The sequence below is a fragment of the Cetobacterium sp. genome (genome assembly GCF_051653945.1).
GTDB lineage: Bacteria > Fusobacteriota > Fusobacteriia > Fusobacteriales > Fusobacteriaceae > Cetobacterium_A.
Genome location: NZ_JBOFXD010000084.1, coordinates 1 through 47,821, shown reverse-complemented (window position 1 = coordinate 47,821; position 47,821 = coordinate 1). Strand labels below are relative to the sequence as shown.

Below are 47,821 nucleotides of genomic sequence, written 5' to 3'. Positions count from 1 at the left end.
CAAGCTGAATGTCGCGAGTTCGACCCTCGTCTCCCGCTCCAATTTAATATTTATCAAATGTGTCTGTAGCTCAGCTGGATAGAGCAACGCCCTTCTAAGGCGTGGGTCAGGGGTTCGAATCCCTTCAGACACGCCATTTGGTGGCCGTAGTTCAGTTGGTAGAGCGCCAGTTTGTGGATCTGGTTGTCGCGGGTTCGAATCCCGTCGGTCACCCCAAATAATTTTATAAGATGCGTCATTAGCTCAGATGGTAGAGCACACGACTTTTAATCGTGTTGTCACTGGTTCGAGCCCAGTATGACGCACCATCTTTTTGCGAGGGTGGCGGAATTGGCAGACGCATCAGACTTAGGATCTGGCGTTTCGACGTGAGGGTTCAAGTCCCTCCTCTCGCACCATATAAGATACTATAAAGTCTTGAATATTCAAGACTTTTTTTTATATATAGAAAAAAGGAAAAGGAGAATAGTGTGGAAAGAAATATAAAATTGACATATAGTTATGATGGAAGTGAATTTTTTGGCTTTCAAAGACAACCTGGTTTTAGAACTGTACAAGGAGAACTAGAGAAAGTTTTAGGAACGATCTTTAAAAATAAAATAGATTTAGTTTCTGCAGGAAGAACTGATAGAGGAGTTCATGCTAAAAAACAAGTTTCAAATTTTTATACAACTTCCAGTATTCCTTTAGAAAAAATAAAAAGAATTATAAATAGTTCAATTCCTAATGATATATTCATATTAGATGTTCAGGAAATGGGTTTAGATTTTCACTCTAGATTTTCAGCAACATATAGGTCATATGAATACTATATAGGAGAGGATAGAAATCCATTTCAGTCTAGATATGTTACTTTTGTAGATGAGCAATTAGATTTAGAAAGGTTAAATAAAATAGTTTCTCCTTTAGTAGGGCAACACGATTTTTCAAACTTTAGGCTTTCAGATTGCGGAAGTAATACTCCAATTAGAGAGATTTATGAAGCTAAATTTGAAAGAGTAAATGAAAAGACGATTAAATTATATATTAAAGGAAATGCATTTTTAAAATCTCAAATTAGGATAATAGTAGGTACAGTTTTATCGATTTATTTTGGAAAAAAGCCAGAGGATTATTTGATTGAAATGCTAAAAAATCCAAATGTTCAGTATGCAAAAATAGTGGCTGAACCTTTTGGTCTTCATCTATTCGATATAGGATATTAGGAGGAGCAATGAAAGTAATAGAAGTTGATGCAGAAAATAGAGGGTTAATTCAAAAAATATTTGATAATGAGGTAGAAAGTTTTGGTGTAATGGGTGGAGCTGATATGTGGATGATTATGAGCTTCATTAGATATGGAAAGCTCTATGTACTATTAAATGAAAATAATGAACTTTTATCAGTTGCTCAATATCAAGGAGTATTAGGAAAAAAAGAGGTTTTTTTATATGGATTTTCAACATCTTTAAAGGAAAGAGGAAAGGGCTATGGAAAGATACTTTTAGAAGAAAGTCAGAATAGATTAAGAGAATTAGATATGGAAAAAATATACTTAACAGTAGATCCTACTAATACTGTGGCTATAGATATGTATAAAAAAGCTGGTTACGTAATAGAAGAGCTACAAAAAGATGAGTATGGAAAAGGAATTGATCGATATTTGATGACTAAAAATTTATTATGATATCTTGACAAAAATACTAAAAAGGTGTATATTAAATTAAAAAGAATAGTTACAATTTTGTAATTATTTCAAAAGGAGGAAGCATGTATATTGAAAATATAAGTGAACATTTAAAAATACATGATATAAAACCCTCATATCAAAGAATGAAAGTATTTGAATATTTGTTAGAGAATAAAACTCATCCAACAGTTGATGAGATTTATAAGGCTTTATGCCCTGAAATTCCCACTCTTTCTAAAACTACAGTTTATAATACATTAAATCTTTTTATAGAAAAAGGAATTGCTAGAGTAATAACAATAGAAGAAAATGAAACTAGATATGATGTTGATACACATGTACATGGTCATTTTAAGTGTGTAGATTGTAAAAAAGTTTTTGATGTCCCAGTAACAGTTGATCAACTTATTGTAGGAGATATGAAAGATTTTAAAATTGATGAATACCATGTTTATTTTAAAGGAACTTGTCCTAAGTGTCAGAATAAATAGTTATCAAAATACAAAAAATATGAAAAATATATTTAATAATTAGAGGAGGTTATCATGAAAGTTTATGAAATTTTTAAAGTGAAGGAAAACCCAGTATTATTAGAGGTAATTGTAGCAGATAAAGATGGTATTTCTGTAGAGGGATTAGAGTTAGTAAAAGAGAAAACTCAAGATGCTTCAACAGAAAAACATGTTCCATTTGTAGAGGAAAAAGAGGATGGATATTTAGTAAAAGTTGGTAAAGAAGTAGCTCACCCAATGACAGAGGAGCACTATATTCAAATGATAGAAATCTGTGTAGATGATTTTTTATATAGAAAATATTTAAAGCCAGGAGAAGCACCTGAAGCATACTTTAAGGTACCTAAAGGTAAATCAGTATGTGCAAGAGAGTATTGCAATCTTCATGGGTTATGGTGTAACTAATCAAAGGGGGGGTATAAAATGGGAAAGCATATGAGATGTGTAATATGTGATTATGTTTATGATGAATCAATAGGTGATCAAGAAAATGGAGTAGCTCCAGGAACAAAATGGGAAGATGTACCAGAAGACTGGATTTGTCCATTATGTTATGTGGGAAAAGACCATTTTGAAGAGATTTAATTAGTGTATAGTATCTAACCTCTTAGCAGTATTTGCTAAGAGGTTTTTTTATGATATAATATACACTTAAGATATATATTTAGAAAGGAAGTGTCATGAAATTAGCAGTACTAGGAAGTGGAAGTAAAGGGAATGCTCTTTTTATAGAAACTGATAATATAAACTTATTAATCGATGCTGGATTTAGTGGAAAAAAAATAGAAGAACAGTTAAAAAAAATAAATATAGAGATTTGTAATATAGATGGGATTTTAATAACGCATGAACATGGAGATCATATTCAAGGAGCAGGAATATTATCAAGAAAATATGATATTCCCATCTATATCACAAAAGAGAGCTATGAAGCTGGAATATTAAAAATTGGAAAAATTAAAGATGAAAATTTAAGATTTATAGAAGAGGCTTTTTGGGTTGGAGATAGTATGGTATACCCATTTGATGTAATGCATGATGCAGAAAGAACAATAGGATTTAGAATAGAGGAAAGTTCAGGAAGTAAAGTTGCGATAGCTACAGATTTAGGATATGTAGATAATACTGTTAGAGAAGCCTTTAGAGATGTAGATGTAATGGTTATAGAGTGTAACTATGATTATCATAAATTAATGGATTGCTCATATCCTTGGGATTTAAAGGCTCGTGTAAAAAGCAGGAATGGGCATCTATCAAATAATGATTGTGCTAGGTTTATCAGAGAATTATATCATGATAAATTAAAAAAAGTTTATTTAGCTCATATGAGTAAGGATAGCAATGATCCAAAATTAGCTATAGATGCAGTTTTAGATGAATTATTAAGGCATAATATTGATATTTCAGTAGAAATTGCTCATCAAGATATATGTAGTAAGTTAATTAAATTTTAGGAGGAGTTATGGAGGAGATTGAAAAACTATTAGAAGAGTTAAAATTTGAGATAGGAACGACAGATATTTTAAAAAATAGCAATGAAAAAATAGTCTTAGGAACAGGAAACTTTTATGGAAAGGTACTTTTCGTAGGCGATGATTCTAATTTATATATAGATGAGAATTTAAAAGTAAGACCAGGATCTAGTGGAGAATTTTTAATAAAGCTTTGTGATATAGTAGGATTATTACCAGAGGATTACTATATTACAACACTAACAAAATCTGAAAAAAACTATAGAGAGTTAGAAGAAAGAGATAAAAGAGATTTGAAAGAATATCTAATGATGCAGATTTCATTGATGAATCCAGAAGTTATCGTAGCGTTAGGACAAGACGTGGCAGAGCTATTATTAGAAAGAGAGTTTAAGTTCCTTCAAGAAAAAGGGAAAATTTTAGATTGGAGAGGGAATGTAAAGTTATTGGCAACATATGACGCTAATTTTGCTAAAAAATCCAGAGATGATGGTGGAAAAAGATCTAAAGTAGCAGTAGAATTTTGGGGAGATTTAAAGACTATAAAAAATAGCATAGAGGAGATCTGATATGAAAATTTTAGTAGTAAGGTTTAAACAAATTGGGGATGCGATACTATCTTCTGTAATATGTAAAAGTTTAAAAGAAACATATCCCGATGCTGAAGTTGATTATGTATTATATGATCATGTTGCTCCACTGTTTGAGCATCAGGATTATTTAAATAAAGTTATATCTATATCAAAAGACGAGCAAAAGAATCCGTTTAAATATTTAAAAAAAGTTTGGAATGTAACAAGAGCTGATTATGATATAGTTATTGATATAATGTCTACTCCTAAAAGTGAGGTTTTTACACTATTTTCTAGAAAAGCAAAGTATAAAATAGGGAGATGGAAACCAAAAAGAGGATATACATACACACATAGTATACCAGAACCTTCAAGTGAATTTGACAAAGTTGAAAAGTTTTTAAAAATGTTAGAACCACTTATAGATGATGGAATAGATGTAAAGTTAGATAAAAATTACTCTTTAAAGTTTTTACATGAAGAGAAAAATGATTTAAGAAAAAGAATGGAAGAAGCAGGAGTAGATTTTAATAAAATAATAATTCCTTTAGCTATAAACTCAAGAAGAGAAAATAAGGTTTACCCCATAGATTTAATGAAAGAGTTAGCAAAAAAATGTTAAATGAATTCAATTGCCAAATTATTTTATATTATTCTTTAAGTGAAAAAGAATTTGCTAAAAAATTTCATGAAGAGCTAAAGTGGGATAAAAGAATAATATCAGATATAAATACAAAAAGTATAAGAGAGTTAGGAGCGTTGTTATCGAACTGTGATATCTTTGTAGGAAATGAGGGTGGTCCTAGACATTTAGCTCAAGCTATAGATATTCCAAGTTTTTCTATATTTAGCCCTGGTTCTAGCAAGAAAGACTGGCTTTCAAGAGACAATAAAAGGCATGAGGGGATAGAGCCAAAAGATATACTTTCAGATAAAACATACGATAGTTTATCCTATGAAGAGAGGTATAGGTTAATCACTCCAGATATCATTTTAGAAAAAGTGAAGGAAAAAATGGAGCTTGTACCCAAATATATTGAAAAAAAATAATGGTTATGATAGAATTTAAAAAGATATTTTAAAATGAGGAGGAGTTTTTGTGGCAGGACATAGTAAATGGTCTAATATAAAGCATAGAAAAGGTGCTCAAGACGCTAAAAGAGGAAAGCTATTCACAAAATTAGGAAAAGAGTTAACAATTGCAGCGAAGGAAGCTGGAGGAGATCCTAACTTTAATCCTAGATTAAGACTTGCAATAGATAAAGCAAAAGCTGCTAATATGCCAAAAGATAACTTAGAAAGAGCTATTAAAAAAGGTACTGGTGAACTTGAAGGTGTAGATTACATGGAGATTAGATATGAAGGGTATGGTCCAGAAGGAACAGCTTTCATAGTTGAGGTTGTAACTGACAATAAAAATAGATCAGCATCAGAAGTGAGAGCTGCTTTTTCAAGAAGAAATGGAAATTTAGGTACAGATGGTGCTGTATCTTGGATGTTCCAAAGAAAAGGAGAAATTATAGTTACAGCTGAAGGTGTAGATGCAGATGAATTAATGATGGCAGCTCTAGAAGCTGGAGCAGAGGATGTTAAAGAGGAAGATGGAGAGTTTACTGTTTTAACAGATTCAGCAGATTGCAATACAGTAGCAGAAGAGTTAAAAAAAGTTGGGTACAATGTAACTGAAGCAGAAGTTGCAATGATTCCAGATAATAAAGTACAAATTACTGATTTAGAAACTGCTAAAAAAGTAATGGCTTTATATGAAGCTTTGGATGATTTAGATGATGTAAATGATGTTTATTCAAACTTTGATATATCAGATGAGTTATTAGAGCAACTATAAAAATAAAAAAACAATAAAAAACATACTCATATATTTTTGGAAATATGGTCCAATAGTTTCTACGTCTTTACCGTAAATGAAGACACTATGGGTAGAACTGACTGCATTTAAGCATAGATTCTATCCATGAGTCTATGCTTTTTTATTTAAAATAGGGAGGAAATTTTAAATATGCAGAGAAACAAATCACCTTATGACTTAAACGGAGTTCCAGATTTAAAGACAGCAATTCCATTGGGACTACAACACATTATGGCAATGTTTATGGGAAATATAACACCTATAATAATAGTTGCAGGAATACTTGGTTTTACTCAGGACATAAAAATTAATTTGATTCAAGCTACAATATTTGTGGCTGGACTAAATACGTTGGTACAAGTTTACACATTAGGACCTATGGGGGCTAAATTGCCAGTAGTCGTGGGAACTAACTTTTCTTTTGCACCAGTGGCTATATCGATAGCTAGTAAATTTGGGTATGAAGGAGTTTTAGGAGCCGCATTAATAGGAGGAATTTTTGAAGCTTTTCTAGGATTTCATATGAAGAGAATAAGAAAGTTTTTTCCACCAATAGTTACAGGAACTGTGATATTAGCTATAGGATTATACCTTTTACCAGTTGGGATAAATAGTTTTGCGGGAGGATATGGAGCACCTGATTTTGCATCAAAAGAGAATCTAATTTTAGGAGCAATAGTTTTAGCGGTAGTGATATTTTTTAAAGAGTTTACAAAGGGAATAACAAGTTCAGGAGCAATTTTTATAGGGACAATAGTGGGTACAATAATAGCTTTTTTTATGGGAAAGATAGATATAACACCGCTTTTACAAGCAGATGTGGTTAGTATACCTAAACCATTTTCTTTTGGATATTCATTTCATATAGAAGCAATTATTCCTATGGTGATGATGTTTGTAGTATCTGCTATTGAGACAATGGGAGATATGTCTGGAATTACAATGGGTGGAGCTAAAAGGGAGCTGGAAGATCAAGAGCTTAAAGGTGGAATAATCTGTGATGGAGTTGGAAGTGCATTTGCAACTATATTTTCAGTGTTGCCAACAACTTCATTTAGCCAAAATACAGGAATAATTGCAATGACAGGTGTAATGAGTAGGTTTGTTGTAGGAATAGGAGCACTATTTTTAGTAGTAAGTGCATTTATACCAAAGATTGCAGCGGCTTTTACACTAGTTCCTCAAAGTGTTATAGGTGGAAGTTTAGTGATGATTTTTTCTATGATTTCAATTAGTGGAATAAATCTTATAAATCAAGAACCACTTGAGGGAAGAAATGCGGTTATATTAGCAGTTTCATTGGGGTTAGGATATGGAATAGGATTAGTTCCTGGAGTAATTGAAGCTTTCCCAGAAAGCATAAGATATATATTTACAGATTCGGGGTTTGTTGTGGCTGGAACGTTAGCGGTTGTGATGAATCTGATATTACCTAAGAAAAGTGAAAAAGTAGAGGTATCTGTAGCGTAAAAAACTGAGGATTATTCCTCAGTTTTTTTATTGATAGAAATTAAGAGATTCTAATTTTAAAATAAAAGTTTATGAATGGTTAAAACATATTATAAAGTATATATAAGTATGCTATAATTAGAAAAAAGGTTGTGATTATGATATATAAAGATATTTATAAAGAGATAGAATTATTTAATATAAAAGGAGTTTCAAGTACAACATACTCTAAATTAAAAAAATTAAATATAGAGACACTTTATGATTTAATATACTATTTTCCAAGAGCCTATGACGATAGAACAAATTTAAAAAAAATAGGTGAGCTTCGTGGAGATGAATATGTTGTATTAAAAGCAAATATAATGAATATATCAGCTCCTCCTACAAGAACAGGAATGAAAATGATAAAGGCAGCAGTGAATGATGGAACTGGAATCTTAGAAGTTGTATGGTTTCAAAGACCATATTTAAGGAATAGTTTGAAAATAGGGGAAGAATATATTTTTATAGGAAATGTAAAAAGAGGGTATACATTTCAAATGGTAAATCCAGAGTTTAAATTGTATAAAGGTCAAGAAAATTCTGGAGAAATTTTACCGATTTATAGTTCTATAAAAGAGTTAAATCAAAACAGTTTAAGAAGAATTTTAAAAGAGGCATTAAAAAATTATTTGGATATATTTCAAGAAAATATACCTGAAGAAATAGTAAAAAAATATAAACTTATGAATAGAAAAAGTGCTTTAAAAGAGATTCATTCCCCCACAAGTCCAAGAAATTTAGAGGAAGCAAAAAGACGATTTGCAATAGAGGAACTTTTAATATTGGAGATGGGAATACTTCAAAAGCGTTTTGAGATAGATTTAACTAATAGTGGACGTTATGAGATTAAAGGAAATAAAAAATTGGTTTCAAAATTTTTAGAGGGTTTATCATTTTCCCTGACAACTGCTCAAAAAAAAGTTATAACAGAGATATATAAAGGAATAAATTCTGGAAAGATAATAAATTATTTAGTTCAGGGAGATGTTGGAAGTGGAAAAACAATAGTTGCAGTACTGTTACTTTTATATATGGTGGAAAATGGTTACCAAGGAGTTTTAATGGCTCCAACAGAGATTTTGGCAACACAACATTATCTTTCTATCTATGAAACTTTGGAATTGTTAGGAGTAAAAGTTGAGCTTTTAACTGGAAGTATAAAAGGGAAAAAGAAAACTGAATTGTTAGATAGAATAAAAGCAGGGGAAACAAATATTGTAATAGGAACTCATGCAATAATAGAGGAGAGTGTTGAATTTCAAAAATTAGGATTAATAGTTATAGATGAACAACACAGATTTGGAGTTTTACAAAGAAAAAGACTTAGAGATAAGGGTGTTTTGGCAAATCTTATTGTTATGAGTGCAACTCCTATTCCAAGATCATTAGCCTTAAGTATATATGGAGATTTGGATGTAGCTGTAATAGATGAACTACCACCTGGAAGAAAACCTATAAAAACCAAATGGATTGTTGAAGAAGAGGACGAAGAAAAAATGTACAACTTCATAGATAGAAAATTAAAAGAGGGACGTCAAGCATATTTTGTAGCTTCTTTAATAGACGAAAGTGATAAACTTTCAGCAAAATCTACAGAGGAGTTATATAATGAAGTTCTAAAAAAATTACCAGGATATAGAGTGGGAGTTTTGCATGGTAGAATGAAAAATAAGGAAAAAGATGAAGTTATGCATCTTTTTAAAAATAATAAACTAGATATCTTGGTTTCTACTTTAGTTATTGAAGTTGGAGTAAATGTTCCTAATTCAAGTATAATGGTGATAACAAACTCTGAACGTTTTGGACTTGCAACACTGCATCAACTTAGAGGAAGGGTTGGAAGAGGAGAACATCAATCCTATTGCTTCTTACTTTCAAATACAGAGAATGATAATTCAGCAGCAAGACTTAAGGTTTTAGAAAGTACTGAAGATGGGTTTAAAATAGCAGAGGAAGATTTGAGATTGAGAAAAGCTGGAGAGATTTTTGGGGTAAAACAAAGTGGGTTAAGTGATTTGAAATTTATAGATATAGTTCACGATGTAAAAACAATAAAGTTAGTTAAAGATATTTGTATGGAGTACTTAAAAGAAAATAAAGGTAAAATAAATAACCAAGTTCTTCAAGAGGATGTTGATGAAAAGTTTAACAAAAGTTTGACCTCTTAAAAGAGGTTATGATAGAATATGAGGTAAAATTAATTAAAAAAGTGGAGGATAAGATGAGATTAAGTAAATATTATGTAAAAACTCTTAAGGAAACTCCTAAAGAGGCAGAAGTAATAAGTCATAAACTGTTACTTAGATCAGGGATGATCAAAAGATTAGCAAGTGGAGTTTATACATACCTTCCTTTAGGTTTAAAAGCTTTAAAAAAAGTTGAAAACATTGTAAGAGAAGAGATGGATAGAGCAGGAGCTCAAGAGATATTTATGCCAGTATTACAACCAGCAGAGCTTTGGAAAGAAAGTGGAAGATGGGATGTAATGGGTGCTGAAATGATGAGAATTCAAGACAGACATTCAAGAGAGTTTGCATTAGGACCAACTCATGAAGAGGTAATAACGGATATTATTAGAAATGATATATCATCTTACAAATCTTTACCATTAAACTTGTATCAAATTCAAACTAAATTTAGAGATGAGAGAAGACCTAGATTTGGACTTATGAGAGGAAGAGAGTTCATGATGAAAGATGCATACTCATTCCATGCTAATAAAGAGTCTTTAGATGAAGAGTTTGAGAATATGAAGGCTGCTTATACAAGAGTATTTGAAAGATGTGGACTTAAGTTTAGAGCAGTTGAAGCAGATTCAGGAGCAATCGGTGGAAGTGGATCACAAGAGTTCCATGTTTTAGCAGAGTCAGGAGAGGACGAAATCATTTACTGTACATCATGTGAATATGCAGCAAACGTTGAAACAGCAACAAGTACAATAGTTGAGTTACCAAAAGCTGAGGCATTAGAGATTGAATTAGTAGATACACCAAATGTGTCAAAAATTGTTGATGTTGTGGAATACTTAAATGTACCTGTAGAGCAAACTGTAAAAGCTATGATGTATAAAGATGTTGTGACAGATAACGTTTATATGGTTCTTATAAGAGGAGATTTTGAAGTAAATGAAGTTAAATTAAAAAATATAATTGATACTATAGATGTTGTGTTACTAACTGATTCAGAAATTGAGAATTTAGGATTAGTAAAAGGATTCATAGGACCAGTTGGTGCTGATTTAACAAAAATAAAAGTTATAGCTGATAAGAGTATTATAGGAATATCTAATCATACAGCAGGTGGAAATAAATTAGATACACACTATGTAAACGTAAATTATGGAAGAGACTATGAGGCAGAAGTGGTTGCAGATGTAAGAACGGTAGTGGTTGGAGAAAAGTGTCCTAAGTGTGGAGGAGAGCTTGCAAGTGCAAGAGGAATCGAAAGTGGACATATATTTAAGCTAGGAGATAAGTATTCTAAAGCATTAAACGCATCATTCTTAGACGAAAATGGAAAGAGTCAAATTATGGAGATGGGATGTTATGGAATAGGAGTTTCTAGAACTATGGCATCAGCAATAGAGCAAAATAATGATGAGAATGGAATTATTTGGCCATCATCAATAGCTCCATTTGTAGTTGAAGTGATTCCAGCAAATATGAAGTCTGAAGAGCAAGTAGTGTTAGCAGAAGAGATTTATAAAAATTTCCAAGATGCAAACATAGATGTAGCTTTAGATGATAGAGATGAAAGAATTGGATTTAAATTTAAAGATGGAGATTTAATTGGATATCCGTTTAAAATTGTAGCTGGTAAAAAGGCTGCTGAAGGAATTGTTGAGTTAAAAATTAGAAGAACTAATGAAACTTTAGAGATTTCTAAAGATGATGTTGTTTCAAAAGTAAAAGAGTTAATGAAGCAGTATTAGTAAATAAAATGAAGGGGAGCAATTTAATTGCTCCCCTTCATTTTATTTTGAGTAAGAACCCAGATAAGTTAAAATTTTCTTTTTAATTCTTTGAATAGTATTGTCTATTTTTTTTGGAGGTTCATTTAAAAAATCCGCAATCTCAACGTAAGTATACTCTTTGCATAAATACGTAAAAACTTTTTTCTCTAAGATACTTAGATTTTCTTCAAGGAAACCAGTTAGAAAATTGACTAACTCTTTACCTAAAAAGATATCTTCAGGTGAATAAAATCCTAGAGAAGGACGCAAGTAATGAATACTTTCCTCTTGTGCAGAATATCCTTCACCTTGCATTGCCTGGTTTAGATTTTTGTATTTATCAGAATTGTGATTTTTAACAGCTGTAATCATCTGCCTTCTAATACAAAGATTTGCAAAAGTACTAAAACATGCGTTCCTAGTTTCGTCGAAAGACTTAATAGCTTTGATAAGACCTATTAATCCTTCCTGCATTAAATCATCACTATCTCCACCTTTAAGAAAAAATGAACGATTGTTTTTATAGATTGCTCCTTGATACTCTTTGATAATTTTTTCAATTGATTCTTCATCTCCGTTTTGTGCTAAAATTATATCTTCTTTTTCAATCATAGTCATGTCCCCCGACCTTTCTAGAAATAAAATAAAAAATAAAAAAAGCCAAACATTTAAAAGAACCGTTATAAAAAAAGACACTATGATAGTATGATACCAAAAAAAATTATAGTTATCTATATTTCAAATTTTCAAAAACTCAATTACTATTTGGATTGTAAATTTAAAAATTATATAAATAAAAAATTAAAGAAGGAAAAAGAGAAAAAAGACATAATAATATACGAGGAGTATTTTATTATGTGGAGGTGTAGGAAATATGTTAGATGGAATTAGCAAAAAAGCTACAGATTTAGACTATGCAATACAGAGTTTAAAGGAGGAGCTACAAGCAGTTGATGATTATAATCAAAGAGCTGAGATGGCAGTGGATCCTGAACTTAAAGAGATTATGATTCATAATAGAAATGAAGAGATGGAGCATGCTGTTATGATAGTTGAATGGTTAAGAAGAAATCAATTTGAATTTGGAAAAGAGATGGAAGATTACATATTTAGACAGGGAAAAATTGTAGGGATAGAAGCTCAGTTAATGGGAAGAAATGGTGGAAAGAAAGAAGAGTCAGAAAAAAGTGAAGTAGTTACAGATGTAAAATCGTTAAATATAGGTTCATTAAAAGGATAAGGAGGAAATAATATGGATTTTCTAAAAAAAGAGTTAGCGCCAATAAGTGGTAAAGTTTGGAAAGATATAGAGGAGAGAGCAAAAGAGGTTTTAACAACTCAACTGTCAGCTAGAAGGTTTGTAAAAGTAACTGGACCTATAGGGAAAGAAAAAGGTGGAGTAAATACTGGAAGGCTAGTAATCCATAAAAAAGATGATTTAAGTTATGGTGTTTATCAAACACAACCTTTTGTAGAAAATAGAATAACTTTTAAATTAAGTAGATGGGAATTGGATAATTTTGAAAGAGGGGCTAGAGATATAGATTATACAAATTTAGATGAAGCTTTAAAAAAAGCAGCTAAATTTGAAGAAGATGCGGTATATTTTGGATTAGATGAGGCTTGTATAGTAGGATTGTTAAAAGATGAAAAACAAGCTTTAGATTTTGGAAAAACAGAACAAGAAACAATAAAAAATTTAATGTACGGAGTTTCTAAACTTAGAAATACAGGATTTAGTAAAGGTCCGTATGCATTGGTTGTGGGACTTGAAAAGTTTATATATTTAAACATGGTAAATTTAAATGATTCGTTAGCAAAAAGATTGGAAAAAATATTAGGTATGCCAATAATAGTTTCAAATAATATAACTGGAGCATTATTAGTTCCTTATGATAATGAAAATATTGAGCTTGTATTGGGAGAGGATTTTTCTTTAGGATATCAAGGGCATACAAATCAAGAGGTAGAATTGTTTGTAACAGAAACATTTACATTTAGGGTACTAGATAATACAAGAGTTGTGAGTTATAAATAGTAGAAGAAAAAGGAGATAACTAGCAGTTATCTCCTTTTATATATTTAAAATGCTTTTTACCAAATATTGAATCTATAACCTACAGAAAGAGTAACTCTCTCATAGTCGTTATCGAATTTGACGCTGTCTGGACCATCACTAACTTTAGTTTTAGCATAGTTAGTACCATAAAGGATATCTACGTTAAAGTCTTCATATTGAACTCCAACACCAGCTGCCCAATATAATCCATCGTCAACTTTAGTTCCATAAGAATAAGTTTCACCAGTACTTAAAGTTTGTTTTACTGATTTAGAATCAAAGTTAAATGAGTAACCAATATTAGCTTTAATGTATGGAGTAGCTGCCCAATCCCAATAATTGATATCATATCTACCAGTTACATATAAAGGTACTGACTTGTATTCAGCACCAGAGTAGGAATCATCAAAAGAATCGGTATTAGTTTTTCTTTTCATATGATGTTGATAAGCAACTCCAAGACCTAAATCAAAATAATCCCAAGATTTGTAAGCTTCAATAGCTAACTCTCCACCAAAATCTTTAGTTTTTTTAGAAAGATCGTATGGATGATAGTTATCATTAGAATTTTTGTGTGTATAGTTTCCATATTCACTCCAGAAATCCCATCCAGCTCTTAAGTTAATAAATCCCCAAGGGTTCTCAACAACAGGAGCTACAACAACTTCTTCAATGATAACAGGCTCAGCTACAACTTCTTTAGAGCTTGTAACAGGAGCAGCCACTTCTTTTGCTTGAGCAACAGCAGCAAAAGCGAATAAAGAACATGCTAAAAGTGTTAATTTTTTCATAAAAATAAACCTCCTCGTTTTAATTAATCTCCTAAAATTAAAAAATGCAATTAATAATTTTACCATTCTGTAACATATATACTAAAAAAAAATAGATTTCTTTTTTTTTAGTAATAATTTTGTAATAGAAAATAACTTGTGATATAATTTTGTCTAGAAAGTATAGAGTTTAGGTAGGAAGTGAAAGATGGAAAAATATAAAGAGATTATAGAAATAAAAGTTGATGAAAAAGATAAAGGAAAAAGACTAGATGCTTTTTTAAGTGAATTTTTTGTAGATGCTACAAGAAGTTATATTCAAAAATTAATTGATAACGAAAATGTGGTAATCGATAATAAACCTAAAATAAAAAATGGAAATAAACTTAAAGGAAAAGAGTTGATAATAGTAAAGATTCCTGAAGATGAAGTACTTGAAGTGTTGCCTGAAAATATTCCAATAGATATAGTATATGAAGATAAGGATATGGTTATAATTAATAAAAATCCAGGAGTAATTGTTCATCCAGCTCAAGGGTATTACACAGGAACTTTAGTAAATGCAGTTCTTTATCATATAAAAGATTTATCAACAATAAACGGAGTTATAAGACCTGGAATTGTTCATAGATTGGATAAAGATACAAGTGGATTAATAGTTGTAGCTAAAAATGATATAGCTCACGTGAAGTTAACAGAGATGTTTAAAGATAAAACTATTGAAAAAAGATATGTTTGTATATGTAAAGGAAATTTTAAAAATATAAGTGGTAGAATAGAAACTTTAATTGGTAGAGATTTTAAAGATAGAAAGAAAATGGCTGTTGTAACAGAAAATGGAAAAATAGCTATAACTAATTATGAAGTTATAGATAGCGTACAAGGATTTTCTTTAGTGGAGGTGGGAATAGAAACAGGTAGAACTCATCAAATAAGGGTACATATGAAAAGTTTAAATCACCCTATTTTAGGAGATGAAGTTTATGGAAGTAGTTCAGACTTAATAAAACGGCAAATGCTTCACTCTTATTATTTAAAATTTAATCATCCTATAACAGGAAAAGAGATGGTAATTTTAGGAGAATTGAAAGAGGACTTTAAAGATGTAGCAAAGAGGCTAAAATTAGATATAAATAAGATAGTAAGATTACAAAAATAATAAAAGGAAAAATATAAATATATAGGTACAACCTATAAATAGTGGAGATGAAATGGATATAAAAAATACAATGTATCTCTTTGATTTAGAAAACGGAGATATTATAGGAGTGGACGAAGCTGGAAGAGGACCTTTGGCTGGGCCAGTAGTTGCAGCGGTAGCTAAATTAAAAAAGTATGATGAGAAGTTAGATAAGATAAATGACTCTAAAAAACTAAGTGAAAAAGTGAGAGAGGAACTCTTTGAAGTTATTATGGATAATTTCTATATAGGTATAGGAGTTGCTGATGTTAAAGAGATAGATGAAATAAATATATTGAACGCTACTTTTTTGGCTATGAGAAGAGCAATAGAGCAAATAGAAAAAGAAACAACCTTCAAAAAAGTTTTAGTAGATGGGAATCACAAAATTAGAGAATATAAAGGAGAACAGCAACCTGTAATAAAAGGTGACTCAAAAAGTTTAGCTATAGCAGCAGCTTCGATAATAGCAAAAGTTACTAGAGATAGAATGATGCTTGAAACAGCAAAACTCTATCCTGAGTATACTTTTGAAAAACATAAAGGATATGGAACAAAAGCTCATCGTGAAATGATATTAGAAAAGGGACCTATTGAAAAAGTTCATAGAAAAAGTTTTTTAAAGAAAATTTTAGGAGAGTAAAATATGAATAAAAGAAACAAGGGGAAGGTTTATGAAGAAAAAGGCAGAGAATACTTAGAGAGCATTGGAGTAAAAGTGTTGGCTATGAATTATCAAGGTTCCTTTGGAGAGATAGATATAATTGGCTATGATGAAACGACCCTTGTTTTTTTTGAAGTTAAATATAGAAAAAGCTTATCTTTTGGAATGCCACAAGAAGCGATAGATAAAAAAAAGATGAAAAAGATATATATAACAGCAAAAGAGTTTATAAGAAAAAATAGATTAGAGAATGAAAAAATAAGATTTGATGCAGTAGTTTTTCTAGGTGAAAAAATAGAATGGATTAAGAATATTTTTTGGGGTGATGAACTTGGATTCTAAATGTTTAAAATGTGGAAGTGATAGATATATAGTCAAAACTGCAGTTATACCAGAAAAAAGCCCTGGATTAAAAATAGAGATTGGAACGTATTATGTAAAAACTTGTGTAGAGTGTGGATATACGGAGTTTTATTCAGCGAAAATAGTAGATAAAGAGTTTACAAAAAATAAAAAAGGCAAAAGATATGCTAAAGCAACTCCTTAGAAGACTATTGTTTGATGATACCTGTTCTTTATGTGGGGGCCATCTCGAAAATAAAGGGTATTTGTGTTCTAAATGTATTGTAAAACTAGAAAAAATGAGTTACTTAAAACAGAGAGAAAATTTATACTACTTATATTATTATACAGATGTAAAAAAAATAATTTTTGACTTAAAATTTAAAAATAGAAGAGATATTGCAAACAGTCTAAGTAGGTATGTAAAAGAGTCGATAGAAAAGATTCGGATAAAAGAAGAGATTGATGTAGTGATATCTGTTCCTGTGAATAAAAAAAGATTTCTAGAAAGAGGATATAATCAAGTTGATGAAATTCTAAAATCAGCAGATATAAAATTTGAAAATATTGAGAGAGTAAAAAATACAAAACATATGTATGAAATAAAAGAGCATGAAAAAAGAAAAGATAATGTGAAAAAAGCTTTTAAAATAGAAAAAAATTATTTTCAAAAAAATATACTAATAGTTGATGATATTGTTACAACAGGTTCGACAATAGAAGAGATTGAAAAAGAATTTCTAGAAAATCAACAGGCAAAAAATGTAATTTTTTTTACAATATCTGTAGTACGAGATTATTTTAAATGACTAAAATGAGGATGGGTAGAAATGGAGATTTTTATAAATGGTGAAAAGGTAAATATAGGGATAAAAAATACAAAGTTGTTGAATGTGTTAGAAAAATTAGAAGAGAATGTAATTCAAAAAGGAGAGGTCATAGTTGAATTAAAACTCGATGGAGAGATGGTGGACGGAAAATCATTACCTTTAAATAAGAAAGTAAAGATTTTAGAATTAACAACACGTTCACATAGAGAAATTTTAATAGAATCATTATACCTTTTAGAACCATATTCAGATAGATTTTTTGATAATTTATCTGAAATGGAAGAAGAGATGAATGATATAGGGAAATTGATAGAAATGGTAAGTTTTGTTGAGTGGGTATTTGGAATAGTACTGTCTTTAAAAGAAGCAACAGCTATAGATTTAATATACTCTGATTATAATGAGTATGTAGAGGAGTTTAAAAAATATGCTGAAGAAGTTTTTGAATCCTTCAAAAAAGAGGATTTTATTGGAGTTATAGAGATTTTAGAGGGAGCGATAGCACCATTGCTTGAAGATTTATTAGCAAACTCAAAAGATTACTTAAAAGAAGTTTTAAAAGAAGAAAGTAGAAGAAAATTACTGAATTAGAGAAAAAAATACTCAAAATAGGATGAAAATATAGACAATGTCATGCGTGTTAAAAAACTAGAAATTATGTTATTATAAAATTAAAATTAATAAAAAAGTTTTGGAGGGAGAAATCAATGAGAAAAACAATAATCGCAGGAAACTGGAAAATGAATAAAACAGTAGCAGAAACAAAAGCTACATTATCAGAGTTAAAAGAGTTAGCAAATGGTGTAGAAGGAGTAGAGATTGTAATTGGAGCTCCATTCACAGCTTTAGAGTCAGCTGTAAAAACAGTTGAGGGATCGAATGTTGCAATAGCAGCACAAAATATGCATCCAAAAGATTCAGGAGCATACACAGGAGAAATATCGCCAGTTATGTTAAAAGAGATTGGGGTAAAATATGTTATATTAGGACATTCAGAAAGAAGAGAATATTTCCACGAGTCAAATGCTTTCATCAATGAAAAAGTAAAGGCGGCTTTAGCTCACGATTTAATCCCAATATTATGTATTGGAGAAAAATTAGAGGAAAGAGAGTCAGGAAAAACAGCTGAAGTAAATGAAAAGCAGATTAGAGAAGGTCTAGAAGGATTAACATCTGAAGAGGCAGTTAAAGTTGTTGTAGCGTATGAGCCAGTATGGGCTATAGGAACAGGAAAAACAGCTACACCTGAAATGGCAGAAGAGACTCACAAAGAGATCAGAGATGTACTAATAGCTATGTTTGGAGCAGAAGCAGCGTCGGAAATGACAATCCAATATGGAGGGTCAATGAATGCTAAAAATGCAGCTGAGTTATTAGCAATGGAAAATATAGATGGAGGACTTGTAGGAGGAGCTTCATTAGATGCACCTACATTTATTCAAGTTATAAAAGCAGGAGCAAGATAATAAAAAATTAGGAGGCTTAAAAATGGCTAAAAAACCTTTAATGTTAATGGTTCTTGATGGTTGGGGATATAACCCAAATGTAGCAGAAAAAAATGCTATTGCAGAAGCAAAACCAGAAAATTTTGAAAGATTATTTAATACTTATCCACATACATTAATAAAAGCATCTGGAGAAGCTGTAGGATTACCAGAAGGACAAATGGGTAACTCTGAGGTAGGACACTTAAATTTAGGTGCTGGAAGAGTTATTTATCAACCTCTAGTAGAGATTACAAAAGAGATTAGAGATGGAGAGTTTTTTGAAAAAGCCAAAGTTGTGGAAGCATTTAACTATGCTAAAAACAATGATAAGGCAATTCATTTTATGGGACTTTTATCAGATGGAGGAGTTCATTCTCATATTAATCATTTATTTGGATTATTAGAGATGGCAAAAAGAACAGGATTAACAAAAGTATATATCCATGCATTTATGGATGGAAGAGATACTGCTCCTACTTCAGGATTAGAGTTTATGAAAAAATTAGAAGAGAAAATGAAAGAGATAGGAGTAGGAGAAATCGCTACTATTTCTGGTAGATATTTTTCAATGGATAGAGATACTAACTGGGATAGAACAGAAAAGGCTTATGATGCTATAACTGGAAAAGTAGAGGTAACTGAAAAAACTCCTGAGCAAATTATAGAGGATTCATATGCTGAAAAAATAACTGATGAATTTATAAAGCCAGTTTTATTAACAAAATCTGGTGAGATTCAAAAAGGTGACGTTGTAATTAATTTCAATTACAGACCAGATAGAGCTAGACAAATAACAAGAGCTTTAACAGATAAAGATTTTAAAGGATTCCAAAGAGAATATTTAGAGCCTAAGTATTACTGTATGAGACAATACGATTCTACTATAGCTGCGGAGATTATCTATACAGATAAAGAGATAACTAACACTTTAGGGGAAGTTATATCAAAACATAATTTAACTCAATTAAGAACTGCTGAAACTGAAAAGTATGCACACGTTACATTCTTCTTTAATGGTGGAAAGGAAGCTGAGTTCAATGGTGAGGAAAGAATCTTGGTGGCATCTCCAAAGGTTGCTACATATGACTTACAGCCAGAGATGTCTGCTCCAGAATTAACAAAGAAAGTTTTAGAAGCTTTAAATTCTGATAAATTTGATGTTATTGTGATGAATTTTGCTAACCCTGATATGGTTGGACATACAGGTGTATTTGATGCAGCTGTAAAAGCAATAAAAGCAGTTGATAAGGGTGTAGGAGAGATTGTTAATAAAGTTCTAGAGTTAGATGGAACAGTATTAATAACAGCTGATCATGGAAATGCAGAAAAAATGGTAGATCCAGTAACAAATGAGGCATTTACTGCACATACAACTAATGAAGTACCATTTATCTATGTTTCTAATAATTTTAAAGGAGAATTAAACCACGGAAAGTTAGCTGATGTGGCTCCAACAATGTTAGAAATATTAAATATTGAGAAACCAGCTGAAATGAACGGAGTTTCTTTAATAAAAAAATAAATTGACAGAGAAAAAAAATGATGATATTATAAATTAAAGTTTCGAAAATTTAATATTTAGGTAGAGGTTGCGAATAACAAGAGTAACTCAATAGAGCTAGGCAAAGCGTTGAAGTTGAGTGAAAGGGGAGTTCGCCGAAATGAAGATTGTGTCAAAAATCTTTGTTGGGCATGTGGAAAAAATTCACATGACTGTCATCAGATATAATCTGGTGTTGTGCTATCCAAAATTTGTGATATATTTTGCAGATTAGCTACCGTATTTTTTATACGGTAGTTTTTTTTACCTAAAATTTCAGTGAAACTAAAATATAAAATTAAACTTGGAGGTTTTAGGATGAGTAGAATAACAGAACTATTAAAATTAAGTCCAGTTGCTATATTAGCAATGTTAATGTTTATGGGGTATGATGCCTTAATAGCAGCACCCATAGCAACGGTATATGCAGCATTAGTTGCAGGATTTGTTGAAAAGAAAAAAGTAAACGATATAATTGAAGCGGTTATAAATAATGCAAAAGAGATGCAAGTTGCATTTTTTATTTTGATGGTTGCTTACGCTATGGCAGAGGTATTTATGTCAACAGGAGTAGGGGCATCTATTATAAACTTAGCTTTAAATGTAGGATTGACTGGAAGAACTGTAGCTGTTGTAGGAATAGTTGTAACATCAGTTTTATCGATAGCAACAGGGACAAGTTGGGGAACGTTTGCTGCTTGTGCACCAATATTTCTATGGCTTAACCATATAGTAGGTGGGAATATAGCTTTAACTGTTGGAGCGATAGCTGGAGGAGCGTGTTTTGGAGATAATATAGGACTTATATCTGATACAACAATTGTAAGTTCTGGAATTCAGAAAGTAGAAGTAGTAAAAAGAATAAGACATCAAGGATATTGGTCAGGATTAGTTTTAATATTAGGAATTATAGCTTTTTATGTAGCTGGTGTAGTGATGGGATTACCAACAACAACTGGTGATGCAGCAACAGCTATCGGACAAATTCCTGAAGAAGTTTGGTCAGTACTAGCTGAGAAAAGAGAGTCAGCTGTTACACTATTAAATCAAGTTAAAACAGGTGTGCCGACTTATATGATAATACCTTTAGTTCTTGTTCTAATAGCAGCATTTAAAGGATTGACAACGCTTTTATGTTTATTTATAGGAATATTTGCGGCATACGTACTAGGAATGTTTGCAGGAACAGTTGAAAACACAGGAGCATTTTTAGACTTATTATATTCGGGATTTGAAGGTGCAGGTTCTTGGGTAATTGTAATGATGATGTGGGTTGCAGCATTTGGTGGTATTATGAAATTGATGGACGCATTCAGACCGTTATCAAATATAGTGGTTTCAGTATCTAAGAATGTAAGACAATTGATGTTTTGTAATGGATTGTTATCAATTTTAGGAAATGCTGGTTTAGCAGATGAGATGGCACAAATAGTAACTATGGGGCCAATTATAAGAGAGATTGTTGAGAAAAATGTTGAGGGGTCACCAGAGGATATTGAAATATTAAGACTTAGAAATGCAACGTTTAGTGATGCTCTAGGAGTGTTTGGATCACAACTAATTCCGTGGCATGTATATATAGGATTCTATTTAGGAATAGCTCAAGCGGTTTATCCGTTATATAAATTTAGTGCAATGGATATAATTAAGTTTAATTTCCTAGCATTAATAGCAGTATCAACAATATTAATAGCAACATTGACAGGGTTAGATAGATTTATTCCAAGATTTGGATTACCAAGTGAACCAAAAGTAAGATTAAAAAAGTTAACTCAAGAAAACTATGTAGGTGAAAAAGCTTAAGAATTAAAACCCTTACTAAATAAAGTGAGGGTTTTTTTATTTACAAAAGATTTTATATATGGTAAAATCTAAAGTAAAATAAAATTTCAGGAGGAATCTCTAAGATGATAGGTATAGGAATAGTAGGACTTCCAAATGTAGGAAAGTCAACTCTTTTTAACGCAATAACAAAAGCTGGAGCGGCAGAAGCAGCAAACTATCCGTTCTGTACAATAGAACCAAACGTAGGAATGGTAACAGTTCCAGATCAAAGATTAGATGAGTTATCAAAAATAATAAATCCTCAAAGAGTTCAACATGCAACAGTTGAATTTGTGGATATTGCAGGTTTAGTTGAGGGAGCAGCAAAAGGTGAAGGACTAGGAAATAAATTCCTATCAAACATTAGAACTACTGCTGCGATTTGTCAAGTTGTTAGATGTTTTGAGGATGAGAACATTATTCACGTAAGTGGAAGTGTAGATCCAATAAGAGATATTGAAATTATAAATGGAGAGCTAATCTTAGCTGATATGGAAACTATTGAAAAAGCGATAGAGAAGCAATCTAAATTATTTAAAGCAAAAAATAAAGAAGCATTAGTATTGATGCCAGTTTTAGAAAAATGTAAAGCTCATTTAGACGAGTATAAGATGTTAAGAACATTAGTACTAACACCTGAAGAGCAAGAGTTAATGAGAACGTATCAACTTTTAACACAAAAACCAATGATGTTTGCAGCGAATGTGTCAGAAGATGAGTTAGCTACAGGAAACGAGTATGTAGAAAAAGTAAAAGAGTACGCAGCAAATTTAGGAGCAGAGGTTGTTGTAGTTTCTGCAAAAGTTGAATCAGAACTTCAAGAGATGGAAGATGAAGATAAAAAAGAGTTCCTAGAGGCTTTAGGAGTAGAGGAGCCAGGATTAAATAGATTAATCAGAGCAGGATTTAAACTGTTAGGATTACAAACTTATTTCACAGCGGGTGTAAAAGAAGTAAGAGCTTGGACTATAAGAATAGGAGATACAGCTCCAAAAGCAGCTGGAGAAATTCATACAGATTTTGAAAGAGGGTTCATCAGAGCAAAAGTAGTTGGATATGAGGACTTTATAAAGTATTCTGGATGGAAAGGAGCTCAGGAAGCAGGAGTTCTAAGATTAGAAGGAAAAGAATACATTGTAAAAGATGGAGACTTAATGGAGTTTTTATTTAATGTATAAAATATAAAGGGTTGTTAAGAAAAATTACTTGACAACCTTTAAAAAAACTAGTAAAATATTAAGGTATTGTAATTATAAGGAGGATAACATTGATAATCAAGCTTAGTGAAATTATTAATGAATCAGAGGTAGCCTTTGATTATGTTGAAAAGACTATGGATTCTATGGACATTCCAGAAGGTGTAACTATAAAAGGAAAAGCCTATAAAGAGGGAAGTGGTTATGTAATTGAAGGGTCTTATAGAGCAGTACTAAGATTAGAGTGTGTTAGATGTCTAGCGGAGATAGAGCCTTTAGTTCAAGGAGAATTCAAAGGGGAGTATTTAGATCCAAAAGAATATTCTAAGTATATATCTAGTCTGAAGCCAGAAGAGGAGTTTGGAGACAAACATTTTGAAGAAGCTATAAATAGCGAAATAGATATCTCTGATCTGGTTAGAGAATATATAATACTTGATTTGTCACAATATGAGGCATGTCTTCCAGAGTGTTCAGATACTTCTGAAGTAGAAAAATACTCTAAAGAGGATGTTGACCCAAGATGGCAGCAATTATTAGACATAAAATTTTAAATTTTTAAATATGAATGTATTAGGAGGGAAACTAAGATGGCAGTACCTAAGAAGAAAACTTCGAAAGCTAAGAAAAACATGAGAAGATCTCACGACGCATTAAAAGGTTCTACTTTAGCAACTTGTGACAAATGTGGAGCACCAAGAAGACCGCACAGAGTTTGTCTTGCATGTGGAGATTACAACGGAAAGCAAGTATTAGCTACAGAAGTAGAGTAATATCTTATAAAAAAAAGCGGGATAGTTAAATCTTGCTTTTTTTTATTTCCAAAAATATGATATAATAGTTTAATAATTATATATTGATTGAGGAGAAAATATGAGAATTGCTTTAGATGCTATGGGTGGAGATTTTGCACCTTTAGAAACAGTAAAGGGTGCTATACAAGCTTTGGATGAACTAAAAGATTTAACCGTAGTTTTAGTTGGAAAAAAAGAGAAAATACAAGAAGAATTAGAAAAGTATACTTATGATAAAAATAGAATAGAAATTTATGATGCTAGAGAAGTTATTGAGATGACAGATGATCCAATGTCAGCTGTAAGGACTAAAAAGGATTCATCTATGAATAAAATGTTAGAATTAGTGAAATCTGGAGAGGTTGAGGCGTCAGTTTCAGCAGGAAATACAGGAGCACTAATAAGTGCTAGTCAACTTAAACTTAGAAGAATAAAGGGAGTTTTAAGACCTGCAATAACAACAATATTTCCAAGTAAAAAAAGAGATATTGTTTTAATGGATGTAGGAGCAAATGCTGATTGCAGACCTGAGTTTATAAATCAATTTGCAACAATGGGAACTCTATATTATGAAGAGATGTTTGGTGTTTCAAATGCAAAAGTTGGACTATTAAATATAGGAGCTGAAGAAGGAAAAGGTAATGAAATTACAAGAGAGGCCTTCCATCTTTTGAAAAGTAATGATAAAATAAATTTTATAGGAAACATTGAAAGTAGAGAGATGATGGACGGAGAGGTTGATGTCATTGTAGCTGATGGTTTTACTGGAAATATGGTTTTAAAAACAGCTGAAGGAACTGCTAAATTTATATTTTCAATTTTAAAAGAAGAGATAAATAAAAGTACTTTAGGAAAAATAGGAGCCCTTTTATTAAAGCCTATTTTGAAAAAATTAAAAGTAAAATTAGATTCTTCAGAGTATGGAGGAGCTCTTTTCTTAGGAATAAATGGAATTTCTATAAAAGCTCACGGAAACTCAACAGCTAGAGGAATCAAAAATGCTTTGAAAGTTGCCAATAAGTTTGCAGAAGACAAATTTATAGATAGATTAACAGAGGTAATGAAACAGAATCAAGGAGGAAGCGATGAAGCTTAAAAATGTAGGTATAATAGGGTTAGGAACTTATGTTCCAGAAAATGTAATGACAAATTTTGATTTTGAAAAAATTATAGATACATCAGATGAGTGGATTAGGACAAGAACAGGGATAGAGGAAAGAAGATTTGCAAGTGCAGATCAAGCAACATCAGATTTAGGAGCAGAAGCATCAAAAAAAGCTTTAGAAAAAGCAGGACTTTCTGCAGAAGATATTGATATGATAATTTTAGCAACAACAACACCTGATTATCCAATTCAAAGTACAGCATGTGTTGTACAAGAGTTAATAGGAGCTGTAAACGCAGCAGCAGTAGATATAAATGCAGCATGTAGTGGATTTGTTTATGCTTTAACAATGGCAAAAGGTTTAATTGCTTCTGGAATGAATAAAAAAATATTAGTAGTAGGAGCAGAGGTTTTATCTAAGTGTGTAGATATGCAAGATAGAAATACCTGTGTTTTATTTGGAGATGGAGCAGCAGCAGCAGTGGTAGCTGAAGTAGAAGAAGGATATGGAATGTTATCGCAGTTCTTAGGAGCAGAAGCTGATGTAAAAGGAGCTCTTAGAACACCAGCAGGAGGAACTAGAAAGCCGCTGAGTCAAGAGGTTTTAGATGAGAGATCAAACTTCTTACAAATGAAAGGACAGGATGTATTTAAATTTGCTGTAAAAGCTCTTCCAAAAGCTACTTTAGAGGCATTACAAGGAGCAAACTTAAAAGCAGAAAATATAGATATGGTATTCCCGCATCAAGCAAATGTTAGAATAATAGAGGCAGCTTCAAAAAGATTAGAAATTCCAATGGATAAGTTCTATTTAAATTTAAATAAATTAGGTAATACATCATCAGCTTCTATTGGATTAGCTTTAGGTGAAGCTTTAGACAAAGGTCTTGTAAAAAAAGGAGATACAATAGCATTAACAGGATTTGGAGCAGGATTAACATATGCTTCAATGATAATTAAATGGTCTTATTAAATTTAAAATTGACAGAGTAAAAATAATATGGTATATTAAAAAACACATGTTATTTATAAAAAGGAGTTAATATGAGTAAAATAGCTTTTGTTTTTCCAGGTCAAGGAACACAGTACGTTGGTATGGGAAAAGAACTTTATGAAAATAATGAATTAGCTAAAAAAGAGTTTGATAAAATCTTCTCTAATTTAGATTTTGATTTAAAATCAGTTATGTTTGAAGGTAGCGAAGAGGAATTAAAAGATACTAAAAATACTCAACCAGCTATAGTAGCAATGAGTTTAGTTTTAGAGAAATTGTTAAGAGAAAAAGGAATTGAACCAAGCTATGTAGCAGGACACTCTGTAGGAGAGTATGCAGCAATTGGTTCAGCAGGATTTTTATCTATGGAGGATGCTGTAAAGCTAACTTCATTGAGAGGAAAAGCAATGAGTAAGGTATCAGGAGAGGTTGCAGGAACAATGGCAGCAATAATTGGACTTGATGCCGATAAGATAGTTGAAACTTTAAAATCAGTAGACGGAGTAGCTGAAGCGGTAAATTTCAATGAGCCTAAGCAAACTGTAATAGCAGGAGAAAAGGAAGCTATAGGAAAAGCTTGTGTAGCTTTAAAAGAAGCGGGAGCAAGAAGAGCTATGGAATTATCAGTTTCTGGACCATTCCACTCAAGCTTAATGCAACCAGCTGGTGAAATATTAAAAGAAGCTTTAGAAAAGTTTAAATTTGAAGATTCTTCAGTAGTTTTAATTGCTAATACAACGGCAAAAGAGATTACAAAAGTTGATGAATTAAAAGATGAATTATACAGACAAAGTTTTGGACCAGTAAAATGGGTTGATACAATATTAGCTTTAAAAGAAGCAGGAGTAACTACTGTATATGAAATTGGACCTGGAAAAGTATTAAATGGTTTAATAAAAAAGATTGATAAAGAGATTGAAGTTATCAATGTTGAAAAACTTTCAGATTTAGTATAAAATACTAAAGATTATAAAACTTGAAAAAATATATTAAATTTGCTAATATATTAATATAAATAATTTAAAAATTAGGAGGAAAACACATGTTAGATAAAATAAGAGAAATAGTTGTAGAGCAATTAGGAGTTGACGCTGATCAAGTAACTTTAGAGGCAAACTTCGTAGAGGATTTAGGAGCAGATTCACTAGATACAGTTGAATTAATAATGGCTTTCGAAGAGGAGTTCGACGTAGAGATTCCTGATACAGAAGCAGAAAAAATTAAAACTGTTCAAGACGTTGTAAACTACATTGAGTCAAATAAGTAAGATAAATTTAAAGGGGTATGAAAGTACCCCTTTAGTTATATTTTTTGGAAAAATAACGAAGAGGTGGATAAATAATGAGAAGAGTAGTTGTAACAGGAGTTGGTTTAATAACTTCACTAGGTACTGGGACGGAAAAATCTTGGGAAGCTATTAAGGCTGGAAAATGTGGAATAAAAGAGATTAAATCTTTTGATACAACAGAAAGTGCTGTTAAAATAGCTGGAGAGGTTACTGATTTTGACCCAACAGAGTTTGGAATAGAAAAGAAAGAAGTAAAAAAATTAGCTAGAAATACACAATTTGCAATTGCCGCTGCAAAAATGGCATTAGAAGACTCAGGACTTGTTATAGATGATAAAAATGCAACTAAGGTTGGAACGATAGTATCATCAGGAATTGGTGGAATAGAAATTTTTGAAGATCAGTATGGAACAATGTTAGAAAAAGGAGTAAGAAGAATATCTCCTTTTACAATACCAGCAATGATAAACAATATGGCATCAGGAAATGTTGGAATTTATTTTGGTGCAAAAGGACCAAATAAGGCTGTTGTAACAGCATGTGCTGCTGGAACTCATTCAATTGGTGATTCTTATGAGATGATAAAATCAGGAAGAACAGACGCAATGATTACAGGTGGTACAGAAGCATGTATTACAAAATTTGCAATAAATGCATTTGCAAATATGAAAGCACTATCAACAAGAAACGATGAGCCTGAAAAAGCTTCAAGACCATTTACAGCTGACAGAGATGGATTTGTAATGGGAGAAGGAGCAGGTATTCTAATTTTAGAAGAGTTAGAATCAGCAAAAGCTAGAGGAGCAAAGATATACGCAGAAGTAGTAGGTTACGGAGAAACTTGTGATGCATACCATATTACATCACCAGCAGAAGGTGGAGAAGGAGCTACTAGAGCTTTTGTTATGGCTATGGAAGAGGGGAACATAAAACCAGAAGAAGTAGGATACATTAATGCTCACGGAACATCAACACCTGCAAATGATAGAAATGAAACTGCAGCTATAAAAGATGCTTTTGGAGATTCAGCTTATACTCTGAATATATCTTCAACAAAAGGAGCTACTGGTCATGGACTAGGAGCAGCTGGAGGAATCGAAGGAGTAATTTTAGCATTATCAATAGCAGAAGGAGTAGTACCTCCAACAATAAACTTAGATAATCCTGATCCAACACTAGATTTAAACTATACTCCAAATGAAATGGTAAAAAGAGATATAGAAGTTGGGATGTCAAGTTCATTAGGGTTTGGTGGGCACAACGCTGTAATTGCTATGAGAAAATATAAGTAAAAAAGGAGAGAGATAAGTGAAAAGATCATACTTAGAATTAGAGGATAAAATAGGTTATGCCTTTAAAAATAAGGATTTATTAAAAAATGCACTTATCCATAGGTCTTTTGGAAATGAACATGCTAAATATAGAAAATTAAATAATGAAAGACTAGAACTGCTAGGAGATGCAGTTCTAGATCTTATTGTGACAGAGTATCTATATAAAAGTTACCCGAATGCTTTAGAAGGGGACTTAGCAAAACTAAAAGCTATGGTAGTAAGTGAACCTGTATTGGCAAGAATATCAAAAAGTTTAGGTTTTGGACAATATTTAATGCTGAGCAAGGGTGAAGAATTAACTGGTGGAAGAGAAAGAAATTCAATACTAGGTGATGTTTTTGAAGCAATATTAGGTGCTGTATATTTAGATTCAGATTTTACAGTGGCAAAAGATATAGCTATGAAATTTTTAAAGTATCCAATTGAACATATAAATGAAAATGAGGATATTTTAGATTTTAAAACAATACTACAAGAGTATAGCCAAAAAGAATATAAAATAATTCCAACTTACCAAGTAGTTAGCGAAGCTGGGCCAGATCATTTAAAAGTTTTTGAGGTTGTTGCAGTTATAAAGGACGATTTAAAAGGTTATGGAAAAGGTAAAAATAAAAAAAGTGCAGAACAATCGGCAGCAAAAGATATTTGTAAAAAGTTAGGAGTAAAACTTTATGAAACACTATAATATTCCAATTTTTATAAGTCATTTTGGATGTCCAAATGATTGTGTATTTTGTAATCAAAAAAAGATAAATGGTAGAGAGACAGATGTAACCACAGAGGATATAAAAAATATAATTGAAACATACTTAAAAACTCTTCCAAAAAAATCCAAGAAAGAGGTGGCTTTTTTTGGTGGAACTTTTACAGGGATTTCTATAAAGTTGCAAGAAGAATATCTATCTGTAGTTTATGAATATATAAAAAATGGTTTGATTGATGGCATAAGATTATCAACAAGACCTGATTATATTGATAAAAAAATAGTAGATATGCTGAAAAAATACGGAGTTACAACTGTAGAGTTAGGAGTTCAATCTTTAGATGAAAAAGTGTTAATAAAAACACATAGATTTTATCCAATGGAAAAAGTATACGAAGCTTCAAAATTGATAAAAGAAGCAGGAATTGAGTTAGGAATTCAACTTATGTTAGGGTTACCTGGATCTACTGATGAAAGTGATTTTGCTAGTGCTGTTAAAACAGTGGAATTAAAACCCGATATTGCAAGAATTTATCCAACGTTAGTAATAAAAGAAACTGAAATGGCAGATATGTTCAAGAAGGGAAGTTATATACCTTTAACTTTGGAGGAAGCTGTGAAAAGGTGTAAAAAAATATATTCACTTTTAGATTATAATAATATAAACATTGTTAGAGTAGGATTACAACCGACAGAAGAATTAAATGACAACGAAAATGTTTTAGGGGGACCTTTCCATCCAGCTTTCAGAGAGTTGGTGGTTGGAGAGATATATTATGATTTTCTTAAAGAAATATATGAAGAGGAAAAAAGATTAGAAGTAGAAATTAATGAAAAGAATGTTTCCAAAATTGTAGGTATAAACAAAATTAATAGAGAGAAGCTAGGAAAAGATTTAGTGATAAAAATGAATAATACATTAGAGATAGATAGAATCAAAATAAATGAAAAAATTTACTCATGGAAACAGGTTCTTAGGGGAGAGATAAATGAACCAAGTAATAATAAATACCAATAAATTTAAAACAAGAGCAGCAGTTTTAGAAAATGGAAAAGTTATGGAAGTTCATATTGAAAGAGAGGGTGAAGGAACACTAAATGGGAACATTTACAAAGGGAAAGTTGCAAATGTTCTTCCAGGGATGGAGTCAGCCTTTGTCAATATTGGACTTGAAAAAAATGGATTTTTATATGTTAAGGATTTGAGAGATTTTGAAGAAAAATATTTAACTGGAATAGTAAATAGTGGGAAACCAATAGAAGACCTATTAAATGTAGGAGATGAAGTAGTTGTTCAAGTTTTAAGTGATCCTAGAGGTAGTAAAGGTGCAAGAGTAACAACGCACTATACTATACCTGGGAAATTTTTGGTTTTAATGCCAAATAATAACCATATCGCTATATCAAAAAAAATAAAAGACGAAATAGAAAGAGAGCGACTAGAAAAGTTGTTTTCAGAAATAGTTCCAGAGGGTATGGGTGTTATAATAAGAACTGCAGCCGAAGGAAAAAGCATCTATCATTTCGAAAAGGAGTTACAGTACTTAATAAAGAAATGGGAAGAGATAGAGATTAGAATAAAGAAAGCAAAAACAGGTGAATTACTATACAAAGATAATGGCATTGTGAGTAAAGTGTTGCGTGATATTATAGGTAACGATATTGATGAGATAGTTGTGGATAATGAAGAGGTTTATTGGGAAATCATAGATTATATAAGAGCTTTTAGTGAAGGAATACCAAAAATGAAAATAAAACTTTATACAGAAAAAGAGGAGATTTTTTACAAATATGGTATTCAAAAAGAGATAGAAAAATCATTAGAAGTAACAACTATGCTAGAGTGTGGTGGTTCCATTGTAATTGAAAAAACTGAAGCCTTGGTAAGTATAGATGTTAATACTGGAAAAAATATAGGAACTATGAATCTAGAAGAAACTGTGGTTAAAACAAATATAGAAGCGGCAGTAGAAATAGCTAGGCAACTGAGAATAAGAAATCTGAGTGGAATTATTATTATTGACTTTATTGATATGAAAGTTGAAGAGGATAAACAAAAGGTATTGAAGGTATTAGAAGAAAGTTTAGCAAAAGATAGAGTTAAGACTAATATAATTCATTTTACAGATTTAGGACTAGTAGAGATGACTAGAAAAAGATTAGGAAAACCTTTGAGCTACTATTTTCAAGATGAGTGTCCAGTATGTAAAGGGACAGGGAAAATAAAGGGAAGTAGAGCTATTGTAGAAAATATAATAAAAGAACTAAAAGATATAGTTAGTGAAAAAGATATAAAAAATGTAAAGATAATCACAAAATCCTCAGTTAAAGAAAAAATAGAGGAGATATATTTTGATTTTATTAAATCTCTTTTACAAGCTTCTGGAAAAACAATAGAGATAACAACAAAAAATAGAGATTTACTAAAAGATTACGAAATATTATTAGAAAGTTAGGTGTGGGATGAAATTAGCTTTATACTCAGGGACATTTGACCCAATAACAAAAGGCCATAAAGAGATAATAAAAAGAGCAAGTAAAATGTGTGATAAATTAGTTGTTGCAGTTTTAAATAATAGTGCAAAAAAAACTTTATTTTCTTTAGAAGAGCGTAAAGAGATGGTAGAGGAAGTTTTGAAAGATATAGAGAATATAGAAGTAGTTGAACATAATGGACTTTTGGCTAACTATATGAATGAGATCGGGTGTAAGTATATAATCAGAGGTCTGAGAGCAGTTACTGATTATGAGTATGAATTATCACTGGCATATGGAAATTATGATATTTCAAATGGTGAGATTGAAACAGTTTTTATTCCAGCATCAAAAGAGTATTTGTACGTAAGCTCTTCAGTTGTTAGGGAATTAGCACTCTATAAAGGGAAATTAGATAAGTATTTAGATGAATTTGTAATAGAGAAGATAAAAAAAAGATTTGAGGAGTAAAAATGGCAAAGGCAAAGAGTTTTTATGTATGTAGTGAGTGCGGATTTAAAACTATAAAGTGGATGGGTAAATGTGATGGTTGTGGAGAATGGGGAACTTTTGAAGAAGAGATTGAAATTTCTCCAATTGCAGCAAAAAGCATAAAGTCATCTACAAATTCCCTTGTTAATATACAGGAAAAGGTTGTATCTTTTGCCAATGTACAATTAGAAAAAAACTTTAGGTATAAGACTAAAATTTCTGAATTTGACAGGATTTTAGGTGGAGGGTTAGTAAAGGGAGAAGTAGTATTAATAACTGGAAATCCAGGTATTGGAAAATCGACACTTCTTTTACAAACAGCTAAAGAATATACAGAGTATGGAGATGTTCTATACGTATCGGGAGAGGAATCCCCCGCTCAAATAAAGTCTAGGGGAGAAAGACTTGGAATATATTCAGAGAATTTATATTTGATGTCAGAAACTGATATTCAAAGTATATATGAATATGTTATTACAAAAAAACCAAAAATAGTTATTGTTGATTCTATTCAAACACTGTATAATTCAGAAGTGGACTCTATTCCAGGAACACCAACTCAAATAAGAGAGTGCACTTTAAAAATAATTGAACTAGCTAAAAAAAATGATGTTTCATTTTTTATAGTTGGTCATATAACAAAAGATGGTAAGGTAGCTGGACCAAAGTTACTTGAGCATATGGTAGATGCTGTATTTCATTTTGAAGGTGAAGAGGGACTTTTTTATAGAATATTGAGAAGTTTGAAGAATAGATTTGGATCTACAAATGAGTTAGCAGTATTTAGTATGGAAGATACAGGAATACACGAGGTAAAGAATTCGTCAGAATTTTTTTTGAGTGAAAGAGATGAAAAGAATATAGGTAGTATGGTGGTACCAGTATTAGAAGGAACTAAAGTTTTTCTTCTAGAAATACAAACGCTACTTACTGATTGTACTATTGGAATTCCTAAAAGAATTGTTCAAGGATTTGATAGAAACAGAATGCAAATATTGACAGCAATTGCAGAAAAAAGAATGGGATTACATTTGGGAATGAAAGATCTCTTTATAAATATACCAGGTGGACTTTCTATAAACGATCCAGCAGCTGATTTGGGAGCTCTTATATCGATAGTTTCTTTATATAGGAATGTAGCTATTAGTCAAAAAATAGCAGCTATAGGAGAATTGGGATTAAGAGGTGAAATTAGAAAAGCATTTTTTATAGATAGAAGATTGAGAGAACTTGAAAAACTTGGTTTTAAAGGTGTATATGTTCCTGAGGCAAATAGAAAAGAGATTGAGAAAAATAGTTATAAATTAAAAATAATATATTTAAAAAATTTAGAAGAATTTTTAGAGAGGATGAGTAAAGATGAATAACCCAGAATTCTTAGAGATTCTTTCTCTTTTGGCTCCAGGGACAAAGTTAAGAGAGGGGATATATAACGTTTTAGATGGTGAAATGGGAGCTTTAATAGTTGTCGGTTTAGATTCTGAAGTTCAGAAAATAATGGATGGTGGATTTGAAATAAATTGTGAATATACACCAGAAAAATTATTTGAACTTTGTAAAATGGATGGAGCTATAATATTAGACTCTGATATAACAAGAATACACTCTGCAAATGTGCATTTGCAACCAAGTATGAGATTCTCTACAAATGAGAGTGGGACAAGACATAGAACAGCCCAAAGAGTAGCGAAACAAACAGATAAGTTAGTTATAGCAGTATCAGAAAGAAAAAAAGTTGTAACAATATATAAGGGTGAAATGAAGCATAGGCTTAGAAGTACTTCGGACCTAATGGGAGAAGCCTCTCAAGGACTTAATACGTTAGAACGATATCGTTTTGTTTTAGATAAAGCTTTAGGGAACTTAACAATTCTTGAATTAGATGATTTAGTGACATTGTACGAGGTAACTGTTGTACTTCAAAGATTCGAAAAGGTAACAAGGATATTCCAAGAGATGAATGCTTATATGACTGAATTAGGTGTAGACGGAAGACTTGTTAGATTACATCTAAACGATTTAATTCAGGATATTGAAAGTGAAAAAGAAGATTTCTTAAGAGATTATTGGAATTATTCCAATGCTCCTTTTGATTTAATTGAGATAACAGATAGATTGTCTAAACTTACAGATGATGAATTGAAAGAGTTAGAGAAATTATCAGCAGTTCTTGATTATGGAAAAACATACTCAGCTTTAGGAAATAGAGTAACACCAAAAGGATATAGAATTTTAGATAAAATAACAAAATTAACAAAAAGAGATATAGATAAAATAGTAAATAATTACGGTAACTTATCTAAAATTCAAGAAGCTTCAACTGAAGAACTTTTAGAAATTAAAGGTATCAGTAAATTTAAAATAAAGGCTATTCAAACAGGTTTAAAAAGATTAAAAGTAACTGTTGAATTAGAAAAGTAAAAATCCACTAAAAAAAGTGGATTTTTTTTTATTAATGTGCTATTATCATACTATAGGGGTGTACCCTATAAAATAGGAGGTGTTTAAAATGGAAAAAAGATATAGAGTTGGAAATGTAACTTGTCAAAGTTGTGTAGCTTTAATTGAAAAAATATTAAAATCAACAAATGGAGTTGAAGAAGCCAGAGTCAATTTAGCAACAGAGGAGCTATTTATAAAATTTGATGAAAAGGTTATAAAAGAGGACGAAGTAAAGAATAAAATAGTACCTTTAGGATATAGTTTAGATGAGGTTAAAGATTTAAAAACAGTTACATTTATTATAAAAGGTCTGCATTGCCAAAGTTGTGTAGGAACGGTTGAAAAAATTGTTTCAGGAATAAAAGGGGTAGAATCGGTAGTTGTAAATTTAGCTACAGAAAAAGCAACGGTTACATATGATTCAACTATAGTAAAATTGTCAGAAATTTTTCATATGATAGGGAAGTTTGGATATATTGGAGAGAGAATAACAGAAGAGGTTGTTGATAGAAGAGCTGAGGAGAAAAAACTAGAATTAAAAAAAGAGTTTAATGAATTTCTAGTAGCAATAATATTCGGGGCAATAATATTTTATATATCTATGGGAAGTATGGTGGGATTACCAGTTCCAAATGTAATTCACTATGATGTAAATCCATTACTTTTTGCAATGACTCAACTGATACTTTCTATACCTGTGGTTTATGTTGGTAGAGATTTTTATATATCAGGCTTTAAAAAGTTGAAGTCGAAAGCTCCTAGCATGGATTCTTTAATAGCTTTAGGAACAGGGGCAGCTTTTGTATATAGTATTTATGGAACTTTTAAAATATATGAAGGTGATGTTCAATTTGTTCATAATCTTTATTATGAATCTGGAGTAGTAATAATTGCTTTGATTTCTTTAGGGAAATATTTGGAGAATGTAAGCAAAGGAAAAACGTCAGAAGCTATAAAAAAATTAATGAGATTACAGAGTAAAAGGGCAAACCTCTTTAGAGAGGGAAAAGTGGTAACTGTAGATATTGAAGAGGTTGAAGTTGGAGATGTTCTTTTAATTAAGCCAGGAGAATCTATACCTACAGATGGAGTTGTTGTAGATGGAATTTCAAGTGTTGATGAAGCGATGCTAACTGGTGAAAGTATTCCTGTAAAAAAAATAGATGATAGTAAAGTTTATGGTGCAACAATAAATGGAACTGGAAGCTTGAAAGTAAAAGTTACTGAAACAGGTGAAAATACAACTCTTTCAAAAATAATAAGACTTGTAGAAAATGCCCAGGGTTCAAAAGCTCCAATAGCAAGAATGGCAGATATAATATCAAGTTATTTTGTGCCAATAGTTATAGGGATAGCTGTAATATCGAGTTTAATTTGGTATATTGTAGGAAGCCTAGGATTGATAGCTTTAAATGTTACACCAAGTGTATTTGCACTAACTATATTAATATCTGTTTTAGTAATAGCTTGTCCATGTTCCTTAGGTTTAGCAACACCTACAGCTATAATGGCTGGAACAGGTAGAGGTGCAGAGTTAGGGATTTTAATAAAGTCGGGAGAAGCTTTAGAAAAAACATGTAAAGTTGATACTGTAGTATTTGATAAAACTGGAACAATAACAGTTGGGAAGCCTACAGTTACAAATATACTTTCAAATAAACTAGAGGAAAATGTACTTTTAAAAGTTGTAGGAAGTTTAGAGCAAAATTCAGAACACCCACTAGGTGATGCAGTTATAAGAGAAGTCAATTTAAGAAAACTAGATATGTTTAGTGTACGAAGTTTTAACTCGATAACAGGGGAGGGTGTAACAGGGACTTTAGAAGATACACCTGTTGGAGATGTTGAAGTAATTGTAGGAAATAAAAAAATAATGGATAGATACTCTATAAATATAGATGAGCATATAAAAGAGGGAGAAGAACTTTTTGATCAAGGAAAAACAGTGATATATATAGCAGCAAAAGATACATATTTAGGTATGATTGCTATAGCTGATAAAGTAAGAGAAAGTTCTAAAAATGTAATTGAAGAGTTAAAAAATATTGGAATTGATGTTATAATGTTAACTGGCGATAATGAAAGAACAGCTAAAGCTATAGCTAAAGAGGTAGGGGTAACAAGAGTTATAGCGGAAGTTTCTCCTGAACAAAAATATTCACAGATAAAGAAACTTCAAATTGCAGGGAAAAAAGTTGCTATGGTAGGAGATGGAATAAATGATTCCCCTGCTTTAACTCAAGCAGATGTAGGAATAGCTGTAGGAGGAGGAGCGGATATAGCTTTAGAAAGTGCAGATATAGTTTTAATGAGTAAGAATATAAAGGATGTACCAAAAGCTATTGAATTAAGTAGAGCTACAATGAAAAATATAAAACAAAACCTATTTTGGGCATTTATTTATAATGGATTGGGAATACCTGTGGCGGCTGGAATATTATATCCGTTTACGGGGCACTTATTAAATCCAATGATAGCAGGAGCAGCTATGGCTATGAGTTCTGTTTCTGTTGTGTCAAATGCATTAAGATTGAAATGGTTTAAATAGTAACAGGAGGATTTATGGAAGATAATTGTTCAAATAAGGTATGCGGTGACAAAAAAAAATTAATTGCTAGAGCCAATAGAGTAGAGGGACAGATTAGAGGAATAAAAAGAATGATTGAAGAGGACGCATATTGTGATGATGTTTTAAATCAAATCTCATCAGCAAAAGCAGCATTAGATGGAATAGCAAAAGTAATACTAGAAAATCATTTAAGAAAGTGTGTTGTATCAGGGATAAAAAATAACGAAGAGAACAAAGTAATCGACGAATTAATATACACATTAGGAAAAATGATGAAATAATAGTAAATTTTTCTTTGATTTGAGAAAATAATATGTTAAAATTCAACTAGTATAAAGTTATTTAGGAGGGTATTAATGAGAAAAATAGTTACTTTTGTAATGTCAATGATGTTAGCAATTGGATTATTTGCAGCGAAACCAACTAAAGTAGGAATAGTTCTTTCTACTGGTGGATTAGGGGATAAGTCATTTAATGACGCTGCTTACAGAGGATTGGAGCAAGCACAAAAAGATTTAGGAATTGAATTTAAATATGTAGAACCTGCATCACCAGCTGAGGATGAAGAGTTCTTAAGAGAGTACGCTGAAGCAGGATATGATTTAATAATAGCTACAGGATTCCAAATGACAGAATCAGCAAGAACAGTAGCAGCAGATTATCCAGATGCTAAATTTTTAATGATTGATGATGTGATAGATTTACCAAATGTAAAGTCTATGGTATTTAAAGAGGAAGAAGGGTCTTTCTTAGTGGGAGTTATAGCTGGATTAATGACTAAAAATAATGCAGTTGGATTTGTTGGAGGAATGGAAAATCCTTTAATCAAAAAGTTTGAAGTAGGATTTAAACAAGGAGCAGAGTATGTTAATCCAAAGGTTAAATTCTTCTCTGTTTATACAACAGGACCAAATCCATTTAATGACCCAGTAAGAGGTAAAGAGAATGCAATTTCTGAAATTAACCAAGGTGCAGATGTAATATACCATGCAGCTGGTGGAACAGGAATGGGAGTTATCGCAGCAGCAAAAGAGAAGGGTGTATTTGCTATTGGTGTTGACTCGAATCAAGATGCGGTTGAGCCAGGAACAGTTTTAACATCAATGTTAAAAAATGTTGATGTTGGAGTTTTTGATACAGTTAAAGCTTTAACTAAGGGTGAATTCGTACCAGGATTAGCTGTTTACGGAGCGAAAGAAGATGGAGTTGGAGTAACTAACTTTGAATTCACAAAAGAGATTATTGGTGCTGAGAAACTTGCAAAGTTTGAAGAGATTAAAGCTAAATTAATGGCTGGAGAAATCAAAGTAAGCGATAAATAATAAATGAGGGGGCTGGTCATTTTTGATCAGCCTTTTGTTACCTTATAGAAAAGGAGATGAGTAGTTATGGAAAAGATAGAAAGAGTTACTTTAATAGTTCTAGATAGTGCTGGTGTAGGGGCATTGCCAGATGCAAAAGAGTTTGGAGATGAAGGGACAAACACATTAGGAAATATAGCTCTTACAACAGGTGGATTAAATTTAAAAAATATGGAACAGCTAGGATTAGGTAATATTACAGAAATTTTAGGTGTAGATAGAGTTGAAAATGCAAAGGGAGCATATGGAAAAGCAGCTGAACTTTCTAAAGGGAAAGATACAACAACAGGTCACTGGGAAATTGCTGGAATTATTCAAGAAAAAGCATTCCCAACTTATCCAAATGGGTTTCCTAAAGAGACAATAGAAGCATTTGAAAAAGCAACAGGAAGAAAAGTGTTGTGTAATTTACCATATTCTGGAACAGATGTTTTGGATGTATATGGAGAAGAACAGTTGGCAACGGGTGCTTGGATTGTTTATACATCAGCTGATCCAGTATTTCAAATAGCTGCTAATGAAGAGATAATATCTTTAGATGAACTTTATTCAGCTTGTAAAAAAGCTTTAGAAATTTGTAGTGAACTATCTCCTGTGGCGAGAGTTATTGCAAGACCTTACACAGGTAGAAGAGCTGGAGAGTTTGTAAGAACATCTAATAGACATGATTACTCTGTTGAGCCACCAATTGAGAGTATGCTAGATAGAGTTAAAAATTCTGGTTTAGATGTTATTGGAATTGGAAAAACTAGTGACATATTTGCTGGGGTAGGAATAACTGAAAGTAAAGGAACTAATAAAGATAATTTAGATGGGATTTTAAAAACTATCGAAGAATTAAAAAAAGATACAAAAGGAATTATATTTACAAATTTAGTTGATTTTGATATGAAGTATGGACATAGAAGAGATCCAAAGGGTTATAAATTAGCTTTAGAAGAGTTCGATAATTATCTTCCAGAAATTATGGAAAATTTAAAAGAGAATGAACTTCTTATATTGACAGCGGATCATGGATGTGACCCAACTTATAAAGGTAGTGACCATACAAGAGAGTATATTCCACTATTAGTATATGGAAAGAAGTTAAAAGAAAATGTTGATTTAGGAATTCAAAATGGGTTCTCAACAATAGCAGCAACTGTAGAAGATCTTTTATTAGGAAAAACTAATTTAAAAGGAAGTTTTGCTGATAAAATTATAAAATAAAAAGAAAACTAGGAGGGTAAAATGAGCGTACATATAGGAGCAAAAAAAGGAGAAATAGCAGAAACAGTATTATTACCAGGAGATCCATTGAGAGCTAAATGGATAGCAGAAACTTTTTTAGAAGATGTAGTTTGTTATAATGAAGTTAGAGGAATGTATGGATATACAGGAACTTATAAAGGGAAAAGAGTTTCTGTTCAGGGAACAGGAATGGGAGTTCCATCAATTTCAATATATGTTAATGAATTGATTAGAGAGTATGGAGTAAAAAATCTAATTAGAGTTGGAACAGCGGGGTCTTATAGAGAGGATGTTAAAATAAGAGATATAATATTAGCTATGTCATCATCAACAACATCAGGAATGAATAGATTGAGATTTGGTGGAGCAGATTATGCACCAACAGCAGATTTTGGATTATTTATGAAGGCAGCTGAAGCTGCAAAAACAAAAGGAATAGAAGTTAAGGGTGGAAATGTTTTAACTGCTGATGAGTTCTATGGAGATAATTTTGAATCGTATAAAAAATGGGCAGAGTTTGGTGTGCTTTGTGTTGAGATGGAAACAGCGGCACTATATACAATAGCTGCAAAATATAATGTAAAGGCTCTAACGATATTAACAATTTCAGATTCTTTAGTGACTGGTGAGGAAACAACATCTCAAGAAAGACAAACAACTTTAACAGATATGATTGAAATAGCATTAGAAAGTGTAGCGGAGTAATAATATGCAAAAAGAATTAAATGAAAAATTAATTTTAGAATATATAGATAAAGCTATTGCTGCTAGAGAGAATGCGTATGCTCCCTATTCAAAATTTAAAGTTGGAGCAGTATTAGTAGATGAAAATGGAAATGAAACTTCAGGAGCTAATATTGAAAATGGGTCATATGGGCTTTCAAATTGTGCTGAAAGAAGTGCAATTTTTGCAGCAGCAAGTAAAGGTATGAGAAAAATAAAGTTAATAGCTGTAGTTGCGGACACAACAGGACCAGTAAGTCCTTGTGGAGCTTGTAGACAGGTTATAAAAGAGTTTGCTGATGATGACACAATAATCATCTTAGGAAACCTAAAAAGAGATTATAAACTAATGACAATGGAAGAATTATTACCATATGGATTTGAACTTTAATTGAAAATAGAGGTGTATATCGCCTCTATTTTTTTTGTTGAAATATTGAGTTTGACAAACTAACTAGTATATTTTATTATAGAGGTATATTGTTTTAAAACTAAATGTGAAAAAAGAAACAAGGAGGAAAAATGTCAAGAGAAAATAGCAACTCTGCTTATGCGTATAAAATATTAAAAAGAAATATATTTGAATTGAATTTAAAACCTGGAAGTGAATTAAGTGAAAAAGTAATAGGTGAAAAATTAGGAATGAGTAGAACTCCTATTAGAGAAGCTTTGATATTATTAAAGCACGACCAGCTAATTGAAAGTATTCCACAAAAAGGAACGTTTGTAACAAAAATTAGTGCTCAAAAAGTTTTGGAAGCAAAAGTTTTGAGGGTTGCCTTAGAAACTGCAGCTTTTGAGAGGGTTATTGAAGCTTTAGATGAAGAGTTTATAGAGGATTTAAGAACAAATATAAAAATGCAAAGAGTTTATTGTGAGGGAAATCGTAATTATTTAGAGTTTCATAAAATGGATAATGATTTTCATAAGATGATTTTTGAAAAAGCTGGAATTCCTGGATTGTGGGAATTAGCTTTAAATGGAACGGGTCATTATCAAAGAGTGAGAGTTCTAAATGCTAAAAATAAAACAAGTGATATATCAGTTGTTAAAGAGCATGAGGAAATTTTAGAAGCGTTAGAAAAAAAAGATATAAATAAGTTAAGAGGGATGCTAGAACATCACCTAGGAAGAACTCTTTTAAAATTGAAAAAATTAGAGGCTGAGAATCCAGAATATTTTGAGATAAAAGAGGAAACAACTAAAGATGATACTTTTATATTACTAAAATAAAAAATCTATAAAAAACACTTGACTTTTATAAAAAAAACAGTATACTTTAAAACATAAAAGCACAAATGAACGGATAAAGAACGAAATGTTTATTTTCAAAAAAGAATAAAATGAAAATAAAGTTTTATAGTTTCGATGTTTTATGTTCTGGGGAAAATAAAGGGATGGTGAAAGATTTGGAAAAATTCAGATTAGAGAGTGATTCAATTGGAGCATTACAAGTTCCAGCAGATGCTTATTATGGGGTTCAATCATTAAGAGGAAAAAATAATTTCCATATTACGGGGTATAAATTAGGAAATGATTTTATTAAAGCTTTAGCTTATGTAAAAAAAGCTTCAGCTATAGCGAACTTAGAAGCAGGAATGTTGGATGAAGAGATTGTAAATGCAATAGTTAAAGCTTCTGAAGAGATAATAGAGGGTAAGTTTATGGATCAGTTTATAACTGATGTTATTCAAGGTGGAGCAGGGACATCAATGAATATGAATATGAATGAAGTAATTGCTAATAGAGCAGGAGAGCTGTTAGGAGGAGAACTTGGAAAGTATGATAAGGTTCATCCAAATGATCATGTAAATTATGGACAATCTACAAATGATGTGATTCCAACTGCAGGAAAATTAGCTTTACAAATGATGTCGGAAGAGTTATTAAAAACTTTAGAAAGATTAAATCTGACTTTGTTGGATAAAAGTATAGAGTTTGATAATGTTATAAAAATGGGAAGAACACACCTTCAAGATGCTGTGCCAATTAGATTAGGACAAGAGTTTAAAGCTTATGCTCAACCAATAGCTAGAGATATAAAGAGAATTAAGATAGCTTTAGAAGATTTAAAAACAGTTAATATGGGTGCAACTGCAGTAGGAACAGGAATTAACGCTGATACAAAGTATGTGGAGGATGTTGTTAGAATTTTATCTGAAGTTACTAATGTTGATTTTGTTCAAGCTGATGATTTAGTTGATGGAACAAGAAATTTAGATAGTTTTGTATGGTTATCTTCAGCATTAAAAGTAGCAGCTGTAAATTTATCAAAAATGGCAAATGATTTGAGATTAATGGCATCAGGACCAAAGACAGGATTAGCGGAAATTAATTTACCTCAACAGCAACCAGGTTCTTCAATAATGCCTGGAAAAGTAAATCCAGTAATTCCTGAAGTAATGAACCAAGTTTGTTTCCAAATATTTGGAAATGATCAAACAGTAACAAAAGCAGCAGAAGCAGGTCAACTAGAGCTAAATGTATTTGAACCAGTATTGTTCTTTAACTTATTCCAATCGATAGAAATTTTAAAGAATGGAGTTAATACTTTAATAGATAATTGTTTAGTTGGAATTACTGCAAACAGAGAAAGATGTCAACAACTAGTTGATATGAGTGTTGGAACAATAACAGCTTTAAATCCACATATTGGATATAAAAATGCAGCAGATATAGCTAAGACATCTATTAAAACAGGTGTTTCAGTAGTAGATTTAATTCTAGAAAGAAAATTATTAACAAGAGAGGAATTAGATATAATTTTAAATCCTTTTGAAATGACAAAACCAGGAATTCCAGGGAAAAGCTTATTAAAAAATAGATAATGTAAAAAAGAGGTCAAATTTTTGACCTCTTTTATTTTTTTAAAAATGAAATAAGTTTTTGTTCAGGTATTATATTATCTCCTTTATTGATAATAAGGTGGTTGCTGATTTGACTAGTTTCTAAAATTACTTTAATATTATCATCTTCATAAAACTCTCTTGTATAACTATTAAAAATAATACCTTGAATAGGTATTTGTTTTTCCTTTAAAAAGCTAAGAGTTAGCATTGTGTGATTTATAGCTCCAACCTTTGTAGAACAAACTAGTATCACGGGTAGATTTAAATCCTTTATAAAATCAAACATGAAATATTTATTCCGAATTATTGGAACATAGATACCACCAGCAGCTTCTATAAAAGTCGTTGAGTATTTAGACTTTAAAATGCTCCATTGATCAAAAATAGAGTCCATAGAAATAGGAATATTCTCTAGTTCAGAAGCCAAGTGAGGAGATACAGGACTTTTGAAAAGATAAGTAGTCATTTCAGGTTTTAAAGTTGTTCCAGCAAAATCACATAAAAATTTTGGGTCTAATGGAACTAATTTTTCATTTTCAAAATAGCATCCTGTTTGAATTGGTTTATAATAGCCAACATTGTAGTTTTTTAAAGATTTAAAAATAAGAGAAGATACGTAGGTTTTCCCAATATCAGTATCTGTACCTATAATAAAGTATCCTGTTTTTAGTTTATCTATCAAGGATAAATCCCTCCTTAACAATCATCTCTTTGTCAGAGGCTATAGTACTTCCTGTTGTTGTTAGAAAATTTCCAGTCAGAGCTGAATTGATTCCACCTTTAATTCCTTGGATTTCTAGCTCTCCAAGTTGAAGTCTTCCACCAGCATATCTTAAAGAGGAATCTGGATTTATGAAACGATAAACTGCGATTGTTTTAATAATTTCCATAGGATCTAAAGGAAAATAATCGGCCATAGGTGTTCCAGCAATAGGTGTTAAAAAATTTAAAGGTATAGATTTAACGTTTAAATTTTTTAGTTCAAAAGCCATATTTAATCTGTCGATTCTACTTTCCCCCAAACCAAAGATTCCTCCACTACAAACTTCCAAGCCTACTTCTTGAGCTATTAAAATTGTATCAACTCTATCTTGATATGTGTGAGTTGTACAGATTTTATCATAAAAGTCTCTAGAAGTTTCTAAGTTGTGGTGGTATGTTTTTACACCTGCTTCTTTTAAAGATTTTGCAGACTCTTTAGTAAGTAGTCCATGTGAAGCACATAGATGAATATTACTATTTTTTGTCATGTATTTATAAAGATTTGAAACTTCTAAGGTATCTTTTTCTGTAAGTAAGCCTCGACCACTAGTAACTAATGCAAAACGATTAGCACCCTCTTTCTCAACATTTAAAGCTAAGTTTAAAGCTTCCTCTTTATTAGTTAGAGGGTAAACAGGTGAAGCTGTTTTAAAGTGAGCAGATTGAGCACAATATTTGCAGTCCTCTGGGCATTTTCCTGACTTAGCATTCATTATAGTGCATAGGTTAAATTTGTTTCCACAAAAGAATTTTCTAATTTCATTTGCACAATCTGATAGAAAAAGAATATCATTTCTATTAGTATCTATATCTAAATTTATAAGCTTTGTAGCTTCGTCAAAAGTAATACTATCTCCATTAAGTATACTTTCTTTTAAAGTTAAAATAAAATTTTTCAAAAATATACACCTCATTTAATTATTTTTGATAAATATAAACTTCGTTATTAAAGTTCTCCTGTATGAAATTATAAATACATTACCACCATTTTTTCTTTTTGAAAAAATAAGCAGTTCCTAGAATAATTGATATCATTAAACTTAAAATAAAAAAGTATCCATATTTCCAACCTAGTTCAGGCATATATTGAAAATTCATGCCGTAAAGCCCAGCTAGAAAACTTAGTGGAATGAAAATACTAGAAATCATTGTTAAGACTTTCATAATTTCATTCATACCAGTACTAATAGTAGAATGGTAAAGTTGTAAAAGCTCATTTCCTCTATTGAAGAGTGCGTCGTTAGATTCGTTGGCTATTATAATGTGGTCTTGTAAATCACGTAAATAAATATCAATATCTTCACCTAAATACTCTTGAATATCTGAATCTTTAAACTTTGAAGAAACCTCTTTTAAAGGAGCTAAAGCTCTTCTAAATTGTAAAAGTTCTTTTTTTAACTCTAAGATTTTATCAAAATCCTCTTTTTTAGGTTCGGTAGTAACTTTATCTTCTAAATCATCGATTCTCTCTTCTAAATCTTCAATGATAACAAAATAATTATCAACAATTCTATCAATTAAAGAGTATGTAAGATATCCCTCTTTTTTAGTTCTAAGACGTCCATTTCTTTTTTCGATACGGCATCTGATACTATCAAAAACATCGAATGGATTTTCTTGAAAAGTTATTAAAAGATTTGAAAATAAAATAAAAGATATTTGTTCGTATTCATATTTATTTTTTTTGTTAGAGTGGGAAATCATTTTTAATGTAATGAAAATATACTCATCTCTAATTTCTAACTTAGGTCTTTGAGAGTTGTTTAATAAATCTTCCAAGATTAAGGAGTCAATATTAAAAGCTTCTCCAACTTTTTTAATGAGTTCAGTGTTATGAATTCCACCAATATTTAACCAATTGACATTGGAAGGGTGTAACTCAATAAAAAGATCATCTCTAAAAATAAAGCTATTTTTTTTAAAAGATTCATGATTATAAGTATAGTGAGTAATGGGAATTTCAACTGTAGAGTGTCTATCGCCCGTATACAAAAGAGTTCCAGGTTGTAATCCAACTTTTTTATTCAAAATAGTACCTCCTAGTGGATAGTATATTAATATATTATAATTAGTATATTACTATAAGTAAAAGATAAAAACAATATCTAATATATACAAAGGAATTAATTCTATGTAAATTAAAAAATATAAAAAAAGAGAGCTATATGTTAAAATAAAATTAATTATTAAAATATTAAGGAGCTAAAAATGAATTATTTTTTATTTTTAAATCACCCCAAAGGTAAAGAGGTATATAAAGTTAGCAAAGAGAGAGAAGAGATGTTAAAAGAACATTTTTCTAGAGTGGATGTTTTGGAGACTGAAGTTACAATGAGAGGAATAAAATATAAAGCACTTGTTGATTACTCAGCATTTTCTAATTTAGCAAATTTTGATTGTTTTAAATGTCAAGATCCTTGTTGTGCAGATAATCCAACAGTATATGAAAAAGTAACAAGAGATTTTGTTTTAGATAATATTGAAAGTTACAATAGAAAAACTAAGAATATAGATATTCTTTTAGAAAGTGGTTATGAAGTTGAAGATATAATAAAAAGTATAGAAGAGGATGAATGTATGGTGCCAAATGAAACTGTAGAAGCTGAAGTTTCATTATGTACATGTTCTTTTAAACCTAACAATGAATCGGTATTATGTTCGTTACACTCTATCTGTTTAGAAAAAAGTATGGGAGCAAAAGAGATTGTTGAAAAAAAGCCATTAGTTTGTAGTTTGTGGCCGATTGATATAATTTCAGAAGAGGATAAAAGTTTGCTTTATATAACAGTACCAGATGATTTTACTACAGGATTTACTATAGAGGATTATTACGATACTCCATGTATAAATAAAGAGCTTGCAAAAAGTTCAGCTTTTAGAAGAAAAAATCCTATAGGTTTTTTAGAAGATGAGTATGTGCCAATAATATTGGCATATGGAGAAACTTTGAAATATAGTTTAGGCGAAAAGTTTTATAATGATGTAAAAGAGAAGTTGGTGGAAGAGAATCTGATTTTTGCTGAAGAATTAATTATAAAAGAGAAACAAATTTTTAAAAAATAAAAAAACTTGTTGACGAAGTTTTGAAATTGTGATACTATAATTTTTGTCAGCGGGAAACACCGCCGACGAGAATTATAGAAAAGGACATTAACAACCGAATAGAGAAAATAGTCAGAAGTTATGAAAATAACAAAACGCCAGAAATGGCAAACCAATAAATGGTGTAAACGTAAGTCTTAGGACTTTAAATATATTTGAATGAAGAGT

52 protein-coding genes, 4 tRNA genes and 2 riboswitches are annotated in these 47,821 nt (G+C 31.1%); of the genes, 51 read left to right on the top strand and 5 right to left on the bottom strand.

What is annotated here, in order from left to right; genetic code table 11:
• Positions 1–59 precede the first annotated feature (59 nt).
• From ACRC8M_RS09450 to ACRC8M_RS09370, 17 genes are all read left to right on the top strand, one after another.
• A tRNA-Arg gene (locus tag ACRC8M_RS09450) sits at positions 60–136 on the top strand.
• Between the two features lie 4 nt (positions 137–140).
• Positions 141–216 (top strand) — tRNA-His (locus tag ACRC8M_RS09445).
• A 16-nt stretch (positions 217–232) separates the two neighbouring features.
• Positions 233–308: transfer RNA gene (locus ACRC8M_RS09440), tRNA-Lys, on the top strand.
• Positions 309–315: 7 nt separating this feature from the next.
• Positions 316–398, top strand: a tRNA-Leu gene (locus tag ACRC8M_RS09435).
• A 72-nt stretch (positions 399–470) separates the two neighbouring features.
• On the top strand, positions 471–1,205 hold the full coding sequence (truA, locus tag ACRC8M_RS09430; RefSeq protein ID WP_438528912.1) for a tRNA pseudouridine(38-40) synthase TruA: 735 nt from the start codon (positions 471–473) through the stop codon (positions 1,203–1,205).
• Between the two features lie 8 nt (positions 1,206–1,213).
• Positions 1,214–1,666 (top strand): GNAT family N-acetyltransferase, encoded by a 453-nt coding sequence (locus ACRC8M_RS09425; RefSeq protein ID WP_438528911.1) that lies wholly within the window; start codon positions 1,214–1,216, stop codon positions 1,664–1,666.
• Between the two features lie 83 nt (positions 1,667–1,749).
• Positions 1,750–2,160, top strand: coding sequence for a Fur family transcriptional regulator (locus ACRC8M_RS09420; RefSeq protein WP_438528910.1), 411 nt, complete (start codon positions 1,750–1,752; stop codon positions 2,158–2,160).
• Positions 2,161–2,214: 54 nt separating this feature from the next.
• Positions 2,215–2,586: a desulfoferrodoxin family protein gene (locus tag ACRC8M_RS09415; RefSeq protein WP_438528909.1), complete on the top strand. Its 372-nt coding sequence runs from the start codon at positions 2,215–2,217 to the stop codon at positions 2,584–2,586.
• 18 nt (positions 2,587–2,604) lie between these two features.
• Positions 2,605–2,766: a rubredoxin gene (locus tag ACRC8M_RS09410; protein WP_438528908.1), complete on the top strand. Its 162-nt coding sequence runs from the start codon at positions 2,605–2,607 to the stop codon at positions 2,764–2,766.
• Positions 2,767–2,861: 95 nt separating this feature from the next.
• Complete coding sequence (locus ACRC8M_RS09405) at positions 2,862–3,635, top strand: MBL fold metallo-hydrolase (protein ID WP_438528907.1); 774 nt, start codon at positions 2,862–2,864, stop codon at positions 3,633–3,635.
• A gap of 8 nt (positions 3,636–3,643) precedes the next feature.
• Positions 3,644–4,222 carry a uracil-DNA glycosylase family protein gene (locus ACRC8M_RS09400; RefSeq protein WP_438528906.1) on the top strand — a complete coding sequence of 193 codons (579 nt, stop codon included), beginning with the start codon at positions 3,644–3,646 and terminating at the stop codon, positions 4,220–4,222.
• 1 nt (position 4,223) lies between these two features.
• Complete coding sequence (locus ACRC8M_RS09395; protein WP_438528905.1) at positions 4,224–4,847, top strand: glycosyltransferase family 9 protein; 624 nt, start codon at positions 4,224–4,226, stop codon at positions 4,845–4,847.
• Positions 4,841–5,275 carry a glycosyltransferase family 9 protein gene (locus ACRC8M_RS09390; protein ID WP_438528904.1) on the top strand — a complete coding sequence of 145 codons (435 nt, stop codon included), beginning with the start codon at positions 4,841–4,843 and terminating at the stop codon, positions 5,273–5,275. Before ACRC8M_RS09395 ends, ACRC8M_RS09390 begins: the two co-directional genes overlap by 7 nt.
• 49 nt (positions 5,276–5,324) lie before the next feature.
• Complete coding sequence (locus ACRC8M_RS09385) at positions 5,325–6,071, top strand: YebC/PmpR family DNA-binding transcriptional regulator (protein ID WP_438528903.1); 747 nt, start codon at positions 5,325–5,327, stop codon at positions 6,069–6,071.
• 6 nt (positions 6,072–6,077) lie between these two features.
• Positions 6,078–6,179: riboswitch (purine riboswitch) on the top strand.
• Between the two features lie 63 nt (positions 6,180–6,242).
• Complete coding sequence (locus tag ACRC8M_RS09380; RefSeq protein WP_438528902.1) at positions 6,243–7,562, top strand: uracil-xanthine permease family protein; 1,320 nt, start codon at positions 6,243–6,245, stop codon at positions 7,560–7,562.
• Positions 7,563–7,693: 131 nt separating this feature from the next.
• Complete coding sequence (gene recG, locus ACRC8M_RS09375) at positions 7,694–9,754, top strand: ATP-dependent DNA helicase RecG (protein ID WP_438528901.1); 2,061 nt, start codon at positions 7,694–7,696, stop codon at positions 9,752–9,754.
• A gap of 53 nt (positions 9,755–9,807) precedes the next feature.
• Positions 9,808–11,517, top strand: coding sequence for a proline--tRNA ligase (locus ACRC8M_RS09370; RefSeq protein ID WP_438528900.1), 1,710 nt, complete (start codon positions 9,808–9,810; stop codon positions 11,515–11,517).
• A gap of 42 nt (positions 11,518–11,559) precedes the next feature.
• Here the strand turns inward: ACRC8M_RS09370 and ACRC8M_RS09365 are convergent, their stop codons facing one another.
• Positions 11,560–12,150 (bottom strand): sigma-70 family RNA polymerase sigma factor, encoded by a 591-nt coding sequence (locus ACRC8M_RS09365; protein ID WP_438528899.1) that lies wholly within the window; start codon positions 12,148–12,150, stop codon positions 11,560–11,562.
• 262 nt (positions 12,151–12,412) lie between these two features.
• On the opposite strand from ACRC8M_RS09365, the gene ACRC8M_RS09360 reads away from it, so the two are divergent.
• Positions 12,413–12,778, top strand: a complete 366-nt coding sequence (locus ACRC8M_RS09360; RefSeq protein ID WP_438528898.1) for a ferritin family protein — start codon at positions 12,413–12,415, stop codon at positions 12,776–12,778.
• Positions 12,779–12,790: 12 nt separating this feature from the next.
• The gene (locus ACRC8M_RS09355) at positions 12,791–13,576 is read left to right on the top strand and encodes a family 1 encapsulin nanocompartment shell protein (RefSeq protein WP_438528897.1); all 786 of its coding nucleotides are present in this window, start codon (positions 12,791–12,793) and stop codon (positions 13,574–13,576) included.
• A gap of 56 nt (positions 13,577–13,632) precedes the next feature.
• On the opposite strand, the gene ACRC8M_RS09350 is transcribed toward ACRC8M_RS09355, so the two are convergent.
• The gene (locus ACRC8M_RS09350) at positions 13,633–14,388 is read right to left on the bottom strand and encodes an outer membrane protein (protein WP_438528896.1); all 756 of its coding nucleotides are present in this window, start codon (positions 14,386–14,388) and stop codon (positions 13,633–13,635) included.
• A 187-nt stretch (positions 14,389–14,575) separates the two neighbouring features.
• Here ACRC8M_RS09350 and ACRC8M_RS09345 point away from each other — a divergent pair, with 187 nt between their 5' ends.
• From ACRC8M_RS09345 to ACRC8M_RS09195, 31 genes are all read left to right on the top strand, one after another.
• On the top strand, positions 14,576–15,526 hold the full coding sequence (locus ACRC8M_RS09345; RefSeq protein ID WP_438528895.1) for an RluA family pseudouridine synthase: 951 nt from the start codon (positions 14,576–14,578) through the stop codon (positions 15,524–15,526).
• 52 nt (positions 15,527–15,578) lie between these two features.
• Positions 15,579–16,190, top strand: a complete 612-nt coding sequence (locus ACRC8M_RS09340) for a ribonuclease HII (protein ID WP_438528894.1) — start codon at positions 15,579–15,581, stop codon at positions 16,188–16,190.
• A 3-nt stretch (positions 16,191–16,193) separates the two neighbouring features.
• Positions 16,194–16,553 carry a YraN family protein gene (locus ACRC8M_RS09335; RefSeq protein WP_438528893.1) on the top strand — a complete coding sequence of 120 codons (360 nt, stop codon included), beginning with the start codon at positions 16,194–16,196 and terminating at the stop codon, positions 16,551–16,553.
• Positions 16,537–16,758 carry a zinc ribbon domain-containing protein gene (locus tag ACRC8M_RS09330; RefSeq protein ID WP_438528892.1) on the top strand — a complete coding sequence of 74 codons (222 nt, stop codon included), beginning with the start codon at positions 16,537–16,539 and terminating at the stop codon, positions 16,756–16,758. The genes ACRC8M_RS09335 and ACRC8M_RS09330 overlap by 17 nt, the downstream gene beginning before the upstream one ends.
• 94 nt (positions 16,759–16,852) lie before the next feature.
• Positions 16,853–17,362: a ComF family protein gene (locus tag ACRC8M_RS09325; protein ID WP_438528891.1), complete on the top strand. Its 510-nt coding sequence runs from the start codon at positions 16,853–16,855 to the stop codon at positions 17,360–17,362.
• A gap of 21 nt (positions 17,363–17,383) precedes the next feature.
• Positions 17,384–17,974, top strand: a complete 591-nt coding sequence (locus ACRC8M_RS09320) for a hypothetical protein (RefSeq protein WP_438528890.1) — start codon at positions 17,384–17,386, stop codon at positions 17,972–17,974.
• Between the two features lie 116 nt (positions 17,975–18,090).
• Positions 18,091–18,849 (top strand): triose-phosphate isomerase, encoded by a 759-nt coding sequence (gene tpiA / locus ACRC8M_RS09315; protein ID WP_438528889.1) that lies wholly within the window; start codon positions 18,091–18,093, stop codon positions 18,847–18,849.
• A 22-nt stretch (positions 18,850–18,871) separates the two neighbouring features.
• Positions 18,872–20,392, top strand: coding sequence for a 2,3-bisphosphoglycerate-independent phosphoglycerate mutase (gpmI, locus tag ACRC8M_RS09310; protein ID WP_438528888.1), 1,521 nt, complete (start codon positions 18,872–18,874; stop codon positions 20,390–20,392).
• Positions 20,393–20,445: 53 nt separating this feature from the next.
• Positions 20,446–20,622, top strand: a riboswitch (Lysine riboswitch).
• A 106-nt stretch (positions 20,623–20,728) separates the two neighbouring features.
• Positions 20,729–22,213 (top strand): Na+/H+ antiporter NhaC family protein, encoded by a 1,485-nt coding sequence (locus ACRC8M_RS09305; RefSeq protein WP_438528887.1) that lies wholly within the window; start codon positions 20,729–20,731, stop codon positions 22,211–22,213.
• A 104-nt stretch (positions 22,214–22,317) separates the two neighbouring features.
• On the top strand, positions 22,318–23,412 hold the full coding sequence (ychF, locus tag ACRC8M_RS09300) for a redox-regulated ATPase YchF (RefSeq protein WP_438528886.1): 1,095 nt from the start codon (positions 22,318–22,320) through the stop codon (positions 23,410–23,412).
• 89 nt (positions 23,413–23,501) lie between these two features.
• Complete coding sequence (locus ACRC8M_RS09295; protein WP_438528885.1) at positions 23,502–23,984, top strand: YceD family protein; 483 nt, start codon at positions 23,502–23,504, stop codon at positions 23,982–23,984.
• A 36-nt stretch (positions 23,985–24,020) separates the two neighbouring features.
• Positions 24,021–24,203: a 50S ribosomal protein L32 gene (gene rpmF / locus ACRC8M_RS09290; RefSeq protein ID WP_297431897.1), complete on the top strand. Its 183-nt coding sequence runs from the start codon at positions 24,021–24,023 to the stop codon at positions 24,201–24,203.
• 100 nt (positions 24,204–24,303) lie between these two features.
• The gene (gene plsX, locus ACRC8M_RS09285; protein ID WP_438528884.1) at positions 24,304–25,320 is read left to right on the top strand and encodes a phosphate acyltransferase PlsX; all 1,017 of its coding nucleotides are present in this window, start codon (positions 24,304–24,306) and stop codon (positions 25,318–25,320) included.
• Positions 25,310–26,302, top strand: a complete 993-nt coding sequence (locus ACRC8M_RS09280) for a beta-ketoacyl-ACP synthase III (protein WP_438528883.1) — start codon at positions 25,310–25,312, stop codon at positions 26,300–26,302. The genes plsX and ACRC8M_RS09280 overlap by 11 nt, the downstream gene beginning before the upstream one ends.
• 71 nt (positions 26,303–26,373) lie before the next feature.
• Complete coding sequence (gene fabD / locus ACRC8M_RS09275) at positions 26,374–27,279, top strand: ACP S-malonyltransferase (protein WP_438528882.1); 906 nt, start codon at positions 26,374–26,376, stop codon at positions 27,277–27,279.
• Positions 27,280–27,365: 86 nt separating this feature from the next.
• Positions 27,366–27,590: an acyl carrier protein gene (acpP, locus tag ACRC8M_RS09270; RefSeq protein ID WP_023051686.1), complete on the top strand. Its 225-nt coding sequence runs from the start codon at positions 27,366–27,368 to the stop codon at positions 27,588–27,590.
• A gap of 74 nt (positions 27,591–27,664) precedes the next feature.
• Positions 27,665–28,903, top strand: a complete 1,239-nt coding sequence (gene fabF / locus ACRC8M_RS09265) for a beta-ketoacyl-ACP synthase II (protein WP_438528881.1) — start codon at positions 27,665–27,667, stop codon at positions 28,901–28,903.
• A gap of 16 nt (positions 28,904–28,919) precedes the next feature.
• Entirely contained in the window at positions 28,920–29,630 is a 711-nt protein-coding gene (rnc, locus tag ACRC8M_RS09260) for a ribonuclease III (protein WP_438528880.1), read from the top strand.
• Positions 29,617–30,666: an elongator complex protein 3 gene (locus tag ACRC8M_RS09255; protein WP_438528879.1), complete on the top strand. Its 1,050-nt coding sequence runs from the start codon at positions 29,617–29,619 to the stop codon at positions 30,664–30,666. Before rnc ends, ACRC8M_RS09255 begins: the two co-directional genes overlap by 14 nt.
• A complete protein-coding gene (locus tag ACRC8M_RS09250) occupies positions 30,638–32,104 on the top strand; it encodes an Rne/Rng family ribonuclease (protein ID WP_438528878.1) in 1,467 nt (488 codons plus the stop codon). The genes ACRC8M_RS09255 and ACRC8M_RS09250 overlap by 29 nt, the downstream gene beginning before the upstream one ends.
• Positions 32,105–32,111: 7 nt before the next feature.
• On the top strand, positions 32,112–32,594 hold the full coding sequence (coaD, locus tag ACRC8M_RS09245) for a pantetheine-phosphate adenylyltransferase (RefSeq protein ID WP_438528877.1): 483 nt from the start codon (positions 32,112–32,114) through the stop codon (positions 32,592–32,594).
• A 2-nt stretch (positions 32,595–32,596) separates the two neighbouring features.
• A complete protein-coding gene (gene radA, locus ACRC8M_RS09240; RefSeq protein ID WP_023051680.1) occupies positions 32,597–33,982 on the top strand; it encodes a DNA repair protein RadA in 1,386 nt (461 codons plus the stop codon).
• Entirely contained in the window at positions 33,975–35,036 is a 1,062-nt protein-coding gene (gene disA / locus ACRC8M_RS09235) for a DNA integrity scanning diadenylate cyclase DisA (protein WP_438528876.1), read from the top strand. The genes radA and disA overlap by 8 nt, the downstream gene beginning before the upstream one ends.
• Before the next feature lie 88 nt (positions 35,037–35,124).
• Positions 35,125–37,605 carry a heavy metal translocating P-type ATPase gene (locus ACRC8M_RS09230; RefSeq protein WP_438528875.1) on the top strand — a complete coding sequence of 827 codons (2,481 nt, stop codon included), beginning with the start codon at positions 35,125–35,127 and terminating at the stop codon, positions 37,603–37,605.
• 14 nt (positions 37,606–37,619) lie between these two features.
• Positions 37,620–37,907 (top strand): metal-sensitive transcriptional regulator, encoded by a 288-nt coding sequence (locus tag ACRC8M_RS09225; protein WP_438528874.1) that lies wholly within the window; start codon positions 37,620–37,622, stop codon positions 37,905–37,907.
• Between the two features lie 75 nt (positions 37,908–37,982).
• Positions 37,983–38,948 carry a BMP family lipoprotein gene (locus ACRC8M_RS09220; protein WP_438528873.1) on the top strand — a complete coding sequence of 322 codons (966 nt, stop codon included), beginning with the start codon at positions 37,983–37,985 and terminating at the stop codon, positions 38,946–38,948.
• Between the two features lie 66 nt (positions 38,949–39,014).
• Positions 39,015–40,196, top strand: coding sequence for a phosphopentomutase (locus ACRC8M_RS09215; protein WP_438528872.1), 1,182 nt, complete (start codon positions 39,015–39,017; stop codon positions 40,194–40,196).
• A 21-nt stretch (positions 40,197–40,217) separates the two neighbouring features.
• A complete protein-coding gene (gene deoD / locus ACRC8M_RS09210; RefSeq protein WP_438528871.1) occupies positions 40,218–40,922 on the top strand; it encodes a purine-nucleoside phosphorylase in 705 nt (234 codons plus the stop codon).
• A gap of 4 nt (positions 40,923–40,926) precedes the next feature.
• A complete protein-coding gene (cdd, locus tag ACRC8M_RS09205) occupies positions 40,927–41,331 on the top strand; it encodes a cytidine deaminase (RefSeq protein ID WP_438528870.1) in 405 nt (134 codons plus the stop codon).
• 131 nt (positions 41,332–41,462) lie between these two features.
• Positions 41,463–42,173: a GntR family transcriptional regulator gene (locus tag ACRC8M_RS09200; protein ID WP_438528869.1), complete on the top strand. Its 711-nt coding sequence runs from the start codon at positions 41,463–41,465 to the stop codon at positions 42,171–42,173.
• 164 nt (positions 42,174–42,337) lie between these two features.
• The gene (locus ACRC8M_RS09195) at positions 42,338–43,768 is read left to right on the top strand and encodes an aspartate ammonia-lyase (RefSeq protein WP_438528868.1); all 1,431 of its coding nucleotides are present in this window, start codon (positions 42,338–42,340) and stop codon (positions 43,766–43,768) included.
• Positions 43,769–43,799: 31 nt separating this feature from the next.
• Here ACRC8M_RS09195 and bioD read toward each other — a convergent pair whose 3' ends face one another.
• From bioD to corA, 3 genes are all read right to left on the bottom strand, one after another.
• Positions 43,800–44,471: a dethiobiotin synthase gene (gene bioD, locus ACRC8M_RS09190; RefSeq protein ID WP_438528867.1), complete on the bottom strand. Its 672-nt coding sequence runs from the start codon at positions 44,469–44,471 to the stop codon at positions 43,800–43,802.
• A complete protein-coding gene (gene bioB, locus ACRC8M_RS09185) occupies positions 44,461–45,450 on the bottom strand; it encodes a biotin synthase BioB (RefSeq protein WP_438528866.1) in 990 nt (329 codons plus the stop codon). Before bioB ends, bioD begins: the two co-directional genes overlap by 11 nt.
• Positions 45,451–45,529: 79 nt before the next feature.
• A complete protein-coding gene (gene corA, locus ACRC8M_RS09180; RefSeq protein ID WP_438528865.1) occupies positions 45,530–46,579 on the bottom strand; it encodes a magnesium/cobalt transporter CorA in 1,050 nt (349 codons plus the stop codon).
• A 180-nt stretch (positions 46,580–46,759) separates the two neighbouring features.
• On the opposite strand from corA, the gene ACRC8M_RS09175 reads away from it, so the two are divergent.
• Positions 46,760–47,614: a hypothetical protein gene (locus tag ACRC8M_RS09175; RefSeq protein WP_438528864.1), complete on the top strand. Its 855-nt coding sequence runs from the start codon at positions 46,760–46,762 to the stop codon at positions 47,612–47,614.
• The last annotated feature ends 207 nt before the right edge of the window (positions 47,615–47,821 follow it).

Bases quoted from the DNA above. Each gene is read 5' to 3' on its own strand.
- fabF (WP_438528881.1), top strand. From the start codon at position 27,665: ATGAGAAGAGTAGTTGTAACAGGAGTTGGTTTAATAACTTCACTAGGT.
- ACRC8M_RS09230 (WP_438528875.1), top strand. From the start codon at position 35,125: ATGGAAAAAAGATATAGAGTTGGAAATGTAACTTGTCAAAGTTGTGTA.
- ACRC8M_RS09330 (WP_438528892.1), top strand. From the start codon at position 16,537: ATGAACTTGGATTCTAAATGTTTAAAATGTGGAAGTGATAGATATATA.
- ACRC8M_RS09195 (WP_438528868.1), top strand. From the start codon at position 42,338: ATGGTGAAAGATTTGGAAAAATTCAGATTAGAGAGTGATTCAATTGGA.
- ACRC8M_RS09280 (WP_438528883.1), top strand. From the start codon at position 25,310: ATGAAGCTTAAAAATGTAGGTATAATAGGGTTAGGAACTTATGTTCCA.
- ACRC8M_RS09415 (WP_438528909.1), top strand. From the start codon at position 2,215: ATGAAAGTTTATGAAATTTTTAAAGTGAAGGAAAACCCAGTATTATTA.
- ACRC8M_RS09220 (WP_438528873.1), top strand. From the start codon at position 37,983: ATGAGAAAAATAGTTACTTTTGTAATGTCAATGATGTTAGCAATTGGA.
- disA (WP_438528876.1), top strand. From the start codon at position 33,975: ATGAATAACCCAGAATTCTTAGAGATTCTTTCTCTTTTGGCTCCAGGG.
- ACRC8M_RS09395 (WP_438528905.1), top strand. From the start codon at position 4,224: ATGAAAATTTTAGTAGTAAGGTTTAAACAAATTGGGGATGCGATACTA.
- plsX (WP_438528884.1), top strand. From the start codon at position 24,304: ATGAGAATTGCTTTAGATGCTATGGGTGGAGATTTTGCACCTTTAGAA.
- ACRC8M_RS09355 (WP_438528897.1), top strand. From the start codon at position 12,791: ATGGATTTTCTAAAAAAAGAGTTAGCGCCAATAAGTGGTAAAGTTTGG.
- ACRC8M_RS09345 (WP_438528895.1), top strand. From the start codon at position 14,576: ATGGAAAAATATAAAGAGATTATAGAAATAAAAGTTGATGAAAAAGAT.
- ACRC8M_RS09405 (WP_438528907.1), top strand. From the start codon at position 2,862: ATGAAATTAGCAGTACTAGGAAGTGGAAGTAAAGGGAATGCTCTTTTT.
- tpiA (WP_438528889.1), top strand. From the start codon at position 18,091: ATGAGAAAAACAATAATCGCAGGAAACTGGAAAATGAATAAAACAGTA.
- ACRC8M_RS09425 (WP_438528911.1), top strand. From the start codon at position 1,214: ATGAAAGTAATAGAAGTTGATGCAGAAAATAGAGGGTTAATTCAAAAA.
- ACRC8M_RS09255 (WP_438528879.1), top strand. From the start codon at position 29,617: ATGAAACACTATAATATTCCAATTTTTATAAGTCATTTTGGATGTCCA.
- radA (WP_023051680.1), top strand. From the start codon at position 32,597: ATGGCAAAGGCAAAGAGTTTTTATGTATGTAGTGAGTGCGGATTTAAA.
- coaD (WP_438528877.1), top strand. From the start codon at position 32,112: ATGAAATTAGCTTTATACTCAGGGACATTTGACCCAATAACAAAAGGC.
- ACRC8M_RS09420 (WP_438528910.1), top strand. From the start codon at position 1,750: ATGTATATTGAAAATATAAGTGAACATTTAAAAATACATGATATAAAA.
- ACRC8M_RS09325 (WP_438528891.1), top strand. From the start codon at position 16,853: ATGAGTTACTTAAAACAGAGAGAAAATTTATACTACTTATATTATTAT.
- ACRC8M_RS09250 (WP_438528878.1), top strand. From the start codon at position 30,638: ATGAACCAAGTAATAATAAATACCAATAAATTTAAAACAAGAGCAGCA.
- fabD (WP_438528882.1), top strand. From the start codon at position 26,374: ATGAGTAAAATAGCTTTTGTTTTTCCAGGTCAAGGAACACAGTACGTT.
- ACRC8M_RS09225 (WP_438528874.1), top strand. From the start codon at position 37,620: ATGGAAGATAATTGTTCAAATAAGGTATGCGGTGACAAAAAAAAATTA.
- cdd (WP_438528870.1), top strand. From the start codon at position 40,927: ATGCAAAAAGAATTAAATGAAAAATTAATTTTAGAATATATAGATAAA.
- rpmF (WP_297431897.1), top strand. From the start codon at position 24,021: ATGGCAGTACCTAAGAAGAAAACTTCGAAAGCTAAGAAAAACATGAGA.
- ACRC8M_RS09410 (WP_438528908.1), top strand. From the start codon at position 2,605: ATGGGAAAGCATATGAGATGTGTAATATGTGATTATGTTTATGATGAA.
- ACRC8M_RS09390 (WP_438528904.1), top strand. From the start codon at position 4,841: ATGTTAAATGAATTCAATTGCCAAATTATTTTATATTATTCTTTAAGT.
- ACRC8M_RS09380 (WP_438528902.1), top strand. From the start codon at position 6,243: ATGCAGAGAAACAAATCACCTTATGACTTAAACGGAGTTCCAGATTTA.
- ACRC8M_RS09365 (WP_438528899.1), bottom strand. From the start codon at position 12,150: ATGATTGAAAAAGAAGATATAATTTTAGCACAAAACGGAGATGAAGAA.
- ACRC8M_RS09200 (WP_438528869.1), top strand. From the start codon at position 41,463: ATGTCAAGAGAAAATAGCAACTCTGCTTATGCGTATAAAATATTAAAA.
- ACRC8M_RS09305 (WP_438528887.1), top strand. From the start codon at position 20,729: ATGAGTAGAATAACAGAACTATTAAAATTAAGTCCAGTTGCTATATTA.
- ACRC8M_RS09320 (WP_438528890.1), top strand. From the start codon at position 17,384: ATGGAGATTTTTATAAATGGTGAAAAGGTAAATATAGGGATAAAAAAT.
- gpmI (WP_438528888.1), top strand. From the start codon at position 18,872: ATGGCTAAAAAACCTTTAATGTTAATGGTTCTTGATGGTTGGGGATAT.
- ACRC8M_RS09400 (WP_438528906.1), top strand. From the start codon at position 3,644: ATGGAGGAGATTGAAAAACTATTAGAAGAGTTAAAATTTGAGATAGGA.
- ACRC8M_RS09370 (WP_438528900.1), top strand. From the start codon at position 9,808: ATGAGATTAAGTAAATATTATGTAAAAACTCTTAAGGAAACTCCTAAA.
- ACRC8M_RS09340 (WP_438528894.1), top strand. From the start codon at position 15,579: ATGGATATAAAAAATACAATGTATCTCTTTGATTTAGAAAACGGAGAT.
- ACRC8M_RS09360 (WP_438528898.1), top strand. From the start codon at position 12,413: ATGTTAGATGGAATTAGCAAAAAAGCTACAGATTTAGACTATGCAATA.
- ACRC8M_RS09350 (WP_438528896.1), bottom strand. From the start codon at position 14,388: ATGAAAAAATTAACACTTTTAGCATGTTCTTTATTCGCTTTTGCTGCT.
- ychF (WP_438528886.1), top strand. From the start codon at position 22,318: ATGATAGGTATAGGAATAGTAGGACTTCCAAATGTAGGAAAGTCAACT.
- acpP (WP_023051686.1), top strand. From the start codon at position 27,366: ATGTTAGATAAAATAAGAGAAATAGTTGTAGAGCAATTAGGAGTTGAC.
- ACRC8M_RS09215 (WP_438528872.1), top strand. From the start codon at position 39,015: ATGGAAAAGATAGAAAGAGTTACTTTAATAGTTCTAGATAGTGCTGGT.
- ACRC8M_RS09335 (WP_438528893.1), top strand. From the start codon at position 16,194: ATGAATAAAAGAAACAAGGGGAAGGTTTATGAAGAAAAAGGCAGAGAA.
- deoD (WP_438528871.1), top strand. From the start codon at position 40,218: ATGAGCGTACATATAGGAGCAAAAAAAGGAGAAATAGCAGAAACAGTA.
- ACRC8M_RS09175 (WP_438528864.1), top strand. From the start codon at position 46,760: ATGAATTATTTTTTATTTTTAAATCACCCCAAAGGTAAAGAGGTATAT.